Below are 57,671 nucleotides of genomic sequence, written 5' to 3'. Positions count from 1 at the left end.
ATGCGGGTCAACGATGCTCAATGTCGGCGGGGTATTCAGATAGATGCGGTCGGTCTCACCGGTAAAACGCAGATCACCGGTCTGAGTGACGGTTTTCCAGTCGTCCAGCGTCTCGATGTAACTCAAGCCATCCAACCCTTCAACGTGCACGTTGCGCACATCGCTGACCGCGAAATAGCTGTGCAGCGCCTGGCTGATCGTGATGGGTTCAGCGCCCTTGTTGTCGCTCGTCAGGCTGATATGCAACTGTTCATCCAGACGAATGCTCAGTTTCAAGTCCACCTGATGCGGCCAGCCTGGCAGTCCGCCTTCAGGGTAGGGCAGGACGAATTCCACCTTCAGGCTTTCGCCCTCGGTTTCGATGCTACCCAGTTCCCAGTCCATCGCTCGCACCAGCCCGTGAGCGGTCGGCGGCTCCTGGCTGATGCGCATGGCCTGGACACTCTGCGGGTTGCGCGACAGATTGCCGAACCACGGCCAGCACACCGGCACACCGGCACGAATAGCTTTGCCGGTCTTGAACACCGCCTCGTCGTTGAGCCAGATCAGCGGCGGTTGGCCGGCCAGTTGATAACTGAGGATGTGCGCGCCTTGCTGGGCCACCAGCAATTCGGCCTGACCGTGGCGGATGCGCCAGCAGTTCAGTTCATCCAGTTTCACGGCTTCGACGGTGGGCGTGCTCATGGGGCGACTCTCAATCAGGAACAATGACTGCTATGGACCGCAAAACGGTCACCGCGTTTAACGAGCGCCTTGTTTAACGAGCTCTGGGCGGAACCGAACGAGTGCGGCCGCTGCCGTCGATGGCGACGAACACAAACACGGCTTCGGTCACTTTACGCCACTCGCTGGACAGTGGATCGTCGCTCCAGACTTCAACCATCATCTGAATCGAGCTGCGACCGATTTCCAGGGCCTGGGTATAGAAGGAGAGCTGAGCGCCCACCGCCACCGGCACCAGAAACGCCATGCGATCGATCGCAACGGTGGCCACGCGACCACCGGCAACCTTGCTGGCCATTGCGGTGCCGGCCAAATCCATCTGCGCCACCAGCCAGCCGCCGAAAATATCGCCAAAGCCGTTGGTTTCACGCGGAAGCGCGGTAATTTGCAGGGCCAGGTCGCCTTGCGGGATTGGATCTTCTTGTTCGAGCTCTATCATGCCGGGGGTGCCTCTGACCCGTGACTCTCATTGGTACTTCAGGTGAATAGCCGTCTCAAGGAAAAACGATTCAGCCCCGAACATACTACGTTCGTCACGTTTTTCGTAAGGCGCCTAAAGGGAAACTCTGCGAAATCGGCTGACGGGTGCCAACGACGGTTTCGCACAGCAACCCCTTACAAACCGTTGCAATGGTGTGAGTATATCGGTCGATAGACTCCGAGACGACCGTCCGGTTCTCATTTCGACCGTCAAATACGCACTTCTATGTGCTTTTTCGAACAATTTGCTATCGTGCCGAACCTGCCCAAGCCTCCGCCAGCGTTGTTGAGGTTGCAGATCCGACTATAAGAGAAGCCCTTGCCATGACCACAGCGCCCTCGAGCATCGCGCAACCAGCCCAACCTGCACGTCCGCTGACCCGTAACGACTACAAGACCTTGTCGCTGTCTGCCCTGGGCGGTGCGCTGGAGTTTTACGACTTCATCATCTTTGTGTTCTTCGCCACAGTGGTCGGCAAACTGTTCTTCCCCGCAGACATGCCTGAGTGGCTGCGCCTGATGCAGACGTTCGGCATTTTCGCCGCCGGTTACCTGGCCCGGCCGCTGGGCGGCATCGTCATGGCGCACTTCGGTGATCTGCTGGGACGCAAGAAGATGTTCACCCTGAGCATTTTCATGATGGCGGTGCCCACCCTGATCATGGGCTTGCTGCCAACTTATGCGCAGATAGGCATGTGGGCGCCGATTCTGTTGCTGCTGATGCGAGTGATCCAGGGCGCGGCGATTGGCGGCGAAGTGCCGGGAGCCTGGGTATTCGTTTCCGAACACGTACCGCAACGGCATATCGGTTATGCCTGCGGCACGCTGACCAGCGGTCTGACTGCCGGCATTCTTTTGGGCTCGTTGGTCGCCACGGCAATCAACAGCCTCTATACGCCGGTGGAAGTGGCGGATTACGCCTGGCGGATCCCGTTCCTGCTGGGCGGCGTGTTTGGCCTGTTCTCGGTCTACCTGCGCCGCTGGCTGCACGAAACCCCGGTGTTTGCCGAACTGCAATTGCGTAAAGCCCTTGCCGAAGAAGTGCCGCTGCGCGCTGTGCTGCGTGACCATCGCGGTGCGATTCTGATTTCCATGCTGCTGACCTGGTTGCTGTCCGCCGGGATCATCGTGGTCATCCTCATGACGCCGACTGTATTGCAGACCGTTTACCACTTCCCGCCGACTACCGCGTTGCAGGCCAACAGCCTGGCCATCGTGTTCCTGAGCCTGGGCTGTGTGGCCTCCGGCGCACTGGCTGACCGTTTTGGCGCCGGGCGGGTGTTCGTGTTCGGTAGCGCGTTGCTGCTGCTGACCTCGTGGACCTTCTATCACAGCCTGTTCAATCATCCCGACTGGCTGTTCCCGATGTATGCCCTGACCGGTTTGCTGGTCGGCACTATCGGTGCAGTGCCGTATGTGATGGTCAAGGCCTTCCCGGCGGTGGTGCGCTTCAGCGGCCTGTCGTTCTCCTACAACCTGGCCTACGCCATCTTCGGCGGCCTGACCCCGATGGTCGTCACCCTGCTGCTCAAGGAAAGCCCGATGGGGCCGGCCTATTACGTGGCGATCATTTGCGGCGTTGGGATTCTGGTGGGGGCGTATCTCTGGAGGAAAGGGCGCTAACCTTGTAACCGATCGTTCCCACGCTCTGCATGGGAATGCCGCCATGGACGCTCTGCGTCCGCTTTTGAATGGGACGCAGAGCGTCCCGAGATGCATTCCCACGCAGAGCGTGGGAACGATCTAAACCAAATACTGGCCTTTCATCCAATTGTCATATTTCAGCCATAGAGTGTTCACACGGCCTGCTGATACTTGGCCCCGACTTAACACACCCTATCTGCTAGGAGTAAGGCATGAAACTGAAGCGTTTGATGGCGGCAATGACTTTTGTCGCTGCTGGCGTTGCGACTGCCAACGCGGTTGCCGCTGTTGACCCTGCTATCCCGAGCTACACCAAAACCACTGGTGTGTCGGGCAACCTGTCCAGCGTCGGCTCCGATACCCTGGCCAACCTCATGACCCTGTGGGCTGAGAACTACAAAAAAGAATACCCGAACGTAAACATCCAGATTCAGGCCGCTGGCTCCGCCACCGCACCACCTGCGCTGACTGAAGGCACCTCCAACCTGGGCCCGATGAGCCGCAAGATGAAGGACACCGAACTGGCGGCCTTCGAGCAGAAGTACGGCTACAAGCCAACCGCTATCCCGGTGGCCGTGGACGCCTTGGCCGTCTTCGTACACAAAGACAACCCGATCCAGCACCTGACCATGGAGCAAGTCGACGCGATCTTCTCCTCGACTCGTCTGTGCGGCGCCAAAGCTGATGTGAAAACCTGGGGTGACCTGGGTGTGACCGGCGACCTGGCCAACAAGCCAGTACAACTGTTCGGCCGTAACTCGGTATCCGGCACTTATGGCTACTTCAAAGAAGAAGCCCTGTGCAAAGGCGACTACAAGCCAAACGTCAACGAACAACCAGGCTCGGCTTCGGTCGTGCAGTCGATCAGCTCTTCGCTGAACGGCATCGGTTACTCGGGCATCGGCTACAAGACCGCCAGCGTGAAAACTGTGGCCCTGGCCAAGAAAGGCAGCACTGACTTCATCGAAGACAGCGAAGAAAACGCCCTGAACGGTAAATACCCGCTGTCGCGTTTCCTCTACGTCTACGTCAACAAGGCCCCGAACAAGCCTCTGGCCCCGCTGGAAGCCGAGTTCGTGAAACTGGTCCTGTCTAAACAAGGCCAGGAAGTTGTAGTGAAAGACGGCTACATCCCACTGCCAGCCAAGGTTGCTGCAAAAGCACTGGCTGACCTGGGTCTCGCGGAAGGCGGCGCTGAAGTCGCAAAAAAGTAAAACCCTAGGTCCGGGGTAAACCCGGACCTGCAGGAGCGAAGCTTGCCCGCGAAGGAATCGCCGCATCGCTCGCTCCTGCAAAGGCTCAGGGTTGCCACGCTGGCAACCCGGCCCCCCAAATTTCCGATCCACTGCCAGTTTCCACTGGCGGCGGATTTGTTGCGTCACTGCATTGTCATCTTTCTGTCATACAGGATCGCTAGGGTGTGCGCATGAATGATCTGGCCAATTCCACCATGACTACAAATCCCCCCAAGCGAATTGACTTCAATACGCCTGAGCTGCACCGCAAGCGCCGTATTCGTGCGCTGAAAGATCGCCTGACCCGTTGGTATGTGCTTGTCGGCGGCCTCGCCGTCCTGGGCGCGATCACTCTGATCTTCTTCTTCCTCGGTTATGTTGTCGCGCCGCTGTTCCAGGGGGCAGACCTGACCGCCAAAGACGCCATCACGCCCGCCTGGATGCAAGACGCCGGCAAGCCGCTGATGATCTCCCTTGAAGAACAGAACCAGGTGGCCATGCGGGTTTCCGACAAGGGCCAGGCGCTATTCTTTGATATCGATAGCGGCGCCGAACTGCGCCGCGTCGACCTGCCGATCCCGGCCGGTACCAGCGTGACCTCCATCGGTGAAGATCAACCTGGCCATCCATTGGTCGCAGTGGGGTTGTCCAACGGTCAGGTGCTAGTGTTCCGCCACACCTATAAAGTCAGCTACCCGGACGGCAAGAAAACCATCTCGCCGGCCATCGAATACCCGTACGGCGAAACGCCAATCGCGCTGAACGAGGCGGGCGGCGCTCTGGAGCACGTCAGCCTCAATGCCACCGATTCGACCCTGCTGCTGGCTGGCTCCACCGGTGCGCAACTGCATGTCATGTCGCTGACCAGCGAAGAAAACATGATGACCGGCGAAGTCACCAACGAGCAGAAACGTATCGACCTGCCGCAAATGACCGAGCCAGTGAAGAACATCTTCGTCGACCCGCGTCAGCAGTGGCTATACGTGGTCAACGGTCGTGCTCAAGCCGATGTGTTCAGCCTGCGTGACAAGAGTCTCAACGGTCGCTACAAATTGCTCGAAGACGGCGATGCCGAGATTACCGCCAGCACCCAGCTGGTGGGCGGTATCTCACTGATCCTCGGCGACTCCAAGGGCGGTCTCGCCCAGTGGTTCATGGCTCGCGATCACGATGGCGAACTGCGCCTGAAGCAAATCCGCACCTTTCAGATGGGCGCTGCGCCGATTGTTGAAATCACCGCCGAAGAACGTCGAAAAGGCTTCGTTGCCCTTGATGCGTCCGGCAAGCTCGGCGTGTTCCACAGCACCGCGCACCGCACTTTGCTGGTGGATCAGGTGGTCGACGGCCAAGGCCTGTTCGGCCTGTCGCCACGGGCCAACCGCGTGATCGTGGAGCAGGGCGGCAAGCTGCAACCGTTGCTGCTCGACAACCCGCACCCGGAAGTTTCCTGGAGCGCGTTGTGGAGCAAAGTCTGGTACGAGAACTACGATGAGCCTAAATACGTCTGGCAATCGACCGCCGCCAACACCGACTTCGAACCCAAACTGAGCCTCTCGCCGCTGACCTTCGGTACCCTGAAAGCCGCGTTCTACGCCATGCTGCTGGCCGCGCCCCTGGCCGTCGCCGCGGCGATCTACACCGCGTACTTCATGGCCCCGGGCATGCGTCGCAAGGTCAAGCCGGTGATCGAGCTGATGGAAGCGATGCCGACGGTGATCCTCGGTTTCTTCGCCGGCCTGTTCCTTGCGCCCTATGTGGAAGGGCACTTGCCGGGCATCTTCAGCCTGTTGATGCTCGTGCCGATCGGCATTCTGGTGGCGGGCTTCATCTTCAGTCGCCTGCCTGAGTCCATCCGCCTGAAAGTGCCGGACGGTTGGGAAAGCGCGATTCTGATCCCGGTAATTCTGTTCGTGGGCTGGCTGTCGCTGTACATGAGCCCGTACATGGAAGCCTGGTTCTTCGGCGGTGACATGCGTATGTGGATCTCCCACGACCTGGGCATCACCTACGACCAGCGCAACGCTCTGGTGGTCGGCCTGGCCATGGGCTTTGCAGTCATCCCGAACATCTACTCGATCGCCGAAGACGCCGTGTTCAGTGTGCCTCGCGGCCTGACCCTCGGCTCCCTGGCCCTCGGTGCCACGCCATGGCAGACCATGACCCGCGTGGTGATCCTCACCGCCAGCCCGGGCATCTTCTCGGCGCTGATGATCGGCATGGGCCGTGCGGTCGGTGAAACCATGATCGTGCTGATGGCCACCGGTAACACCCCGGTCATGGAAATGAACCTGTTCGAAGGCCTGCGCACACTGGCAGCCAACGTCGCGGTGGAAATGCCCGAATCGGAAGTCGGCGGCAGCCACTACCGCGTGCTGTTCCTCTCGGCGCTGGTGCTGCTGTTGTTCACCTTCATCATGAACACCCTCGCGGAACTGATTCGTCAGCGTCTGCGCAAGAAATACTCGTCGCTTTAACAAAGGTAGAAGTCTGTGAAACAGAACTCCCTGAATGGATGGTTCAAGAGCGGCGCCCCCGGCGTCTGGATCAGCGGCGGCGCGGTGTCCATTGCGGTCATCATGACCATTGGCCTGCTGGCGGTGATTGCCGTGCGCGGTCTGGGGCACTTCTGGCCGGCGGACCTGATCCACGCCAATTACGACGTGCCGGGCCAGGCCAACCACCTGGTCATCGGCGAAGTGGTGCAGAAGGAAGAAGTGCCGCGCGAGCGCCTGAAAACCGCTGGCCTGCCGGTGCCCGATCAGGGCCCGGAGTTCATGACCCGCGAGCTGATCAAGGTCGGCAACCGCGATCTGAACGGCACGGACTTCACCTGGATTGTCGGCGAGTGGCTGACCAACCAGAAAACCCCGCCAGAGCTGATGACCATCGAGCGTCGCGAGTGGGGCAACTTCTACGGCTATCTGGTCAACGTTAAAGAGGACGGCAAGGTCGTCGCTGAAGGCGAAGCCGCATGGCCTGAGTTGCAGGCCCGTGTCGATCGCGTCAACCAGTTGGCTGGGCAGCTCAAGAGCCTGGAAAAAACCGACATCGGCGCGATCAACGCCGGTCTCGAACGTGTTCGTCTGCACGGTCGCAAGCTGGAATTGGCCGGCCGTCTCGACGCTACCGCACAGGCGGACCTGGAGTCTGAGCGCGCCGAGCTGAATGCCCGTTATCAGGAAATCGAAGCGCGTCTGAACGACCTGCACAAGCAGTTCAACCGTGACAGCCTGACGGCTCGTGACGCGAACGGTAAAGAGGTCGAGATCGGCATCGGCAAAGTGGTTCACGCCTATCAGCCGAACGCCATGAGCACCTTCACTAAGGTGGGCTTCTACTTCAGCAAGGTCTGGGAATTCCTCAGTGATGACCCGCGCGAAGCCAACACCGAAGGCGGGATCTTCCCGGCGATTTTCGGCACCGTGATGATGACTCTGATCATGGCGATGATCGTCACTCCGTTCGGCGTGCTGGCGGCGGTCTACCTGCGTGAGTATGCCAAGCAGAACACCTTGACCCGGGTAATCCGTATTGCAGTGAACAACCTGGCGGGTGTTCCGGCGATCGTTTACGGCGTGTTCGGCCTGGGCTTCTTCGTTTATGTGCTGGGCGGCTCGATCGACCGGTTGTTCTTCCCCGAAGCCTTGCCGGCGCCGACCTTCGGTACGCCGGGTCTGCTGTGGGCTTCGTTGACCTTGGCCCTGCTGGCTGTGCCGGTGGTGATCGTGGCCACCGAAGAAGGCCTGGCGCGGATCCCTCGTACTGTGCGTGAAGGCTCGCTGGCCCTCGGCGCGACCAAGGCCGAGACCTTGTGGAAGATCGTGCTGCCGATGGCCAGCCCGGCAATGATGACCGGCATGATCCTCGCCGTGGCCCGCGCCGCCGGTGAAGTGGCGCCGCTGATGCTGGTGGGTGTAGTGAAACTGGCACCGTCGCTGCCGCTGGATGGCAACTACCCGTACCTGCACCTGGACCAGAAGATCATGCACCTGGGCTTCCACATTTATGACGTCGGCTTCCAGAGCCCGAACGTAGAGGCCGCGCGGCCGCTGGTGTATGCCACGGCGCTGCTGCTGGTGCTGGTGATCGCGACATTGAACCTGTCGGCCGTTTATATCCGTAACCACCTGCGCGAGAAGTACAAGGCGCTGGATAGCTGATCACCGTCGCTCTTGCAGAGCGGCGACACCGCTGGCCCATCTTGTGAGGCCAGCGGCTCACTGAACCGAATTTGTTAGCACAGGGAGCCTCCCATGCAGCACGAAGCACACACTCACGGCATCAACATGTCGGCCCTGGGCCGCGACAAACAGAGCCTGAGTCTTGAGCAGGAAACCGTGGCCATCGAAGTGCCGGGGTTGAGCCTGTTCTACGGCGACAAACAAGCGCTGTATGACGTCAGCATGAACATCCCGAAACAGCGCGTGACCGCCTTCATCGGCCCGTCCGGCTGTGGCAAGTCCACGCTGTTGCGCACTTTCAACCGCATGAACGACCTGGTGGATGGCTGCCGCGTCGAAGGCGCGATCAACCTCTACGGCAACAACATCTACCGCAAGGGCGAGGACGTGGCCGAGCTGCGTCGCCGGGTCGGCATGGTGTTCCAGAAGCCCAACCCGTTCCCGAAAACCATCTATGAAAACGTGGTTTACGGCTTGCGCATCCAGGGCATCAACAAAAAGCGCATCCTCGACGAAGCCGTCGAGTGGGCGTTGAAAGGCGCGGCGCTGTGGGATGAAGTCAAGGATCGTCTGCACGAGTCGGCACTCGGTCTGTCCGGTGGTCAGCAGCAACGTCTGGTGATTGCCCGCACCATCGCCGTGGAGCCGGAAGTGCTGCTGCTCGACGAACCGTGCTCGGCACTCGACCCGATCTCCACGCTGAAAGTCGAAGAGCTGATCTACGAACTGAAATCCAAGTTCACCATTGTTATCGTGACCCACAACATGCAACAGGCCGCGCGGGTTTCCGACTACACGGCGTTCATGTATATGGGCAAACTGGTGGAGTTCGGCGACACCGACACCCTGTTCACCAATCCGGCGAAGAAGCAGACCGAAGACTACATCACCGGTCGTTACGGCTAGGAAGCTGTTGTTGCTCACTGAACTGACGCTGCGGCCCACCGCACCTTACCGGACGCTCCAAGGACGCCAACATGATTAGTAAAGAAGGCCTTACCCATCACATCTCCCAGCAGTTCAACGCTGAGCTCGAGGAAGTGCGCAGCCACCTCCTGGCCATGGGCGGGCTGGTCGAGAAGCAGGTCAACGACGCGGTCACCGCGCTGATCGAGGCCGACTCCGGCCTGGCCCAGCAAGTGCGTGAGGTCGACGACCAGATCAACCAGATGGAACGCAACATCGACGAAGAATGCCTGCGCATTCTGGCCCGTCGTCAGCCGGCGGCGTCGGACTTGCGTCTGATCATCAGCATCTCCAAATCGGTGATCGACCTCGAGCGTATCGGCGACGAAGCCACCAAGATCGCCCGTCGCGCCATTCAGTTGTGCGAAGAAGGCGAAGCGCCGCGCGGTTATGTCGAGGTTCGCCACATCGGCGACCAGGTGCGCAACATGGTTCGCGATGCCCTGGACGCATTTGCCCGTTTCGACGCCGACCTGGCGCTGTCGGTGGCGCAGTACGACAAGATCATCGACCGCGAATACAAGACCGCGCTGCGCGAACTCGCCACCTACATGATGGAAGATCCGCGCTCTATCTCGCGTGTCTTGAGCATTATCTGGGTGCTGCGTTCCCTTGAACGAATCGGCGACCACGCGCGCAATATCTCGGAACTGGTGATTTACCTGGTGCGCGGCACCGACGTGCGTCACCTGGGCCTCAAGCGCATGAAGGAAGAAGTGGAAGGCACAAGTGCCGAAACCGCTAATGTTCCGGACAAAGCTGACGATAAGTAAGGTTGCCCAAGAAAAAGCGCCCGGCCCCTTGGCCGGGCGTTTTTGTTTGTGTGGCTTTTTGAAAAGCCGAATTGAAAAGCAGCACCCGCGAACGAAAAGTCCCGGCGTGACTGAAGAGTTTTGGCAAAGTGCCATCAGCCAGCGTTATGCTTGCCGGGATTTTTAAAGGGGTGTTGGATGAGCAAGATCAGTGTGTTGGTCGTGGACGATGCGTCGTTCATTCGTGACCTGGTAAAAAAGTGCCTGCGCAACTACTTCCCCGGGATCCGGACCGAAGATGCAGTCAACGGTAAAAAGGCCCAGGCCATGCTGGCCAAGGAAGCGTTCGACCTGGTCCTGTGTGACTGGGAAATGCCGGAAATGTCCGGTCTGGAGTTGCTGACCTGGTGCCGCGAGCAGGACAACCTCAAGACCATGCCGTTCGTGATGGTGACCAGCCGTGGCGATAAAGAGAACGTGGTCCAGGCGATCCAGGCCGGGGTTTCCGGCTACGTCAGCAAGCCATTCACCAACGAGCAGCTGTTGACCAAGGTCAAGCAGGCGCTGAACAAGGTCGGCAAGCTCGATACCTTGATGAACAGCGCGCCGACCAAAATGAACTCGGCGTTCGGCAACGATTCCCTGAGCGCATTGACCGGTGGCAAAGCGGCGGTAGTCGCACCCTCGGCTGCAGCGGTCAACCCGTTTGCCAAACCTGCCGCCGCGCCAGCCCCGGCTGCGGCGCCGTCTCGCGGCCTGCTCAACAATCCACCGGTCAAGGCGCCTGCCGCTGCCTCCGCTGGCGGTCGTGGCCAAGGCCAACTGCGCCTGTCGAGCGGCACACAGCAATGCGTGATCAAGGCCTTGAGCATCAAGGAAGCGCTGCTGGTGGTGAAACGCACCGACACCTTGCCGCAAGTCCTCGACAACGCCGTACTCGACCTGGAGCAGGGCGACAATGCCGAAACTGCCCGTCTTAACGGCTACCTGCACGCCATCGTCGCCCACGAGCCGAAGCCGGACAGTGAGTGGCTGCAACTGACGTTCCGCTTTGTCGACCAGGATGCACAGAAGCTCGATTACATCTCGCGCCTGATCGCCCGTGGCACCGCGCAGAAGCACTTCGTACCGGGTGCGTAACGTGTACCGCTGATCGTTCCCACGCTCTGCGTGGGAATGCCTCCGCGTCCGCTTCGGATGGGACGCAGAGCGTCCCGTGCTGCATTCCCAGGCAGAGCGTGGGAATGATCATTTGAAACATCTGTCGACTACGCAGGTCCATTTCTGCTGCTAGGCTCCTTCCCAGGCCTACTCAACAGAATTTTGCCCATGCTCGCGCGCCTGCTGTTTTTCTGTGGTCTTTTCATGGCCTCCACCTCGGCTGTGGCCATGACGATCTACAAGTCCACTGATGCCAGTGGCGTGGTCTCTTACAGCGACCGCCCCACCAAAGGCGCGAAGGTGTTCGTTTTTCGCGACCGAATGGTCGAACACCTTGAGCGGCAGGTGTACCTCGACATCAAGCGGCTGAATGGCATGGACAGCGTGTTCGTGCGCAACGACCTGTATGCGCCGGTCGAGATCGAGCTGAGTTTCGACAGACTGCAGAACGTCAGCGGAGCGCCGAGCCGACCGATCCGGCGGGTGATGCCGGCGCGCAGTAACCTTCGTCTGGCCCTGCTCACGCCGACGAAGGCCGGAAGGCCGATCGTGTATAACCCAAGGTTCGCATATTTCCTGGGCGACCCCTCAGGGGCTGCCATGGCCTATCGATATCCGTTGCCCTGGCGTGGCGGTCCGTTTCGGCTGACCCAGGGCGCCAATGGCCAATACAGCCACTACGGACCGAAGAACCGTTACGCGATGGATATCGCCATGCCCGAAGGCACGCCGATCATCGCGGCGCGCGGCGGGGTGGTGGTGAAAACCGAGAATGGCCAGACCGGGCGCGGCAACGATCCATCGGGCAATTTCGTGCGGGTGTTGCACGATGACGGGACCATGGGCGTGTACCTGCACCTCAAGAAAGGTTCAGTCTGCGTGCGGGAAGGTCAGCGGGTGGTGGTGGGCAGTGCGCTGGCGCTGTCGGGCAACACCGGCAACAGCAGCGGCCCGCACCTGCACTTCGTGGTGCAGCGCAATACCGGGTTGGGTCTGGTGTCCATTCCGTACCAGTTCAATCAACCGGTGGGGGCGTTGCCCAACTTTGCGTTGGGCAAGAAGTGAAGGCGATGGAGATCTACTGTGGCGAGGGAGCTTGCTCCCGCTCGGCTGCGCAGCAGTCGCCATGCAGCCAACGCGGTCTGCCTGAGTAAACGCGGCAGCCGGTTTTGGGGCCGCTCCGCAGCCCAACGGGGGCAAGCCCCCTCACCACAAAAGCCCGCTCACCACCGAAAGCACGCTTAATCGAGCATCAACACCTTGGCCAATATGATCTTCGGCCCTTTCATCTTTTTGATGATGATCCGCAAACCTTCGACTTCCAGCACTTCTTCCTCTTCCGGCACCCGTTTCAGGGTTTCGTAGACCAGCCCGGCGAGGGTTTCGGCTTCGATGTGGTCCAGGTCGATACCCAGCAGGCGTTCCACCTTGAACAGCGGCGTATCACCCCGCACCAGCAGCTTGCCCGGCTGATACGCGAGGATCCCGCGTTCAGCCTTGCGGTGTTCGTCCTGAATGTCGCCCACCAGCACTTCCAGCACGTCTTCCATGGTCAGGTAGCCGATGATGTTGCCGTCGGCTTCCTCGACCAAGGCGAAGTGCGAGCCGCCCTTGCGGAACTGCTCCAGCAGTTGCGACAGCGGCATGTGCCGCGATACGCGCTCCAGTGGCCGGGTCAGTTCGGCGAGGTTGAACGACTCGGGAATGTGATCAAGGGCGGCCAGTTCCAGCAGCAGATCCTTGATGTGCAGCAGGCCGACGAACTCCTTGCGCTCGCTGTCGTACACCGGGTAGCGGCTGAACTTGTGGCGACGGAACAACGCCAGGATTTCCTTGAGCGGAGCGTTGAACTCAAGTGTGACCAGGTCTTCCCGGGAGTTGGCCCAGTCGACCACTTCCAGCTCGCCCATTTCCACCGCCGAGGCCAGTACGCGCATGCCTTGGTCGCTTGGGTCCTGGCCACGGCTGGAGTGCAGGATCAGTTTCAGTTCTTCGCGGCTGTAATGGTGCTCGTGGTGCGGGCCGGGCTCACCTTGCCCGGCGATGCGCAGGATCTGGTTGGCGCTGGCGTTGAGCAGGTAGATGGCCGGGTACATGGCCCAGTAGAACAAGTACAGCGGCACCGCCGTCCACAGCGACAGCAACTCGGGTTTGCGGATGGCCCAGGATTTTGGTGCCAGCTCACCGACCACGATGTGCAGGTACGAAATGATGAAGAACGCCGTGAAGAACGAAACTGCCTTGACCACCTCAGCGGAATCTACACCCACGGCACTCAGCACAGGCTCCAGGAGGTGCGCGAACGCCGGTTCGCCGACCCAGCCCAGACCCAGAGAGGCGAGGGTGATACCCAATTGGCACGCTGACAGGTAAGCATCGAGCTGACTGTGTACGGTGCGCAGGATATGCCCGCGCCAGCCGTGCTGTTCAGCGATGGCTTCGACCCGGGTCGAGCGCAGTTTGACCATGGCAAACTCTGCCGCAACGAAAAAGCCGTTGAGCAAAACCAGGATCAGAGCAAAAAGAATCATGCCGAAGTCGGCGAATATTGTTGCGAGGGTCAAGCCAGGGGAAGGGTCCATGATGGAGTTTTGCGGGTTCCGTGTATTCAAAAGGAAAGAAAAAAGTGCGCCTGAAGGGCAGGCACAAGTCAGCCAATGTAGCGGCTGACTGATCGATTGCCTAGTGGCGAGTGCTAGTCGGTATCAGTCCGCGGCGCTGATCACGCGGGATTTGGTGACCTGGGCCGGCGCAAAATGGCAGGTAAACGTGCTGCCATGCCCCGGCACACTGCTGATTTCCATGCGGGCCCGGTGGCGCAGTAGCACGTGCTTGACGATGGCCAGCCCCAGCCCGGTGCCGCCGGTGTTGGAATTGCGGCTGGAATCGACGCGATAGAAGCGTTCGGTCAGGCGCGGCAGGTGTTTGCTGTCGATGCCGATTCCCGAATCCTGCACGCTCAGGTGTGCACCTTGCTCGTCACCCCACCAGCGAATGCGGATATTGCCTTCGGCCGGGGTGTATTTCACCGCGTTGAACACCAGATTGGAAAACGCACTGCGCAGTTCGGCTTCACTGCCCTTGAGCAGAATCGTCGGGTCAGCTTCCAGGGTGATGTGCTGATTTTTCTGACCCGACAGCTGCTGAGCGTCGCTCTTGATCGATTGCAGCAGACTGTCGATGGACACCGGTTGGTTGTCCGACGGGTAATCGGTGGCTTCCAGTTTGGCCAGCAGCAGCAAATCGTTAAGCAAGGTCTGCATGCGCCCGCCTTGCTGCTGCATTTGCTGCAGGGCACGGGTCCAGCGCGGATTCACGTCCTCGACGTTATCGAGCAGGGTTTCCAGGTAGCCGCAAATCACCGTCAGGGGTGTGCGCAGCTCGTGGGACACGTTGGCGATGAAGTCTTTGCGCATCTGCTCCAGCTGATGGATACGCGTCACGTCGCGCACCAGCATCAGGTGCTCGTTGTTGCCATAGCGGGTGATGTACAGCTGAATGCGCAGGCGATCGTTGATCGGCGACGGAATCTCCAATGGTTCGGCGTAGTTGTCCTGCTCGAAGTATTCCTTGAAGCGCGGATGGCGCACCAGGTTGGTCACCGGCTGGCCACTGTCCTGAGGAGTCTTGAGGCCGAGCAGGGTTTCGGCGGCGCGATTCCACCACTCAAGGTTGCCGTCGCTGTCGAGCATGATCACTGCGTCTTTCAGCGCGGCAGTGGATTCCTGGACCCGGTCAATCACCGCTTGCAGGCGCCCGCGCACCCGTTGGTCGCGGCGTTGCAGGTGATAGATGCTGTCGAACACTTCGCCCCACAGGCCATAGCCGTCGGGCGGTGCTTCATCGGGTTGGTGCAGGCGCAGCCATTCGTGCAGGCGCAGCAGCTGTTTGAGGGTCCAGGCCAGGTAAACACCCAGGCCCACGGCGAGGCTCCAGCCGTAGTAGCCGGAAATCAGGCCGATCACCAGGCAGGCGGTAACCAGCAACAGCATGTGGCGAATCAGGGTGCCATGCCAGTTTTGATTCACGGAAAATATGCGTCCTTGTCAGCGAGTCTGGCGGCCGGCTCAGGCCTTGGTAGAGAACCTGTAACCGGTGCCGCGCACGGTTTGTACCAGATTTTCGTAAGCATCGCCGAGGGCTTTGCGCAGGCGACGGATGTGCACGTCGACGGTGCGCTCTTCGACGTAGACATTGCCGCCCCAGACCTGATCCAGCAACTGGCCGCGAGTGTAGGCGCGTTCCTGGTGGGTCATGAAGAATTGCAGCAAACGGTATTCGGTCGGGCCCATCTCGGCAGGTTTGCCGTCGATGGTCACGCGATGGCTGATTGGGTCGAGCAACAGGCCACCGACTTCGATCGGCGCTTCGCCATCGGTCGGGCCGGCGCGGCGCAGTACGGCTTTGAGGCGTGCCACCAGTTCGCGGGGGGAAAACGGTTTGGTGATGTAGTCGTCGGCGCCTACTTCCAGGCCCTGGATCTTGTTGTCCTCTTCACCCTTGGCGGTAAGCATGATAATCGGGATGTCCCCGGTCAGCTCGTCGCGCTTGAGGCGGCGGGCCAACTCGATGCCGGAGGTGCCGGGCAGCATCCAGTCGAGCAGGATCAGGTCCGGTTTGCGGTCGACGATAATGGCATGGGCCTGCTGGGAGTTCTCCGCCTCCAGGCAGTCATAGCCGGCCATTTCCAACGCAACGGCGATCATTTCGCGAATGGGCGCTTCGTCGTCGACGATCAGAATGCTCCTGCCAACCATGCCTTAATCCTCTTGTCATTTAACTGTCTTGCGCCGCATTAGATAACGGAATTATTGCAGTCGTGTGACAGTATTTTAGCCGCCCTGCGATTGCCGCGATCCTGAACTAAGCTCTAATTCCGAATCCTGACAACCACAAAAGGAAGGTTTCCATGAATCACATTGCTAAATCCTGGAAGGTCCTGCTGGTCACGGCTGCGCTAACGTTGCCGTCCATGGCCTTTGCGGCAGAACCCGCCATGATGAAAGGCGGCATGATGGTCGATCAGAAGGGTATGACCTTGTATACCTTTGACAAGGACAAGGACGGCAAGTCGATGTGCATGGGTGAGTGTGCGAAGAACTGGCCGCCGATGATGGCTCCGATGGATGCCAAGCCCATGGGTGAATGGAAGCCGATCAAGCGTGACGACGGCACAATGCAATGGACTTACGACGGCAAGCCAATGTACACCTACAAAATGGACAGCAAGCCGGGAGACATGAAAGGCGACGGCATGATGAAAATGTGGCACGTGATTGGCGAACACAAATAAGCGATTTGCCTGCCTTGTAAACAGCCTGTAGCAGCTGGCGAAGCCTGCGTTCGGCAGCTGCTACAGATCAATCGCAGTCAACGCAACGCGTAATCCAGCACAATCCCCACGAAAATCGCCAACCCCGCCCAGTGGTTATGCAAAAACGCCTGGAAGCAACGCATCCGGTCTTTGCTGCGGGTGTACCAGAACTCCCACGCAAAGCAGCCTGCCGCCACCAGCAACCCAAGGTGGAACCAGCCACCGAGATGGAATTTCGAGCCAGCCAGCAACAGGCAGCCCAGCGCCAGGCCTTGCAAGGTCAGAATGATCACCCGGTCGGCATCGCCAAACAGGATCGCGGTGGATTTCACCCCGATCTTCAGGTCGTCATCGCGGTCGGTCATGGCGTAATAGGTGTCGTAGCCCACGGTCCACAGCAAGTTGGCGATCCACAGCAACCAGGCTGTCGCCGACAACTCACCGGTCTCGGCAGTGAACGCCATCGGCATGCCCCAGGAGAACGCCGCGCCCAGCACCACTTGCGGGTAATAGGTGTAACGCTTCATGAACGGATACGTGAAGGCCAGGGCCAAACCGCCCAGCGACAGCCAGACCGTCGCCGCGTTGGTGCACAGCACCAGCAGGAAGCTCACGCCCATCAGCACCGCGAAGAACACCAGGGCTTCTTTGGAGCTGATCTTGCCGCTCACCAGCGGCCGTTGCTCGGTGCGTTTCACATGGCCATCGACCTTGCGGTCCGCCCAATCGTTGATCACGCAACCGCCGGCACGGGTCAGTACCACGCCGAGCACGAAAATCACGATATTGGCCAGTGACGGCGAACCTTCACCGGCAATCCACAGAGCCCACAGCGTCGGCCACAGCAGCAGGTAAATGCCGATCGGCTTGTCCATGCGGGTCAGCTGAATGAAATCCCAGGCCCGAGGATTCACGCGGTTCAGAGACTTGAGCAGGTTCTGGTACATCAGCAGTTCTCCGGATGCGCGCGGGCGGCGCTCCACAGGGTCGGCAGGAAAACCTCGGCCACCAGCACGCTCCGGGCGCCACGGTCGAAACGCGAGCGCCGGGCCCACAGTTCAGGTGCTTGAGCCTCCATCGGCAACCACGCTTGAGGATAGTGACAAACCTCGATGGCCCGGCGCTGAAACGCCCGATCGCAAAACAGCAGTTCGCCCAGGGAGCGGCTGCCCAGCTCATCCATGTGCAATCCGTCGCCCTGCAGCGCGCTACGCGCCGCCACGCTGCGGGCAAACACCCAGGCTTCACCATGGCCGCGCAGATACACCTCGCGCACCCAGCCTTCGCTGCCTTCGGCCAGCTCCAGCGCGGCACATTCGTCGGCGCGCAGCGATTGCCAGCCTTCGAACAGCGGCGTGACGCTGAAACCGTCATTCGACAAACGGGTCAGGCGTCGGGTCAGTGACCCTTCATCGAACAACCAATCGAGCGTAGACGTGTCGGGGCGGGGCATCAGTTGGCTTTGAGAAAGCCAGAGCGGCGTCGGGGAAGGGGCTTTTGAGTGCGGCACAGTGAGTCATTATTGGCAGCAAATGAGGCGGCGAGCTTACCATGTCAGGCGGCGAGTTTGATTGATCCGGCCTGCCGTTGCGCCGAACAGGCTTGCATCTGTCGGGCCCGATCAGTACAAAACGCCCTGAGCCGGACGGCAACGCTTCATCTATCGACCGTTCGCGCCGGCAAAAGCCTGAATCCCGAGGAAATACCTGAATGAAAAAGTGGCAATGTGTGGTCTGCGGCCTGATCTATAACGAAGCCGAAGGCTGGCCGGACGACGGTATTGCGGCGGGCACACCGTGGCAGGACGTGCCGGAAGACTGGCTGTGCCCGGACTGCGGCGTGGGCAAAATGGATTTTGAAATGATTGAAATCAACTAAGCATCCAAGGAGCTAGGAATGAACGCACCTGTCGTGATCGTCGGCACTGGGCTGGCTGGCTACAACCTGGCCCGGGAGTTTCGCAAACTCGATGGCGAAACCCCGCTGCTGTTGATTACCGCAGATGACGGACGCTCCTACTCCAAGCCGATGCTTTCCACCGGCTTTGGCAAGAATAAGGACGCCGATGGCCTGAGCATGGCCGAGCCGGGCGCCATGGCCGAGCAATTGAAAGCCGAAGTGCGCACCCACACGCGCATCAGCGGCATCGATCCGGGCCACAAACGCCTGTGGATCGGCGAAGAATCGGTGATCTACCGTGACCTGATCCTGGCCTGGGGCGCGGAAACCGTGCGGGTGCCGATTGAAGGCGACGCGGCCGACGCGGTTTTCCCGATCAACGACCTTGAAGACTACGCACGTTTTCGCGCGGCGGCGGCCGGCAAGCGTCGGGTGCTGCTGCTGGGCGCCGGTTTGATCGGCTGCGAATTTGCCAACGACCTGATTCTCGGTGGCTACGAAGTGCAACTGGTTGCTCCCTGCGAACAAGTCATGCCGACCTTGCTCCACCCGGCGGCGGCCGCTGCGGTCCAGGCCGGCCTGGAAAGCCTGGGCGCGCGCTTCCACCTCGGGCCGGTGCTCAATCGCTTGCAGCGAGTGGCTGACGGCCTGGAAGCGCATCTGTCTGACGGCCAGGTCATCCCTTGCGACGTAGTGGTGTCAGCCATCGGCCTGCGTCCGCGCATCGACCTGACGGCCGCTGCCGGGGTGCAGGTCAATCGTGGTGTGGTGGTCGACCGCCACCTGAAAACCTCTCACGCCAACATCTACGCCCTGGGCGATTGCGCCGAGGTCGATGGGCTGAATCTGTTGTACGTCATGCCCCTCATGAGCTGTGCGAGAGCGCTGGCCCAGACCCTCGCCGGAAACCCTACGGCGGTGAGTTACGGCCCGATGCCGATCACCGTGAAAACCCCGGTCTGCCCATTGGTGGTTTCGCCGCCGCCACGGGGCGCGGAGGGCTTCTGGACGGTCGAAGGGCAGGGCGCGGACATCAAGGTGCTGTGCCGCGACAGCGCCGGCAAATTGCTGGGCTATGCCCTGACCGGCGCGGCGGTGATGGAAAAACTCGCCCTGAACAAAGAACTTCCGGCCCTGTTGGCGTAAATACCGGTCGTTCTGTCGGAATCACCCCGTTTTTGCTCCCACAAAGGTCGCGGGGAGACTGGCGCCACTCTTGCGCGCATGCCATCCTCATTCCCGTCTGCCGCAGAGTAGAGCACCTGCGGCGCCTTGGGCGCTGTTCCAACGAGAACAGCACGGACATAACAACAAAAAACCGTCAAAGGGGCTTCACTCATGCGTAAACCAGAACTCGCCGCTGCCATCGCGGAAAAAGCAGATCTCACCAAAGAACAGGCCAATCGCGTTCTCAACGCCGTTCTCGAAGAAATCACCGGCGCTCTGCATCGCAAGGATAGCGTCACGCTGGTGGGCTTCGGCACCTTCCTGCAACGCCATCGCGGTGCCCGCACCGGCAAAAACCCGCAAACCGGTGAGCCGGTGAAGATCAAGGCCAGCAACACTGTTGCGTTCAAGCCAGGAAAATCGTTGAAAGACAGCGTTAATCCGTAACACGCACCGACTTCCCGCACAGCGGGCGAGCGGGATAAAAAATGGGCACGCCAACGAGGTTGGGTGCCCATTTTTTCTGTCTGGCGGATCAGCCGACTCGGCTTTGTTTCCTGGCGAGAATCGCTGCTATTTCCGGCTCATTCAGGTGATCCAGCGCGCGCTCTACCAACAAATGCACCCCGTCGGCCAGGCTGCTGAGCGCCTCATTCCTCGTCCAAATCTTCCTCATCGATCAGGCCTTGAACAAACTGGAGGAAATTCGAGCAGACCAGCTTTTCGGATTCAGCCTGATTTTCTTCAGGGCTTAGGTCACTATCAAAGCTGTCAGTGGTGAAGTAACTAACGGCCTCCGTATCAAGATTCAGGCAAAAGAAGTTACCACCCCAGTCGTTCGCGAAAGGCAGGAGGTGTGCAGGAAGTACCTGTTTTTTTAGCATCAACTGGTAGGTGGACAGCAGCGTGGAGTCGCCACCGGTAATCGGCTTGAATGCAGCCATTTCCAGTGGCTCGTCAAAATCTTCGCTGACCCAATAGGTCCGCTCCGGTACGCCACCGTTGTACTTGAGGTAATGGTTTCTAAAGGGCGTCGGTAGCTTCTTGCCAATGGCGGATTCCAGGTGATCCAGATCCGTTGGCGTAATGGCCGCTTCGTCATTTGAGAATGTATTTTCAAGCATCGTTAATCTCCACCAGCAGCTTTTTCACCTTACTTAGGACCAACAGGTACTGTCGATCTTGGTGAATAGTTCCTTGGGGGCTACTTGTTATCTGTCCTCAGAATTTTATTTGCCAAAGCCAAATCAAATTGTTTGTTTCCGAATATTGATTTGGTTGCAAGGACTTTTTTAAAGACGTCTGAGTCCAGGCTCAGGTCATTTTTCTGCGCTGCAAATAATGCGGTTAGAAAGGGGTACGCATAGTTGTCAGGTTCTGCCAATACGTCGTCAATTAATGAGGGAGTGCCAAGGATGCAGTTCTCTGCCTTTGACAGGTAAAATTTTGTCAGTCGTTCGTTTATTTTTTGTACTGTTTCGTTTATTTCATCAGGCGCTGGAGTTCTAATGATGCCGCCCAGCTCGTCACCAAACTGTTTTGTTTCTTCCGATAATGAACTTTTCGACAAAAAAGATGAGTTCAATAGTCGGCTCTGATAGGGCGGTGATTGGTTTATGCAGAAACTAAATGCCTCGCATGTATAAACCTCCAGGCCCGCATAGTAGCCATCGGCCTTGGTCAAGTGTTGTATGTAAATTTCCCCAAGCTTTTCCTTGGAGATAAGTAGGCCAAGTTTGTTTTTGCTTGCTTTCAGGTCCAAGTGGGATGACGTTGTCTTCTTTAGCGCCGCCAGTAATTCCGCTTCCAAACTTTTACGAATTTCTATGCTCATTATGTTCACTTGTAGATTAAAAGATTGAAGGTTGCATTGTGCTGTGCGCCTTTCCCACCCAGCGGCACCCCCGGCTTCCCTTTGGTATCAACCTTGAATGTACCCTGCGTGCCGGCTGAAGGTTTTATCGTCCCCCCTCCCAGATGTTGTGTGGTGTTGGCCGGCTTAGTCATGTCGAAGACGTTGGAGTCGGTTTGGTTGGGGGTCAACTTCCCGGTGCCGTGCTTCACTTCAAATACATGCAGTTTTCCGTTTCGGTCTTTGGCTACGAAGTCAGCCCGGATACGTTTCCCATTGACCTTCATAGTGACTTCTTCTGCGACGACCTTAAACCCATTCCGCTTAAGGTCATGAATCGCCTTGGTTCGGCCTTTATTGCCACTGACTGCGCTTTTGCATGCCCATCCCCATGGGTCCATCCACGTCAGAGGGTTTGGCGCATATTGATAGAGGTTCAATCCCCCCATCAACCCAATCGGATCCGGCGTAGTAAACCGCCCCACATCCGGATCATAAAACCTGAACGTATTGAAATGCAGCCCCGTCTCCCGGTCCAGGTACTGCCCCTGAAACCGCAGATTCTGCTCTTCAATGTAATACGGCTCGCGCACCTCTTCTAACGTGTTGCCCCACACCCGATAACTCGCCTGCCAGACGTTGTGGCCGTCTGCTTCGGTGAGCTGTTCCGGCAGGCCGTTGAGGTCGTTGTGGTAGTAGCGGATTTTTTGCAGCGGGCCGGTGCCGTCGACGCGGGCCAGGGGCTCGTAACCTTCGTCTTCGTAGAGGTAGAGGCTGGTCTGTTGATGGCGATGTTCCTGCAACAGGCGCAGGCCGTCCCAGGTGAAGCGGGTTTCGCCGAGAGGGTAGCCGTTGGTGTCGTGTACGGTTTTTTCGATGCGCCGGCCCAGTGGGTCGTAGGTCATTCTGACCACGCTGCCGTTTTCATTGCGCACTTCAATCAACCGGCTTTCGGCGTCGTAACCGAAGCGCTGCAGGCCTCGTTTAGCGCTGCGTTTTTCGATCATCCGGCCAAACGCGTCATAGCGATAACGCTTGTCCTGATAGGTCAGCAGTTTGTTGTGCACCACCAGCCCGGCGCCGGGTTGTGGGTCGTCCAGCAGGTTGGCGGCGGCATCGTAGGCGAAGGTTTCGCGCTGGCCGTGCAGGCTGTCCTGGCTGGCGATGATGCGGCCAGTGGCGTCGTAGTGCAGCAGTTGGCGGTGTTGCGTGGCGGGTTGCTGGTCGAGTTTGCCGATCAGGTTGTCGGCGGGGTCGTACTCGAAATGTTTCTGCACCGCTGCCGGCATCAGCGATGGCTGGCTGGTGTGTCGGCGTTGGCGTGAGCGTAAACGTCCGCTGCGGTCGTATTCGCTTCGGGTGCTGATCTGGCCTTGGGTGCGCAGCACTTCGCGGTGCAGGCGGTCGCGTTCGAAGTCGCTGATGACCTGGCCGTCGAGGTTGATCTGGTGCAGGTGGCCGCTGCCGTAGTACAGGCGATTGAGCCAGCGGCCGTCGGGCAGTTGGGTCTGGATGAGATTGCCGAGTTCGTCGTAGTGGTAGTGCAGGTTGCCGGCCGCGCTTTGTTCTTCGAGCAATTGACCGAGGGCGTCATAGGCGAAGCTCAAGGTTTGTGCGTTGCCGTGGTGGTCGGTGAAGGTGACAGCGGTGAGCTGGTCCAGTGAGTCGTAGGAGTAGTCGGTGCGGCCATCGTCGGTGATTTTGGCGATCAGCCGGCCAACGGCATCCCGTTCCAGCCGATGAACGATGGGAGCGGGAGGCGACTCGGGGACGACGGCCAAGCCGTTGCCATAAGGCGCCGGAACAGCCGTGACCGCCGCGACGTTGTCCAGCAGGTCATAGGTGTAGCGCTTGGCGCTGCCATCCAGATCCTGTTGTTCAATCAGTCGATCCCCAGCATCCCAGGCAAACCGATAACTCTCGCCATTTTCGTTGGTCAGCGCCTGCAGCCGCCCATAGCGGTCGTACCCAAACTGCACCTGCCGGCCGTGGGCGTCGGTGCGTTGGCGGACCTGACCGCGACGGTTGTGTTGATAGAGCGTGGTGTGCCCGGCCGGGTCGGTGTAGCCGATCAACTGGCCGGCGACGTCGCGCTGATACTGTTCGGTGCGACCGTCCGGCAATTGGCTGCTGAGCAACCGCCCCTGGGCGTCGTAGCTGAATTGGGTGCGTTCGCCGAGGGCATCGGTGATCGTTTGCAGATAGCCCCGGTTGTCGTAGTTGAACCGCGTCGGATAACCCGAGCAATCGATGTGTTCCACCAGTTGGCCGAACGGGTTCCAGCGCAGCCTTTTGCTTTTGCCGGTGGCGTCGATGATCTCGACGACCTGGCCGTGGGTGTCGTAGCGGTATCGCGTGATGTGGCCCATCGGATCGGTCTCGGCGATGCAGTTGCCGCGCTGATCGTAGCGATACTGCCAACTGTTGCCCGCGGTATCGGTTTCCACCAGCGGCAAGGCCCAGTGCTCGAGCCATAAGGTCGAGTCACTGCGGCCCAGCGGGTCGGTTTCGCCGATCAGGTTGCCGGCGTCGTCGTAGCTGTATTCGTAGCGTCCGCCCAGCGGGTCGGTCGCGCTGAGCAATTGGCGTTCGTCGTTCCACTCGAACTGCCAGGTCTGGCCGAGGTTGTCGGTGTATTCGGTGATCTGGTGCTGGGTGTTCCAGCGTCGTGTGCTGATGCGCTGTGAGCCGTCGGTGATGCGTGTGACACCGGCCTTCAGGTCATAGTCGAACTGGTAAGTGTCGCCTTCGTCGGTCCAGTGCCGGACCACGCGCCATTCAAGGTCTTCGATCAAGGCCCATTCATAGAAACAACGCAGCCCCGTGGGCAACTGATGCTCGACCATCCGCCGCCCAGCGTCGTAGCTGAAGCGCCGTTGCACCTGGCCGGTGGCATCGCGCACTTCGGCCAGGTTGCCGGCTGCGTCATAGCCGTAACTGACGAGTACTTCGCGGTGTTGGTCGGGGTACAGGCGTTCCACCCGAGCCACGCGACGGTCTTCTTGAATCAGCTCGACCTGCACCAGATCGAAGGTGTCCCGCAGCCGAACAAGCTGCCCGCCGTCGTCATAGTCGAGGTGGATGCGGTTGTCATTGCGGTCGCCGAGCTGGTTCAGGCGCAACAACGACGGATTACCGGGTGTACCGTCGAACAGCCGATACAACCCGTCATCGCTTTCAATCAACAATTCCCCATTGCGATGCCGCCGAACACTCAGCCCTTCACCCGCACTGAACACCGCGCCGCCCAGAGGAATCGAGCCCATATCGATGCGCCGGCCCTGCTCATCGGTGTAGACCAGCGTTTCTCCACCCTCCGGGTGAGGCAGGATTTCAACACACACCTCGTAGGACACGCTCCAACCGGCGCCGAATAGCCCGTCGCGGCGTTCGTCACGGCTGTTGTAGAAGCGCTGCCAATCGATCGGCAAGATGCCCGGCAGCACGAAATCCAGCTCTTCGTCCCCACCCAGCACCTTGGCCCCGGTCGCAGCATGCACCGGGTTCGACGAACCCATGGCGGCGTTGGCCATGGCGCCCATGGCGCTGCTGACAGCCATCGACGTCGCGCCGCCGATCAGCATGCACGGCAGTTTGCTGAAGAACTTGCCTTTGCCGCCCTTGAGCATCAGCAACGCGGTGACCGCCAGCCCCACGCCCGGGGTCTTGCCGCTGCGGATCTCACGTACTACCACCGAACCGCCACCAATGGTCACGTTCGATGAGATCAGCCCGGACGATACGACCTTGGCGTCGCAGGTGGTGCGGTCGCCGCTGCGCACGGCGGGCTGGCCGTTGATGGTGACTTTGTCCGAGCCCTCGGCCAGAAACTGCGGCGGCATCGGCGGATGCTTCATGCAGGTGACCAGATCCAGCGGCTTGGGCACGGCGCCGGGCGCCGGGGTGGCGACGGTGGGGCGCCACATCTGCGAGAAGAAGCTCTCGGCCATGTCCAGATAGCTGGGCTCGGCTTCGGGCTCGGGTGCCTCCAGCTCGGTGCCGGCTGGCGCGACATGGGATGGAATCGCCCCGGCGGCCCGGGCGGCGGGCATGTTGTTGGTCAGGGTGTTGGTGGAGCCGGTGAGAATCGTTGCCTGCACCGTGGGCGGGAACAGCGCATTGCTGAAGCTCTCGCACAGGTTGCTCAAGCCTTTGTCGGCCCCGGTCTTGCTCATGGCGAGGCCGACGATGGTGCCCACCACCGCGCCGAGCAGAAAGCAGCCGAGGCCGCCGGTGACGACGGTGATGCCCGTGGCCGCTACCACGGCCGCCGTCGCCAGCGCGGTGATCGCGATATTGGCCGCCACCTCCAGCACACCGCCAAGAATGTCGGCCATCATCGAGGTGTGGTCGAGTGCATCGCCCAGGCGGGCGGCCCAGAGTGCGTCAGACATGCGGGATGTTAATCCGACGTAAGTGTCTGACGGCTGCGTAATCGTTGTGCGGGTTGCGCAATTCGATGCCTTCCATTGCACCTTTCTCCTTGTTGGTTACGGCATGCGCATTAGCGCAGTCCTCAGGCGTTTGATCAGCTTCGGATCCTTGAGGCAATCGGCCGGCCGCATGTTATCCAAGGCCGGCACCTGCTGTTCGACCCACCACAAACCTTCCTTGAGCCCTCTTTTACCGTAGAGAATGACCGCCATATCGAGGTTGCCATCCAGTTGTTTCGCCAGGGAGCGGGCGTCGTCGTCGAGATAGTCTTCTTCATATAACTGCACAAGCACTTGCCATTCGGCATCGCCAGGGTAATCGTCTTCCAGTTTTTCCATCTTCAAAAACCTGCAAAGGAAATTAAGTTGCTGCCGGTCGGGTTACGGGCTGACGGCGCCAGGATCCCATCATAGCCGTTGGCTTTCGCCCAGGCGCCAATCTGGTGAGTCTCGGTGTATTTCGAACCGGTAATGCTTTTGAGGCTGACCCCCATTTGTTTGCGCACATCGGCGCGGGTCAGGTCCAGAACGTTGTTGAGCTGCACTTTTTTGCTGACCAGCACTCGCGTGGACAAGTCGACTTTCCAGTGAGTGACTTCCCCTAATGCGGTTTTTCGCGAGTTCGCGCCATAGACTCCACCCAGTCCCGAGGCGGTGTAACGGTGAGTTGATGCAACGTTCCACTTGTGGGCGGTCCAGGTCGTGCTGATACGTCCAGGCTCTTCGAAACGGTAAACCGTTCGGCTGACTTTTCGGCCCTTTGGCGGGCTCGAGCATTTCATCAGCCCCAAGGGATCGATCCAGCTCACCGGATTTGGCGCGTATTGGTAGAGGTTCAGCCCACCAGCCAGCCCGATGGGGTCCGGTGTGGTAAAGCGCCCGATGTCCGGGTCGTAGAAACGCAGCGTGTTGTAGTGCAGCCCGGTTTCCCGATCCAGGTATTGGCCCTGGAATCGCAGGTTCTGTTCTTCGATGTAATACGGCTCGCGCAACTCTTCAGCCGTGGTGCCCCAGACCTGGTAACGAGCTTGCCAGAGCGTGTGGCCGTCACTTTCCGAGAGTTGCTCGGGCAGGCCGTTGAGGTCGTTGTGGTAGTAACGGACTTTCTGTTGCTCACCCAGCCCGTCGACCCGCGCCAGCGGTTCATGGCCCTCGTCGGCGTAAATGTAGAGGCTGGTCTGGTTATTTCGATGCTCCTGCAACAGTTGCAACGCATCCCAGGTAAAGCGGGTTCGGCTCAGCAGGGTCGAGTGGCGGTCATACTCGGCTTTTTCGATGCGCCGGCCCATAGGGTCGTAGGTCATCTTCACTACCGAACCGTCGTTGTTGCGAACTTCCACCAGACGCTGCTCGGCGTCATAACTGAAGCGCTGGACACCGCGTTGGGCACTGCGTTTTTCAACCATACGGCCGAAGCCGTCATAACGGTAACGTTTGTCCTGAAAGGTCAGCAGTCGGTTATGCAGCACCAGACCTGCGCCCGTCGATAAACCATCGAGCAGGTTGGCGGCGGGGTCATAGGCAAACGCTTCGCGCTGGCCCTGGACATTGTCTTGGCTGGCGAGGATGCGACCTGTGGCGTCGTAGTGCAGCAGTTGGCGGTGCTGGGCGTCGGGTTGGCTGTCGAAACGTTCGACCAGTTGATCGCTGGCGTCATAACCAAATTGGCTTTTCGTTGCCGGTGGCAGCAGCGCGGACTGGCTCTGGTGCCGACGTTGGCGGGTACGCAGGCGGCCGCTGCGGTCGTATTCGCTACGGGTATTGAGGCGCCCCTGGGTTCGCAGCACTTCGCGGTGCAGGCGATCGCGTTCGAAGTCACTGATGACCTGACCGTCGAGGTTGATCTGATGCAGATGACCACTGCCGTAATGCAGGCGGTTCAGCCATCGGCCATCAGGCAGCAGCGTCTGGGTCAGGTTGCCCAGTTCGTCATAGCGATGCTCCAGGCGTCCGGCCCAGCTCTGTTCGGCGATCAGTTGTCCAAGGGGGTCGTAACTGAAGCCCAGGTTCTGTTGCTCGCCCGTGTGGCTGGTGAAGGTGATGGCGGTGACTTGATCCAGCGCGTCATAGCAGTACTCGGTGCGACCATCCTCGGTGACCTTGGCCACCAATCGACCCACCGCATCGCGTCCCAAGTCATGGACGACAGGCGCTTGCGGCGAAAGGTCCAGGTCCGTGCTACCGGGAGCGGTGAGTGCCTCCACGCGAGTGACGTTGTCCAGCGGGTCGTAGGCATAGCGTTTGAGGCTGCCGTCCAGGCTATGTTGCGCAATCAGCCGGTCGCTGGAATCCCAGGCAAACTTATAGCGTTCGCCGTTCTCATTGGTCAGGGTTTGCAGGCGACCATAGACGTCGTAGTTCAACTCCACCCGGCGACCGTGGGCGTCGGTGCGCAGACGCAGGTGACCACCCAATGTGTGCTCGAAGTGAGTGGTGTGCCCGGCGGGGTCGCAGTAGCCGATCAGCTGGCCGCTCGCGTCACGCTGATAATGTTCAGTGCGCCCGTCTGGCAGCTGCTTGCTGAGCAACCGGCCTTGGTCGTCGTAGGTGAAACGCGTGCGTTCGCCCAGCGCATCGGTACTGGTGAGCAGCAACCCACGCTCGCAGTAACTCAACCGCGTGGTGAAACCGGAACAGTCGGTGTGTTCACTGAGTTGGCCGAGTGCCGTCCAGCGTAATGTTTTGCGCTTGCCGCTGGCGTCGATGATCTCCACGACCTGGCCGTGGGCATCATGGCGATAGCGGGTAACGTGGCCCAACGGGTCGGTTTCGCGGATGCAGTTGCCGTGTGAGTCATAGTGATACAGCCAGGTATTTCCAGCCGCATCGGTTTCTGCCAGCGGCAAGGCCCAGTGTTCCAGCCACAGGGTCGATTCGCTGCGCCCGAGCGGGTCGCGAGTCTCGCTGAGATTTCCCGCTTCGTCGTAGCTGAATTGATGCTGCCCGCCCGCAGGATCGGTCGCCCCAAGTAATTGGTTTTCGTCATTCCACCGGAATGTCCAGGTACGTCCCAGCGCGTCGGTAGTTTCGATGATCTGGTACTGAGCATCCCAGTGACGCGTGCTGACCCGATTCAGACCGTCGGTGATGCGTGTGGTCCCGGCTGCCAGGTCATAGTCGAAGGTGTATTGGTCGCCCGCGTCGGTCCAGTGGCGGACCACGCGCCATTCAAGGTCTTCAACCAACGCCCATTCGTAGAAGCAACGCAGCCCGGTCGGCAACTGATGCTCGACCATACGGCGTCCGGTGTCATAGGCAAACTGACGTTTCACCTGCCCGTTGGACTGGCGCACCTCGATTAGATCACCCTGGGTATCGTAGCCGTAGTGCATCAGCACTTCGCGGCGCTGGTCTGCATACAATCGCTCGATCCGGCTGACCCGTTGGCGCCAGCGCGCATCGTAGATCAGCTCAATGCTGACCAGATCGAAGGTGTCTCGGAGCTGCAGCAGGCGCCCGTCATCGCCATAGTCGAGGTGGATGCGATTGTCGTTGCGGTCTCCGAGCTGGCTCAGGCGCAGCAGCGATACATGTCCCGGCGTCGGGTCGAACAGCCGGTACAACCCGTCCGTACTTTCAATCAACAACTGCCCATTGACGTGGCGCCGAACACTCAGCCCTTCACCCGCACTGAACACCGCGCCGCCCAGAGGAATCGAGCCCATATCGATGCGCCGGCCCTGCTCATCGGTGTAGACCAGCGTTTCTCCACCCTCCGGGTGAGGCAGGATTTCAACACACACCTCGTAGGACACGCTCCAACCGGCGCCGAACAGCCCGTCGCGGCGTTCGTCACGGCTGTTGTAGAAGCGCTGCCAATCGATCGGCAAGATGCCCGGCAGCACGAAATCCAGCTCTTCGTCCCCACCCAGCACCTTGGCCCCGGTCGCAGCATGCACCGGGTTCGACGAACCCATGGCGGCGTTGGCCATGGCGCCCATGGCGCTGCTGACAGCCATCGACGTCGCGCCGCCGATCAGCATGCACGGCAATTTGCTGAAGAACTTGCCCTTGCCGCCCTTGAGCATCAGCAACGCGGTGACCGCCAGCCCCACGCCCGGGGTCTTGCCGCTGCGGATCTCACGTACTACCACCGAACCGCCACCAATGGTCACGTTCGATGAGATCAGCCCGGACGATACGACCTTGGCGTCGCAGGTGGTGCGGTCGCCGCTGCGCACGGCGGGCTGGCCGTTGATGGTGACTTTGTCCGAGCCCTCGGCCAGAAACTGCGGCGGCATCGGCGGATGCTTCATGCAGGTGACCAGATCCAGCGGCTTGGGCACGGCGCCGGGCGCCGGGGTGGCGACGGTGGGGCGCCACATCTGCGAGAAGAAGCTCTCGGCCATGTCCAGATAGCTGGGCTCGGCTTCGGGCTCGGGTGCCTCCAGCTCGGTGCCGGCTGGCGCGACATGGGATGGAATCGCCCCGGCGGCCCGGGCGGCGGGCATGTTGTTGGTCAGGGTGTTGGTGGAGCCGGTGAGAATCGTTGCCTGCACCGTGGGCGGGAACAGCGCATTGCTGAAGCTCTCGCACAGGTTGCTCAAGCCTTTGTCGGCCCCGGTCTTGCTCATGGCGAGGCCGACGATGGTGCCCACCACCGCGCCGAGCAGAAAGCAGCCGAGGCCGCCGGTGGCAACGGTGATGCCCGTGGCCGCCACCACGGCAGCCGTCGCCAGCGCGGTGATCGCGATGTTCGCTGCCACCTCCAGCACGCCGCCAAGAATGTCGGCCATCATCGAGGTGTGGTCGAGTGCATCGCCCAGGCGGGCGGCCCAGAGTGCGTCAGACATGCAGGGTGCTCATCAGGCCGGAACGTCGAACAACAGCGAACTCTTGATGGTTGCCCAATGCGCGGCTTCGGCATCGCCGAGTTTTTCCGCCTTCACGTAGCTCAGGGCGAGCATTTTGCGGGTGCCGGGCAATACCAGCGCCAACTGATACTGGAAGACTTTGTCGTTGCCCTTGTTGAACTGGCTGCGCAACTCGATGCCTTCGACCTCCTGGCTGGCGCCCAGGCGCACGGCGACGCCCGGCTGAAAACGCAAGTCCTGCACTTGTTTTTCCAGGCGCTTGAGCTGGTCGTCGAAGTTGCTTTGCAGTGTTTCGCCCTCGGCCAGCAAGCTGCGGCTGACTATCAGCGAGGTGCCCAGTTCGGGGAACTTGAGGATGTTGATCGTCGCGTCTTGCAGCTCGCTTGCCGGCAGCTGGAACTGGAATTCATTGATTCGGTAAGCCATGGAACACAGATCTCGTGATTAGCCCTTGGGCTTGGGAAACGCGGCATTGATATTGGCGTCGATGCTGGCCTTGACGCCCTGGCCGTCAGGCGTGGCGCCAGGGCCGCCGCCGTTGTTCAGGTGCAGCACGCCGCCGGTGTTGATCTCGGCGTCACCGCTGGCATAGAAGCTGATTTGCACGCCGGTCAGGTTGATCTGGCCGCTGGCATTGAGCTCCAGGATGCTTTCGCCGCACACCAGCCGCAGGTTTTCGCCCACTTCGATGACGTAGCTCTGGCTGATGCTGTCGGTCTTGCGCTGGCCCACCGACAGAATGTCTTCCTGCTTGACGATGCGCAGGCGGTTGTTGCCGATGGTCACCGTCTCGTTATGCCCGATGCTTTTGTTGCGGTCGTGGCCCACCGAGTGGCTTTCATCCACCTCGACCACGATGTCCTGATTGCGCTCGGCATGGATGTATAACTGCTCGGCGCCTTTTTTGTCTTCCATGCGGATTTCGTTGAAATTGGCCGGCGAGCCGCCCTTGCTCGAACGGCTTTTCATGCCGCTCTGGGTAGCGTTTTCCGGCAAGTCGTAGGGCACGGTCTGTTCGGCGTTGTAGACGCGGCCGGTGATGATCGGCCGATCCGGGTCGCCTTCGAGGAAGCTGACGATGACTTCCTGGCCGATTCGTGGGATCTGCATCGAGCCCCAGTTTTTTCCGGCCCAGGATTGCGACACGCGAATCCAGCATGAACTGTTTTCGTTGGATTGGTCGTGACGGTCCCAGTAGAAGTGCACCTTCACCCGGCCGAATTGGTCGGTCCAGATTTCCTCGCCCTTGGGGCCCACCACCAGTGCGGTCTGCGGGCCTTTGACGATGGGGCGGTGGGTGTTGGGCAGCGGGCGATAGCTTTGCTGGGCGTCGATGCAGGTCAGGCTGCTTTCGAACTGCGCCGAAGCCACGCCACCGCTGGTTTCCAGGCTTTCCTGGTCAATGTGGTAGCGGGCGCCGACGATCAGGTATTCGCGGTTCTGGTCCTGGCGGCTGAAGCCGGTGAGGCTGAACAAATGACCCGACCCCAGGCCTCGGGCGTTGCCGGCCAGCTCGACCTGTTCGTGCAGGGTCTGCAAGGCTTCGATGCGGGTGCGGGCGTAATGTTCGCCGTCTTCGCTTTGCACATAAGTGCCGGGGTAGTCGTACAGCGGATAATCGCCGGCGGTGTGCGGACGGGGCATGGCCGAGCGAACGTCAATCCGCGCGCCAGGGCGCTGGAAGTCATAGTCGTTGAGTTCCAGCGAGCCCGGCTGGACTTGCTGGGCCAGGTGCCAATCGTAGATGTGATCGCGTTCGCGCTGCTGTTCATTCTTGGGGTAGTAGGGCACCGAGGCGTAGCCGGGCACGTTGGCATGGGCGCCGTAGGCATCGGCCAGCACAAGCACATGACGACCCTGTTCATGGCGGAAGAAGTAGTAGATTCCTTCCTGTTCCATCAGGCGGCTGACGAAGTCGAAGCTGGTTTCGCGATACTGCACGCAGTATTCCCACTCGCGATAGGGCCGGCTCAGGGTATCTTCGAAATCCGAGAAACCCAGGTCACGAAACACCTGCTTGATGATCTGCGGGATGGTCAGGTTCTGGAAAATCCGGCAATCGGACGTGCGGGTCAACAGCCATAGCCAGGGCCGCAGCGTGACCTGGTAACTGGCGAACTGGCCCTGGTCGACGTTCTGGCTGCAACGGGCAACGATGCCATGGAAATGACGCTCGCCACCGCCGTCCAGTTGCAGGCTCAGGCACATGGGTTTGCCGAGCAACTGGTTGAGGTCGATGGCGTTGTCCAGCGAGTGCAACTGCAGCTCATAGCTGAACAGCCGCCCCAATTCTTCGTCTCCGCCCATGTCCTTGAGCAACAGCGCATCCGGCCCCAGGGGGCTGGTGATCTTTGCCAGGCGTGAGAGTTGCTTGAATAGCATCAGTTATCCCTTGTCACTGCTCGATTCCTTCCTACTGAGGAGGACCGCTTAGGCGGCGTCGCTGAAGTCGTAGTGCAATTCGTTATCCCGGGCGCTGATCCGCACGCCTGCCAGCGCTTTGCCTTCGAGCATGCGAGTGAGGAATTCGCGGCTCATGTCCGGTAGCAGGCTGTTGGTCAGAATGGTGTCGATCATCCGCCCGCCGCTTTCGGTTTCGGTGCAACGGGAGACGATCAGGTCGATCACCGCGTCGTCGTAATCGAAGGCCACCTTGTGGGTGTTCTCCACGCGCTTCTTGATGCGGTTGAGTTGCAGGCGGGTAATGGCCTTGAGCATCTCGTCGCTGAGCGGGTAATACGGAATGGTCACCAGGCGGCCCAGCAAGGCCGGCGGGAAAATCTCCAGCAGCGGTTGGCGCAGGGCCTTGGCGATTTCTTCGGGCTCCGGCACGTTTTGCGGGTCTTTGCAGACCTGGGCAATCAGTTCGGTGCCAGCGTTGGTGGTCAGCAGAATCAAGGTGTTCTTGAAGTCGATCACCCGGCCTTCGCCGTCCTCCATCACGCCTTTGTCGAAGACCTGGAAGAAGATCTCGTGCACGTCCGGGTGGGCCTTTTCCACCTCGTCCAGCAGCACCACGCTGTAGGGTTTGCGCCGCACGGCTTCGGTCAGCACGCCGCCTTCGCCATAGCCGATGTAGCCCGGTGGCGCACCCTTGAGAGTGGACACCGTGTGGGCTTCCTGGAATTCGCTCATGTTGATGGTGATGACGTTCTGCTCGCCGCCGTACATGGCTTCGGCCAGGGCCAGGGCGGTTTCGGTCTTGCCCACGCCGGAGGTGCCGGCGAGCATGAATACCCCGATCGGCTTGCTCGGGTTGTCGAGGCCGGCGCGGGAAGTCTGGATGCGTTTGGCGATCATCTGCAAGGCATGGTCCTGGCCGATGATGCGTTTCTTCAGGTGCTGGTCGAGGTTGAGCACGGTTTCCAGTTCATTACGGGCCATGCGGCCCACCGGAATCCCGGTCCAGTCGGCGACCACCGAGGCCACGGCCTGGTAATCGACCGTCGGCAGAATCAGCGGCGTTTCTCCTTGCAGGGCGCTGAGACGCTGTTGCAGGTCCACCAGTTTTTCGCGCAAGGCGTGGCTGGTCTCGCTGCCGTCCTCGCTGTCCACCACGCCGACGCGTTCACGCAGGGTGGCGCGGGTGGCGAGCAATTCGTCCACCAGGGTTTTCTCTTCGGCCCAGCGACTTTCCAGCTCGGCGAGGCGTTCGCGTTCGGCACTCAGCAGGTTTTCGCTTTGGGTTTGGCGGGCGCCGATGCCGATGCCGATGGCGTGCTCGCGGGCGATGATCTGCAGCTCGGTTTCCAACGCTTCGATGCGCCGACGGCTGTCGTCCACTTCGGCCGGCACGGCATGCAGGCTGATGGCAACGCGGGCACAGGCGGTGTCCAGCAGGCTCACGGATTTGTCCGGCAACTGGCGCGCCGGGATGTAGCGATGGGACAGTTTGACTGAGGCTTCCAGGGCTTCGTCGAGGATCTGCACCTGGTGATGTTTTTCCATAGTCGAGGCCACGCCGCGCATCATCAGCAGCGCCTTGTCTTCCGACGGCTCGGCCACTTGCACCACCTGGAAGCGACGGGTCAGGGCCGGGTCTTTTTCAATGTGCTTCTTGTACTCGGCCCACGTCGTGGCGGCCACGGTGCGCAACGTGCCCCGGGCCAGAGCCGGTTTGAGCAGGTTGGCCGCGTCCCCGGTGCCGGCAGCACCACCGGCACCTACCAGGGTGTGGGCTTCGTCGATAAACAGGATGATCGGCTTTGGCGAGGCCTGGACGTCTTCGATGACCTGGCGCAGGCGCTGTTCGAATTCACCTTTCATGCTCGCACCGGCCTGCAACAGGCCGACGTCGAGGCTACGCAGTTCCACGTCCTTGAGCGCCGGCGGCACGTCACCGGCGACGATGCGCAGGGCAAAGCCTTCGACCACCGCGGTTTTACCGACACCGGCTTCACCGGTCAGAATCGGGTTGTTCTGCCGACGACGCATGAGGATGTCCACCAGTTGGCGGATCTCTTCGTCACGGCCGACAATCGGGTCAAGCTTGCCGCTGCGGGCCTGCTCGGTGAGGTCGACGGTAAAACGCTTGAGCGCTTCCTGCTTGCCCATGGCGCTGGGGGCCAAGGCGCCACTGGCTTCACCGGGCACGCTGCCGGCGTTGAAACCATCGCTGGCGCTGAGTGCATTTTCCGGCGAGTCGCCGACGTACTCGTCAAAACGCTCGCTCAGGGCCTCGACCTTGATCTTGTCGAACTCTGCCGACAGTCCCAGTAATCCATGGCGCAAGCTCGGGGTCTTGAGGATGCCAAGCACCAGATAACCGGTACGCACCTGGCTTTCGCCGAACATCAGGCTGCCGTAGACCCAGCCACGCTCCACGGCTTCTTCCACATGGGAAGACAAGTCAGTGATTGACGTCGAGCCCCGTGGCAAACGGTCCAGGGCTTCGGTCAGGTCCCGGGCCAGGCGCGCCGGCTCGATATTGAACTGGCGGATGAGTCGGTGCAGGTCCGAATCCTGCAATTGCAGCAACTGATGAAACCAGTGGGCCAGTTCCACATAAGGGTTACCGCGCAACTTGCAGAACACGGTGGCGGCTTCGATGGCTTTGTAGGCCACGCTGTTGAGTTTGCCGAACAACGCGGCGCGACTGATTTCACCCATGCTCTTGGCTCCTTGAGATCTGTGAGGTGTTGGCTTGCTCGGCGTAATGCCGGGCCAGTATTAAGTCCTTGGCATCTTTTGCGGGCTTGCCCACCCAGGTATTGAACCCCAGGCGGAAGCGGCCATTGAGTTGCAGTGTCGGCACTTCGGGCTGTTTCAGAACCAGGTTCAGATCCCAGTCCAGTTCATGGCCCAGGTATTCGGCCACCCAGGCCACCAGCTCATTGAAGGATGGGCTGCCGGGCAACATGCTCATGTAGTCATCCAGCTTGAGCGGCCCCAGGCGAATGCGGAATTTGTGCTGGCGATCCCAGACGCAGCGGCCCAGGCAAAAATCCACGCCCAATTGGTGGGCGCTGACGCCCACGCGGCTGCGCTCCGGCAGCACCAGCCATTGACCGACGTATTCTTCGATCTCCACCGGCAGGCCGAAGTACTCGCCGATGATTGCCTTCAAACCGTCGGGATAGCGGGTTTGTGCCGACAGATGACCGCTGTAATGCAGCTTCGCCGTGTCGGGTATCAGGCCTTGTTTGAGCAGGCTCGGCATGCCTCGACCGCTCAGCGCTGCCAGACGTGCCGACCAGTAGTCATCGTCCGGGCGATCATGACTGACTGTCGGTCGCGCTTCGGCCCAGGCCCGGTAAAACAAGCTCAGCAGGCGATGATGGAACACATCCAGAAAGCGTTTGCTGGTGCTGTCGGCGTTGTTGCGCTGGCGTTCACGCACATATTCGGTGAGGTGCAGCGGCAACGGGCCGTTGGGGCCGCCGAGGCCGAAAAAGAACTGTTCCAGACGCGCCGGCGAACCGTCGATGCCCGGCTGTACCGAGGCCAGGGTCGCTGGGGCGAAGGTGCAATCGGCTTGTTGCCCAAGGCGCAAGGGGTCATCGGCCAGGCGCAACGAATGGCCCAGGCGCGGAAGTTCAGGCGATTCGCACTCGATGCGCCGTAATGCCTGGAAGAAGTCGTATTCCCAGGGCTGCTGGTGCATCGCGTCCAGGGTACTCACAGGGTCGGACGGCGTCCGGGTTTGGCTTTCCATCGCATGATCTCGCCGCGCTCGGTGGTACGGATCACCGTCTCGGTAAAACTGTTGATCGACACGTAACGTGCCAGGAAGCGCTCGAAGACTGCACCGAGCAAGAAGACCCCGGTGCCGCGAAACGCGTTTTCATCGAATTCCAGGGTGATCTCCAACCCACGGCCAAACACGATCGGGCCCGGCATTGGCAAGCGTCGGGTACAGGCCTTGCTGCTGACTTCGCGCAGGCCTTCGATCTGCAATTGCAGCGCTGCATCGTTGTCGTCGCCATACAGGCGCAGCAGCTCGCGCAGGGCGGCGGCGCCCTGGCCTTGCTCGCTGAGGGACAAGTAATTGAGCGAAAGCTGGCTGATCAACCGCCAGGCCTTGGCGTCGTGGGCATGGCTGGCGCGTGGGCGGCTCGGGCCTGCCACGCAGCGTACCGCCGCTACCGGCGCGCTGTCGGCCAGGGTGAAGTCGGTCTTGTTGTTGCCCACGCTCATGAACAGCGGCAGGTCGCGGTTGGTGCACAACGCCGTTACGCCCAATTGGCGCAGGTCGTGACGATAGGGCGCCTGCTGGCTGTCCACCAGACTGACGAAGGTTTCGCTGCCGATGTAAGTCGAACGTGGGCCGTTGCGCCGCTGACCGCTGGAGAGCATACGGGGTTCGCGCCGCACCGTGTAATACGCCTGATCGCGGCCGTAGCGGGACGGATCGCGGACGGCGTAGAACGGCAAAAAAGGCTGTTCCGAACCGGTGCCATGGCCGGTGAGGGCGGTCAGGGAATGAATCTCGAAATCCATCGGCCGGGTACGGTCGGCGATCACATGGTGTTCATTCACCCGTTCCGACAAGTGGATGCGATCCAGGCGCTTGGGAAACAAGTTGATTGCCGGGGTGCAGAACGGCAGGAACTGCGCGGCACCGACGCTGCCTTCCAGGCTCGGATCGTGACGGTTGAACAGCACAATCAATTCCAGCTCCTGGCCCTCGCAGCGTTTGACCGCCCGGCTCAACCCGGTGAAGTCGACAAACAGAAAGCGGCGGGGCAGGGCGAAGTATTCCTGCAACAGGCGATAGCCCTGGAAGGCTCGCGACACCACTGGCAACGCGGCGTCGGTATCGTCGAACCCCACGGAGCGCAGTGCATCCTGGGGCAGGCGTTCTACCCAATCGCCGCCGGGCTGACGGGCGAAGACGGCGCAGGCGTTACCCAGCAACTGTTCGTAGAGGCGAAAGGGTTGTTCGTCGGCGCCGTTGAGGTACAGCGGCAGGTTGTCCAGGGCCAGACTGTTGAACGGCAGTTCGGCACCGGTGCGCAGGGTCAGGCGCAGGCCGGCCTTGGCCTTGGGGGCGCTGGCGGCCAGGCGCCCGAGCACGGCGGACGGGTTGCCGAAGTACTCGGCCTGGCTGACCTGCAATGGCCACAACGTCACCGCATGGGCAGTGCGGTACTCACAGCAGGTTTGGCTTTCGCGACCCAGGGCTGCACGCAGAACCGTATCCCGGGGCAACGGGAAGCCGCTGCTCAGTGAGCCTTCATCGGGGTCTGCCTGCAATTGCACCACGGTCATCGACGGTGTCGGCGCCAGGTAATGGGGGTACGCGATTTCCAGCAGGTTGTGGGTGAAGGTCGGATATTCGGCATCGAGCTTGAGCTGTACCCGCGCCGTCAGGTAGGCGAACCCTTCCAGTAAGCGCTCGACGTACGGATCGGCGCAGTCCATGCCGGACAACGTCAGCCGACTGGCGATTTTCGGGTATTCCTGGGCGAACTCCGCCGCGCTTTCGCGTACGTGGTGCAACTCCTGGTTGTACAGTTCCAGCAGGCGCGGGTTCATGAGTGTCTCCGCTGGTCGGCGTTGACCACTCGCACATGGCCGGATTCCAGGTCCAGGTCGGTTTGCAGCATCAGGCGCAGCGGCACTGGCTGGGCCCAGAGGTCGCCTTCGATCTCGAAACTCAGGGCGTTGTGATTCATCTCGGCGGATGCCCGGGCCCGCACGCGCAGGGTATGGCGCAGAATCCGCGGCTCGAACGTGGCGATGGCCTGGTGGATCAGTGCTTCAAGCGCCGCGATATCGACGTTCGATGCACTGTTGCCGGCCAGGGCTGGCAGCCCGAAGTTGACCACCGAAGTGCCGGCCGGTGTGTGCAGGGTCGCATCGGCGCTGAGCAATGACGTGGTGTTGAGCAGCCACGCCAGGTCCCGCAGCACCGAGGCTTTGAGTTGGGTCAGGGACAGTACGCGCTTGTCGGCGCTTTCCTTGAGGTTGCTTGGGTCGTCGTCGGTCAACCGATCCAGCAGGGACGGTTGCAGGCGATCGCGGGTGGCGATGTCGGTTACCACGAAAACAGGGCCACAAAATTTTTCTGGTCAACAGCCCCGGCCAAGCAACGACCACCATCACCCACAATTGACGCCTCCAGACGGCCTTCGATTTGTCTAATGGCTTGGTATTGGGAGCGACACTCAGTGCTTGGCGCAGGTTCTGGTTCGAAGTGCTGCACGATAATGATCAATGCGTTGTTAAAGCTTTCAACGCGGGGTAAGCCTTTGCGGTCGACACTTAACTGACAGGGCCATGGCATGTTCAGCGTGAGTAAAGTCTGGTCCGGTTTGCGCAAGGCACAGCGTTGGTCGTGGTTTTCCAAGGTCAGGATTTGACCGGCAAGACTGACCTGATTGTTGTGCGTGGCGGGTGCGTCGGTTTGTTCGGCGCAGGCGTTCAGACTTAAGAAAAGACAGCCCGACAGCGCCGATAGCACAGTTCGTTTGATCATTTCAGTTCCCAGAACCAGACTTGCTTTGAGCGATGTGCCTGATCGGCGAAGTCGCCTGTGACCCTGCCACGATTCCATAAGTCGATATGGTCGCCGGTACGCGCTTCCTGAGATTGGCCCAGTCGTGAAAAGCAGTCTTTGAAAAAGATGATCCCAGTCTTTTGGTAAAGCGTGCGTCGGTCTTCGGCGCTTCCCGTGAGAATGGTCGGACGGCCTAGATGATGACGCCAAAGCCAGTTGGCCAGCGACTCAGCGCCCCGGGCATGTTCGTGCGCACACTTGGGTTCGCTGTAAGTGGACTTGTTGACCTTGATTGTCTGTTCCGCATTGAGCGTGACGCTCATGCGGATGGCGCACTGATTATCCCAAGGCCCATCACAGGGCGTTGACGTAGTGGGGTAGCTGTTCCACAAATTAATAAACGAAGGCTTGGCCATGACTCAGACACCGGATGGGAAAGGATTGGATTCGAGCAAGCACCAAAATGCCCCCGGCGCATAACGACGGGGGCACGTTCGATTACACCTTGACGTTCTGGCGGATGTTCCAGCCGAACTTGATCGGCCCGCCTTCCTTGGTGCCGTCGGCTTTTTGCGGCTGGTAGTCCACCAGCACCTTGGCGAAGTTCAGGGTGACGTTTTCAGTCAGACGATCATCGCTGCCCGAGCCGCCGGTGCTCAGGGAACTGATCAGCACTTCTTCCAGGTTGATGATCATGTACTCGACCTGGCTTTCGCCGCCGGCCTTGCGCACGGTCAGCTTGACCTTGTCGATGTGCTTGCCGCTGGCGCAGTGCATCATCAGGTTGGGTGTAGCCTTGTCGACGTACTTGGTCAGCGACAGGTCCTGGACGTTCACCTTGCCGGCTCCGCCGCCGCCGCCCACGTGCATATTGCCGGACTGAGACATGCCCCAGCTCCAGTTCAAGACGTCGATTTCGTCCTTGTGGGCCTTGTCCATGGACTCGCCCTTGATGTCGCCGATCTTGATGAAAATATCAACAGCCATGTTCTCTCCCTGTGTGGTGTCTACCACGTTGTGTTTTTCTGATCGTTCCCACGCTGAGCGTGGGAGCGATCACATCAAGGGCGGTGTTACGCGCCTTTAGCCGAAGGCAGCTTGGATACCAGGCGCAGCGACACCGTCAGACCTTCGAGCTGATAGTGCGGGCGCAGGTAGAACCGAGAGTTGTAATACCCCGGGTTGCCTTCCACCTCTTCGACAATCACTTCGGCCGCCGCCAATGGGTGCTGGGCCTTGGTGGTTTCGGTGGAGTGCGCTGGGTCACCGTCGACGTAGTTGAGGATCCAGTCCTGCAACCAGCGCTGCATTTCGTCCTTCTCTTTGAAGGAGCCGATCTTGTCGCGCACGATGCACTTCAAGTAATGGGCGAAACGGCAGGTGGCGAACAGGTAGGGCAGGCGCGCGGCCAGGTTGGCGTTGGCGGTAGCATCCGGGTCGTCGTACTCGGCCGGCTTTTGCAGCGACTGGGCGCCGATGAACGCGGCGAAGTCGGTGTTTTTCTTGTGCAGCAGCGGCATGAAACCGTTCTTCGCCAGTTCCGCTTCACGGCGGTCCGAAATGGCGATTTCGGTCGGGCACTTCATGTCCACGCCACCGTCGTCGGTCGGGAAGGTGTGCGCCGGCAGGTTCTCCACTTCACCACCAGACTCCACGCCACGAATGCGCGAGCACCAGCCAAAGTGTTTGAACGAGCGGTTGATGTTCACCGCCATCGCGTAAGCGGCGTTGGCCCAGGTGTACTTGGAGCTGTCGGCGCCGTCGGTGTTTTCTTCGAAGGCGAAGGCTTCCACCGGGTCGGTCTTGGCACCGTACGGCAGGCGTGCCAGGAAGCGCGGCATGGTCAGGCCGATGTAACGCGAGTCTTCCGATTCACGCAGCGAACGCCAGCCGGCATATTCCGGGGTGGTGAAGATTTTGGTCAGATCGCGCGGGTTCGACAGTTCCTGCCACGAGCCCATGCCCATCACGGTCGGCGATGCGGCGGCAATGAATGGCGCGTGCATGGCGGCGCAGACTTTCGACAGTTCGCCCAGCAATTCGACATCCGGCGGCGACTGGTCGAAGTAGTAATCGCCCACCAGGCAGCCGTAAGGTTCGCCGCCGAACTGGCCGTATTCTTCTTCGTACATCTTTTTGAAGATCGGGCTCTGGTCCCATGCGGTGCCCTTGAATTTCTTCAGGGTCTTGTGCAGGTCGGTCTTGGAGATGTTGAGCACGCGGATCTTGAGCTGCTCGTCGCTCTCGGTGTTGTTGACCAGGTAGTGCAAGCCACGCCAGGCGCTTTCCAGTTGTTGGAACTCCGGGTGATGGATGACCTGGTTGACCTGGGCGGTGAGCTTGGCGTCGATGGCGGCAATGATCGACTCGATCGACTTGATGGCATCGTTGGACACCAGGTCGGTCTGCGCCAGGGCCTGTTCGGCCAGGGTGCGCACGGCGGTCTCGACGGCTTCGCGGGCGCGTTCGGTCTTGGGTTTGAATTCTTGCAGCAGCAGGGAGGCGAACTCGCTGGCTTCTTCGGTGGTGCCCAGTGTCTGGGCGTTTGCGCGTACTGGATCGGTCATGATCATTCGTCCTGATTAAGCCTGAGGCTCGGCGGGCTTGGGCGCACTGGCAAGTGCCTGGAGCAGCGCCGGATCCTTGATGGCCTTCATGATGATTTCTTCGGCACCGGTCTTGCCGTCCATGTAGGTCAGCAGGTTGGCCAATTGAGTGCGCGCTTCGAGCAGCTTGTTCAGCGAGTCGACCTTGCGCGCCACGGCGGCCGGGCTGAAGTCGTCCATGCTTTCAAAGGTGATGTCCAGGCTCAGGTTGCCTTCGCCGGTCAGCTCGTTGGGCACGTGGAACGCAACGCGTGGCTGCATGGCCTTGAGGCGGGAGTCGAAGTTGTCCACATCCACTTCAAGGAACTTGCGATCGGCCACAGGTGCCAGAGGCTCGGCGGGCTTGCCGGCGAGGTCAGCCATAACCCCCATCACGAAGGGCAACTGAACCTTTTTCTCGGCGCCGTAAAGCTCGACGTCGTACTCGATCTGCACTCGAGGCGCACGGTTGCGCGCGATGAATTTCTGAGAACTTTGCTTCGCCACGTTGCTGCTCCTGGTCGCTTAAGCGACGGTGTTGGCGTCATCGGCGGTGCCGGTGACGTGACTGCGTGATCCGTACGCTTTTATTCGCTGTCTGGTCCGCGCAGGTTTTCAAATTGGCTGATGCCGTCGGGAATCAGGTTGCGCACGATCGCCGCGAAGTCGGCGTGCACCAGATTCTTTGCCCGATTCAACAGCACCGGCAGGGGGCTGGAGGGCTCGTGACGGGTGTAATACGCAAGAATCCGGTCCAGGCTGCGCAGCACGTCGTCACGGTTGTTGATTTCGCCGCTGCTGGCGTTGACGTTGGCGTTGCGCGGCGCGCTTGGCGCGGTGGGGTATTCAACCGGCGCGGCACTGTCGTCGCTGATGGCATCGGGCAGGGGGCTGTCGCCGCTCTGCGGGGCGAACTGGCCGAGAATCTGCAAGGCCATTTTGAGCGGTTGCTTCAACGGGCCAAGGTCAACGCCCTGGGCGGAGCCGACTTGTTCGCTGACGTGTTGCTCGATGGCCTCGGCGGCGCTACGGGCCTCGTGCAAGGCTTTGCGGATGATCTCCAACTGTTCGGGATCGCTGTCGAGGAACGCTCCGGCGAGTTGTTCGGCACCGAGGTTTTCGTCAGGGAAGCTTTGCAGGCCGCTGGCGTTGGCGGCGGCGCGCAGGCTGACAGCGCCAAAGGTTCGCGAACGGGCCAGGATACTTTCGCGCAGCAGGCGAATGGTGGCATCGGACGCCAGGCCGGCGAGGGCGTTGATGCGCACGGTGGGATCGTTGTCGTCTTCGGCATCCAGGCGTGGATGCAGGTCGGCCCAGTATTGCTTGAGCAATTCGCTGATCAGCGTCAGGACGCGGGCCAGGCCGGTGACACCTTCCAGGGCAAGGGAGCTTTGCAAAAGGAAATGGGTGATACGCAGGTCTTTGCTGCGTTGCAACAAATCCAGGCTTTGCTGCTGGATGCTGCGCCATTCAGGCGGTTCGGCAGGCAATATCGAATCGCCCATGCTGCGCTCGGGCTGGCCTTGGGAATCGCGTTCCAGGCGCAAAAAGTCCGCGTCGTATTCCAGATCTTCACCACAAGGCGAAGTCGCGGAAACGGCGGCGAGCAGCAAAGGCACTTCCACTGAAATTGATCTCCCTATCGCCCGCGACAGAATCGGGCACTTCACACGTTAGTTCCAAGTGGAACTTCGCATGTTTCCTTGTGTGTAATGGCCCTTTGGATCTTCTGTGATCTTAAAGTGCCATCATTGCCATTCAAGAAAGTTGTTCATTTTTGGTGTAGTACTTATGGCTTGTCAAGGTAAGCTATTTCTCCTGTGTGACAGATGTGAGGTGCTTAACAACCCTTGCGACCGGTAGGTCCAGGAAGGTACTGACGCAGGTTTTTTGTCACGTAAACCGGTTAAGATCAGCAAATATGCTGGTAAAAAGCTGTTTTTGAGGTTGTTTGCAAGGTTTGTCGGCGAGTTCCGCGGGGATTATCCCGTCATTCGCCGGCGCGCAAAGTGTGCAGCAAGGAGGCAAGATGCCGCTGTGTTTGACTATCACTAGTTATCACAAGATTACCCCTGGTCAATGCTCTGAAAAATCCATGGATCGGGGAGCGTTGGCAATTGGCCGTAATTCTGATAATGACTGGGTATTGCCCGATCCAGAGCGCTTGGTTTCCGGAAAGCATTGCGTTATTCAATATAAAGATGGCCGGTATTATTTAACCGATAACAGCACTAATGGTGTGGAATTGGTTAAGGCCGGCATTCGTCTGCGCAAAGGAAACAGCGAGCCATTGCAAGATGGGGAAGTTATCCGCATAGGTGATTATGAAATCCAGGCGCGCATCGATTTCAATCTGCCGGTGACTGACAGCAACCCTTTTGCCGATTCGTCCAACAGTTTCGAGGCTCTGATGGGGCGTCAGGGCGCCGTCGTGGCTACGCCGACATCGTCGCCCATGACACCACCTGCACATTTCCAGGGTGTGTCGGCCATGGACACGCTGCCGGACTTGTTCGACTTTCTGGCACCGAGCAGCATCCCGCCAGCCACTCAGTCCGACCATGTTCCGGCTGAGCAGCACGACTTCCGCCCACCGACCCCGATCCCCAACCCGACGCCCATGGCCGAGCCTGTGCCGCTGGCGTCGGCCCCAGCCCCAGCCCCAGCCCCGGTGATTCCGGAAGATTGGGACCTGTTCAGCGACAAGCCCGCGCCGGTGGCGGTTGCGCCCCTGCCTGTCGCTCCTTCGCCTGTTGCAGAGGTTGCGCCGCCAGCGCCTCAAGTCAGCGTACCGATCGAGGCACCGGTCGAGCCGCCACCACGGCACGAACCCCCCGTGGCTATCGTCGAACACCCGGTCAATCCGCCCGGCCCGGTCGACCATTCGCAACCCGACCTGTTACGAGCCTTTCTGCGCGGCGCGGGGCTGGATCAAGTGCGGCTGGAAAAGGCCCAGGCCGAAGCGCAGATGGAAAACATCGGCCGCAGTTATCGATTGATGGTCGAAGGCCTGATCGATGTCTTGCGCGCCCGCAGCAGCCTCAAGGGCGAGTTTCGCATTCAGCAGACGATGATTCAGCCGGTGGAAAACAACCCGCTGAAATTCGCTCCCAACGTCGATGAGGCCTTGCTGCTGCTGTTGCGCCACTCCAATCAAGCGTTCATGGCGCCGGACCTGGCGGTGCGCGACAGCTTCGATGACTTGCGTGCCCACCAGTTGGCGGTGATGGCCGGTGTGGAAGCTGCGATCAAGCACCTGTTGGCGCGTTTCGAGCCGGCACAACTGGAAGAGCGCATGGGCAAGCCCGGTGGCCTGTCGAGCATTTTCAATGGTTCACGACAGGCCCAGTACTGGCAGCAGTTCACCGAGCTCTACAGCAATATTTCCCGTGAGGCCCAGGAGGATTTCCAGGACCTGTTTGGTCGGGAATTCAGCCGTGCCTACGAAGAACACAGTACCAGGCAACGCCGCCGCTGAGCGTGGCCGTTGCATAACGGCATTCAGAGCAAAGAACGGAACAACGGATAGCTGAAACGTCATTGAGGACGCAGGATGATTCACAGGTTTTTACTCGCAGTCGCCACCGCGCTTCTGCTGACCGCGTGTGCCAAGGAGGCCACCAAACCCCAGCCCGAAGAGGCTGAGGCCGACACGGCCGCCGTCGAGTTGCACTTTCACGCCATCGCCGGGCTCAACCCCGGAGCCACTGGCCAGCCGGCCCCGGTCCGGGTGCGCATTTTCGAATTGAAGAATGCCGCCACCTTCGGTCGTTCCGATTATTTCGCATTGGCCGAACGAGCCCAGGCGACGCTCGGTGCGGATCTGATCGACCAGGACGAAGTGCTGATCCAGCCTGGCCAGCAGTTGAGTCTGCAGCGCGACCTCGATCCGGCCACCCGCCATATCGGCGTGCTGGTGGGGTATCGCGAGCTGGATCAGTCGCTGTGGCGCACGGTGATGAACGTCCCGCCGCGCCAATACACCGAATACCAGATCAGCCTCGACGTGCGAGCCGTGCGCAGCGCCGTCGCGGTTTCCCCATCCAGCCCTGCCCAATAAACAATCGGAGCCCCCATGTCCTGGAACAATCGCGTGGTCTGGTCGGAAGGCATGTTCATTGGAACGCAGCACTTCCAGCAGCATGACCGTTACCTGGAGAACCTCATCGACGCCCGGAGTCGCCCATTGTCGGCCGGTGCCTGGGGGTTTTCTGAGTTGCTGATCGACCAGGGCCTGCTGGCCCAGGGCAAACTGGCGATCATCTCGGCGCGGGGCCTGTTGCCAGACGGCACGCCATTCAACATTCCCCAGGATGACCTGGCGCCGAGCCCGCTGAATATCGATGACAACCTGCGCGATGGTTTGGTGTACCTGGCCTTGCCGCTCAAGCGCGCCGGTGCGCGTGACACCGTTGACGAAGGCGAGGCCCTGGGCGCTGCACGCTATGTGAGTCAGGTGCGCGAAGTGCGGGACGATAACGCGCCGTTCGAAAACCAGGCGCCGGTGGCCGTGGGTTCGAGGGCACTGCGATTATTGGTCGCCCAGGATGGCATCAGCGACTACGCCGCCATCGGCCTGGTGCGAATCAAGGAGAAACGCGCCGACCGCGCCTTGGTGCTCGATGACACTTACATCCCGCCGCTGCTGGATGTGGTCGCCTCCACGCCCTTGGCTGCGTTTCGCAACGAGCTATTGGGCCTGCTTCATCAGCGTGGCGAAGCGCTCGCCGGGCGGGTGGTGGCGTCCGGTGCCGGCGGTGCCTCGGAGATTGCCGACTTCATGCTGCTGCAACTGGTCAACCGTGCCCAGCCGTTGATCCAGCACTTGAGCCACTTGAGCCCGTTGCATCCCGAGCGGTTCTACAGCGAGTTGGTGAGCCTGGCCGGGGAATTCTCGACTTTTACCGCTTCCGGGCGGCGACCGCAGGAATTCCCGCAGTACCAGCATGATGACCTCGCGCTGAGTTTTGCCCCGGTGATGCAAGCCCTGCGTGAGGCACTGTCGATGCTGATCGACAGCAAGGCCACGCCGATTCCGATCGTCGAAAAAGCCTATGGCATTCATGTGGCCATGCTGGCTGACAAGACCCTGCTCGACAACGCCAGTTTTATCCTGGTGGTGCGCGCCGATGTACCTGCCGAGACCCTGCGCAGCCGCTTCGGCCTGCAGAGCAAAATCGGCTCGGTGGAACACATTCGCGACATGGTCAACCTGCAATTGCCGGGCATCGGCCTGCTGCCGCTGCCGGTGGCGCCACGGCAGATTCCCTATCACGCCGGCTCCACCTATTACGAACTCGACCGGGGCAGCGAGCATTGGCAACAACTGGCCAACTCCGGCGGTTTTGCGTTCCACATCGCGGGTCAGTTCCCGGGGTTGAACCTGGCTTTCTGGGCGATCCGAGGATAGACCGCGATGAATAATGACGATCGTACCCAGTTCATGCCGACACCCGGTGGCCGTGGCGCCGAGCCGGCCCGCCCGGACCCTGGCCGCGCCCAGCCCGCGCCACTGTCGATGCCGGCCGCGCCGCTGTTGACCGGTAAAGCCGAAGGTCTCAACCCCCTGGAGAGCGCCGCGGGCCCGCTGCTGGCTTTGCTGACCCGTTTGCGCAACACCATTGCCCACCCGGCACCAGCGAGTCTGCGGGCGCAACTACTGGCCTACCTGCGCCAGTTCGAGGAGCGCGCCGAGGCCGCCGGCGTGGTGCGCAACGATGTGTTGCTGGCCCGTTACGCCTTGTGCACCGCCCTGGATGAAGCGGTGTTGAGTACGCCGTGGGGTGGCACCGGCGACTGGGGCAAGCAGAGCCTGCTGATCACCGTGCATAACGAGGCCTGGGGCGGCGAGAAGGTGTTCCAGCTATTGGAACATTGCCTGCAAAGCCCCCGCGAACGTTTGTATCTGTTGGAGCTGTTGTACCTGTGCATGTGCCTGGGTTTCGAAGGGCGTTATCGGGTCATGAATGATGGTCGCAGCCAACTGGAGGCGTTGCGTGAGCGCACCAGTGCGGTTATCCGCAGCGCCCGTGGCGAATATGAGCGTGAACTGTCGCCCCATTGGCGCGGCGTGACCGTGGCGCGCGATCGACTGGCGCAATTCATGCCGCCATGGATCGCGGTAGCCATCGGCGTGGCGTTGCTGCTGGCCCTGGTGTTCGGCCTGCGCTTGAAACTGGCCGCCGATGCCGAGCCGGTGTTTAAAAACATTCATGCGCTGGGCGAGATCCCGGTGCAGGCCATCGACCGTCCGGTGGTGCAGCCGAAACTGGTCGAGCGGCCACGCTTGGCCGGTTTTCTCGCTGATGAAATCAAGGCCGGCCGGGTGGCCGTGGAAGATGCCGTTGACCGTTCAGTGGTGACCATCCGTGGCGATGAGCTGTTCGCCTCGGGCAGCGCCAGTATCGTCGACAATTTCCAGCCGCTGATGCTGCGCATCGCCGATGCCATTCGCAAGGTCAAGGGCCAGGTCCGGGTGACCGGCCACAGTGACAATCGCCCGATTGCCACCTTGAGGTTTCCATCGAACTGGGCGTTGTCCGAGGCGCGGGCCACTTCGGTGCTGCAAATCCTTTCGGCCAAGACCGGCCAGCCCGAGCGCTTCAGCGCCGAAGGCCGCAGCGACACCGAGCCGTTGGCCTCGAACGCTACGACCGAGGGCCGCGCACGCAATCGTCGGGTCGAAATCACAGTGTTGGCGGAGGGGGTCGAGTGAAGGCGTTTTTCAGTTTTATGACTCGCTGGGTCATTCCGTTGCTGGGGCTGATCGCCCTGAGCCTGATCATCTGGTTTGTCGGGCCGCTGCTTGAACTCCTGGTGCCCGAAGGCCGGCGCTGGACGCTGATCATTTTGGTATTCGCGGTGTGGATCGCCTATCGAGTGTTTCGCATCATCCAGGCCAGCCGTCAGGCCGCCGAAGTCATGCGCAGTCTGGCGGCGCAAACCCCGCCGGACCCGACCAGCATCGCTACGGCTGAAGAGCTCGAAACCCTCCGCCAGCGCATGGACGAAGCCCTGACGCTGTTGAAGAAAGCCAAGCTGGGCGGCGACGAACGACGCAATCTCTACGAATTGCCGTGGTACGTGATCATCGGCCCGCCGGGTTCGGGCAAGACCACGGCGCTGGTCAACTCCGGGCTGCATTTTCCGTTGGCCGCGCAGTTGGGCGCCGGTGCGGTGCGCGGCGTCGGCGGTACGCGTAATTGTGATTGGTGGTTTACCGACCAGGCTGTGCTGCTCGACACCGCAGGCCGCTACACCACTCAGGACAGCGACGCGACGGTCGACAAGGCAGCATGGCTGGGCTTTCTGGGGCTGTTGAAAAAACAGCGGGCCCGTCGCCCGATCGACGGTGCATTTATCGCCATCAGCCTCTCCGACCTGTTGCTGGGCAGCGACGCCGAACGCGCCGCCCATGCCGCTGCGATACGCCTGCGCATTCAGGAGCTGTACACCCAACTGGGCGTGCGCTTCCCGATCTACCTGATGCTGACCAAGCTCGATCTGGTGCCTGGGTTCATGGAGTATTTCGACACCCTGAGCAAGGAAGAGCGAGCCCAGGTCTGGGGCATGACCTTCGCTCTGGATGACGGCAAAAGCAATGACAGCCCGCTGGCCCATCTGCAAAGCGAATTCGCCGGTCTGGAGCAACGCCTGAATGATCGGCTGGTGGAGCGCTTGCAGCAGGAACGCGACCCGGCGCGGCGCGATCTGATCTACGGTTTTCCACAGCAGTTCGGCGCGTTGAAGGATTGCCTGCAAAGCTTCCTTGAGGGCGTGTTCAAACCCAACGCCTTTGAAGAGCGGGCGCTGTTGCGCGGGGTGTATTTCACCAGCGGCACCCAGGAAGGCAGCCCGATTGACCGGCTGATCGGCTCCATGGCCCAGAGCATGAACCTGGACCGCCAGCACCTGGTGCGCCAGAACGGCACCGGGCGCAGTTACTTCATCGAAAAGCTCTTCAGCGCCGTGGCCTTTGCCGAGCGTGGGCTGGTGGGTGTCAATCCGAAAGTCGAACGTCGACGCAAGTGGATCGCCCAGGGCGTGCTGGCCTCGACCGTAGCCTTGGTGCTGGTGGTCGGGACCTTGTGGTGGGTCAGCTACCGTGCCAATCAGGCGTATATCGCGCAAGTCGATCAGAAAGTCGTGCCCCTGGGCCAGGCCGTGCAGAACCTCAGCCCGGCGCAGCGGGACGTGCTCGCCGTGTTGCCCTTGCTCAACGCAGTGAAGCACTTGGCCGATGATGCGCCGAACTGGGCCGAAGGCCTGGGTCTGTATCAGGGCGACATGCTTGAAGCCGAGTCCGGCAGCGTCTATCGCAAGCTGTTGATCGCGGTCTTCGCGCCGCGCTTGCTCACGCGTATCGAGGAACAGCTGCACGGCGGCGGCAATTCGGACTTCCTTTACGAAGGCTTGAAGGCCTACCTGATGCTCGCCGACAGTGAGCATTACGATGCTGATTTCATCAAGGCGTGGATCGCCCTGGACTGGGACCGCAGCCTGCCGCGCGACTTGCCGGCCGAGCAGCGCGTAGCCCTCGGTGAGCACTTGCAGGCGCTGTTCGAACGCCATCCGCCCACCGCACGTCTCGACCCACGCCTGATCGACGATTTGCGCCGGCAGTTGCAACAACTGCCGGTGGCCCAGCGTGTCTACGACCGGATCAAACGGCAGCAACTGCCGGACGGCATTGCGGACTTTCGTCTTAACGAAGCGGCCGGGCGCGATGCTGCGCTGGTGTTCAGCCGCAAGAGCGGCAAGCCGCTAGGCGACCCCTTGAGTGGCTTCTTCACGGCCAAGGGTTACCGCCAAGGATTTTTGCTCACCAGCCTGAACCAGACCGGCACCTTGGCCGAGGAGCAGTGGGTGCTCGGTCGCGATCAGGCAGAACAACAGAACGTCGCCAGCCTGGCCGCCGATGTGCGTCGCCTGTATTTCCAGGATTACCAGCGCCAGTGGGACGCCTTGTTGGCTGATATCGACTTCGTGCCGATCACCAGCGTGGCCCAGGCCGCCGATGTACTGCGGGTGATTTCCGGGCCGACTTCGCCGTTGAAAAAACTGCTGGTGGCGGTGGCGAAGGAAACCGACCTGCAACAGGAAGAACGCCTGCTGGCGGCCAAGGGCGCGCCTGTGGAGGGTGGGGTCGACAAGCTCAAAGAGCGCCTGGTCACCTTGCTCGGCCAGGAGCAGGCGATGCAAAACACGCCTGAGGCCAGTGACGATCCAGTCACCGCGCATTTTGCCGAACTCAACCGCATCGTCAGCAAGAACGAAGGCGAGCCGGCAGCCATCGACGGCCTGCTGGCCGACATGAACGCCCTGTATGTGCAGGTCAGCGCCATGGTCGGTGCCAGCGGCGACGCCTTGCTTGGCGAAGCCAAGAACCAGGCCGCAGCGGCGGCGACGCGGGTCAGCCTCAACGCCGAGCGTCAACCGGCGTTGGTGCAGGGCCTGGTCAAGTCGGTGGTCAACGCCACCACCAACAGCATGATGGGTGGAGTACGCAATCAACTGAACGCTGCCTGGACCAGCGAAGTGGTGAACATCTATCGCCAGTCCCTGGCCGGGCGTTATCCGATGTCGCCAGGCAGTGCACGGGACGCGACCCTCGACGACTTCGGTCAGTTCTTCGGCGTGGGCGGGGTGATGGACAACTACTTCCGCAAATACCTGCAGCCCTACGTGGATACCTCGACCCAGGCCTGGCGCTGGCAACCGGGCGCCGCGCAGAAGCTCGGCATCGCCCCGGGCGTGCTGCAAACCTTCCAGCGGGCAGCGACCATCCGGGATGCGTTTTTCCGTTCCGGCGGTACCCAACCGATGGTGCGCTTCGAACTCAAGCCCGTGGCCATGGATTCCACCATCACCCAGTTTTTGCTCGACCTCGACGGCCAGCAATTGAGCTACGACCACGGCCCGAGCCGTCCGACCGCCATGCAATGGCCCAACCCCGGCAGCATCGGCGTGGTGCGGATCTCGATCATGCCGCCCACGGCCAGCGGTCGGTCCGGCATCACCCTGGACGGGCCCTGGGCCTGGTTCCGCCTGCTCGAGCAATCGGACCTGACCGCCGGCAACTCGCCGGACCGCTTCAACCTGCGGCTGCGGGTCGACGGCGCCAGCGCCTCTTATGAACTGCGGGCCAACAGCGCCTTCAACCCGTTCAAGAGCCGTGTGCTCAGCGGTTTCAGCCTGCCGGAGCGCTTATGAGCACGCCGGGCTTCTATGGAAAGTTGGCCAGTCGTGGGGACTTTGTCAGCCGTGGCTTGCCGCAGAGTTTTATCGGCCCCTGGGATTCGTGGCTGGCGGCGGGGCTGCTCGCCAGCCAGAGCCTTGGCGACCGTTGGCTGAATGCCTATCTGGTCAGTCCGCTGTGGCGCTTTATGGTCGCGCCCGGTGTGTGTGGGCCACAGGCCGCCGTGGGGGTGGTGATGCCGAGCATTGATCGAGTTGGCCGGTATTTTCCGCTGACCGTCGCGGTGCTGCTGGATCACGACGCTGATCCTGCGTCAGTGATAGGCGGTTCGGATAGCTGGTTTGAACAGGTCGAGCAATTGCTGTTGAGCACCTTGAACGTGGAGGCAAGCTTCGAGGCCTTCGGTGCAGGACTGGAGGCGCTGGGCAGCCCGGCTTATCTGCGACGCACCCCGAGCGGTCGTTTTGCCGGTCTGCACCGCTTTGATGTCACCGATCCGCAGGCGCGAATGATCGCCCTCGCCGAACAGGCCTGCGAAGGGGCCAGTGTGTGGTGGGGCCAGGGTTCGGAGCGCATCGCCCCCGGTTTATTGCGGTGCCAGGGCCTGCCGGCCGCCGCTGACTTTGCGCAATTTTTGCTCGGCCAAGAAGGTGTTGTGTAGATGTGTTCAAACGTGGGAAGGACCCTCAAGTCTGCAAGCAAAAGCCATGTCGGCATGGTCCGCCAGGTTAACGAAGACGCTTGCCTGGACCTGCCGCAAAAAGGCCTGTGGGTGGTCGCCGATGGCATGGGTGGGCACGCGGCGGGCGACTACGTCAGCAGTCTGATTGTCGACAGTCTGCGTAGCATTGCTGTGGGCCGTTCGCTGGATGAATACGTCGCGGCGTTGAAAACCGACCTGCTGCGGGTCAACGCCGCCGTGCGTGAAGAAACCGCCAACCGCGGTGTGACCATGATGGGCAGCACGGTGGTGGTGATGGCGGCGCGTGACTTGCGCGGGGTGTGCCTGTGGGCGGGTGACAGCCGCTTGTATCGCCTGCGTGACGGCCGACTCAAACGCATCTCGCGGGACCACAGCTACGTCCAGGATCTGCAGGACAGCGGCCTGCTCAGCGAAGCCGAAGCCCGGGTGCACCCACGGTCCAATATTGTCACCCGCGCTATCGGGGTCCAGGCACAGCTGGAGCTGGCGATGGTCGAGTTGCTGTTGAAGCCCGGCGACAGTTACCTGTTGTGCAGCGACGGGCTGAACAAGACCGTTGAAGATCATGAGATCCGCGAGGTGCTGGGCCACGACGAGCCAGGGGAAATCGCCAGCAGCCTGGTGTCCCTGGGCCTGATGCGCGGTGCTCCGGACAACATCACCGTCATCGTCGTGAAGGTGCCTTCATGAACCTCACCGCGAACATTCTGATCCCGGGCTACGACATCGACGGTGAGATCGGTGAGGGCGCCATGGCCAGCGTTTACCTGGCGACCCAACGCTCGCTGGAGCGCAAGGTGGCGTTGAAGGTCATGGCCGCCGCGCTGGCAGCCGATCCGAGTTTCTGCGAGCGCTTCCTGCGCGAAGGCAAAACCCTGGCGCGCCTGTCTCACCCGCATACGGTCACCATCCATGACATCGGCAATGTCGGTGAGCTGTATTACATGGCCATGGAATACCTGCCCAATGGCACGCTCAAGGAGCGCATTGCCGCCGGCCTGACGCCGGAGCAGGGCCTGATCTACATCCGCCAGATCGCCTCGGCGCTGGGCTATGCCCACGGGCTGGGGCTGGTTCATCGCGACGTCAAACCGGCGAACATTCTGTTCCGCGCCGATGGCACAGCGGTGCTCTCGGACTTCGGCATCGCCAAGTCGCTGGACGACCGCACCCAGTTCACCCAAGCGGGTTTCGCCGTCGGCACGCCCAGCTACATGAGCCCGGAACAGGCGCGCGGCCAGGACATTGACGGCCGGGCCGATCTTTATGCCCTGGGCGTGGTGCTCTACGAAATCCTCGTCGGCAAACTGCCGTACACCGGCAACGACGCGCTCTCTACGGCCCTGGCGCATTTGACCGAACCGCTGCCGGAGCTGCCGGTGCACCACGGCCGTTATCAAGAGGTGCTGCGCAAGCTGTTGGCCAAGGATCCGGCCGAGCGTTTCCCGGATGCAAAGGCGTTGTTGCAGGCGCTGGATAATCTGCCCGGGGAATCGGTTGAAGCGACCACGATCCGGCCGTTGCCCCTTCCAATGAACAATGACCTGGCGGGACTGACGCCGGTGTCCATCGACATTCCGACGAGCCCCGCACAGCCACAACCCCAAGCCAAGCCTGTTGCGCCGACGGCGAAGTCGACGCCGCAATCCCCGGCCTCGGAGCAGCGCAAGGGACCGGTGTTCGCGCTTGCCGCTGTTGCGGTAGCCGTGGTGCTGGCCTTGGGCGGCGCGGGTTATTGGTGGCTGTCCGGTGACGTCGAAGCGGACGCCAATGCGCCAGTGGCTTCAGCGCCTCCAGTCAAAACACCGCCGCCAGCCGTGGCGCCACCGGTGAACCCCCCTGTGGCGACAGAAGTCGATAATGGTCAGCGCCCGCTGCTGATGGCCGGCAAAAAAACCTTGTTCCAGCGGGTGCTCAGCAAGCCGGGAGCGAAACTCGCCAGTGAACCGGGGGCAGCACCTGACAAGGCCTTGCCGGCATTTTCCGTGCTGTACGTCTATCAGCGTCAAGAGGTGGCCGGCAGCCCGTGGCTACGCGTCGGCGTCGCCACCGACGGGCGCAGTGACGGCTGGTTGCCAGCCGAACAAGTCAGCGACTGGAAGCAAAGCCTGGTGCTCAAGTTCACCGAACGCTCCGGCCGTGCGCCGGTGATGTTCCTGCGTCAGCCCGGCGAAGTGGAGCGGCTGCTGGCCGATCCGTCGGCTGCAAAAAACCTGTTGCTCAAGGCCCAGCAGAACCGTGAAGACAATCAGCACGTACTGGCCCTGGAACCGACCGCCAGCGCCGTGCCGCAAAACCAGTTTTATCTGTTGCCAATCTTTGATTCGCGCGAGAGCTTCGATGAAAACGGCCAGCCGGTGCAGTTGCTGAACGTGGCGTCCATCGACCCCGGCAATGCACCGAAGGCCACTGTCGGCAACACTCCGATCAGCGCCGCCAATGCCGATGCATTTCGCACCGCTGTGGTGTTGGTCGTCGACACCACGGTGTCCATGCAGCCCTACATCGATCAGGTCCGTGACGTGGTGCACCAACTGCAAACCCGCATTGCCGAGCGGGGCGAGTTGGACAGTGTCAGCTTTGGCCTGGTGGGGTTTCGAAACAGCATCCAGAAAACCCCTGGCCTGGAATACGTCGCCAAAACCTTGATCACCCTGGACCAGGGCCGCGACCCACAGCGCTTCATGGACCTGGCGCGGCAGGTCAAGGCGTCCACGGTTTCGAGCCATTCGTTCAATGAAGATGCGTTTGCCGGCGTGATGGAAGCGGTCGAGGGCATGGACTGGTCCGGTTATGGCGGACGCTTGATTCTGTTGGTCACCGATGCCGGTGCGTTGCGCAAGAACGACCCGTATGCCGCCACGCAAATGAACGAGGCCGAAGTGCGTCAGGCCGCACTGGGCAAACAGATCAAAATCTACGCCTTGCACCTGCTCAGCGATGCCGGCAAGAAAACCCATGGCGGTGCGCAAAGTCAGTATCGCACCCTGACCGCCGACGCCAACCCGCAGATCGGCGATCTGTACATCCCGGTGCCGGGCGCCGATGTGCGCAAGTTCGGTGAGCGGGTGGACGAGATCGGTTCGGTGTTTGCCGACCTGGTGCATCAGGTGCGCAGCAACAAGTCACAAACCGTGCCGCTGCTGAGCGCTGCTCCGAGCCTGGCCGACAAATCGGCGGCCGTCGGCTACGCGATGCACATGGACTTCCTGGGGCGAAAAGCCGCCAGCCAGGCGCCGCAACTGGTCAGCGCCTGGACCGCCGACCGCGACCTGACCAACCCGGCCCTGCCGGCGTTCCAGGTGTGCGTGATGCTGACCAAACTGCAGCTCAACGACTTGCAGCAATCGCTGAAACTGATCGTCGACGCCGCCCGCAAGACCCAGACCTCACCGAAGAATTTCTTCCAGGAAATCGCCAGTGCCAGTGCCTACATGAGTCGCGATCCCTCGGCCTTGCGCAAGGGCGGCAATCTGGCCGATGGCGGGGTTCTGGGTGAGTACCTGGAAGGACTGCCTTATCGCAGCAAGTCGCTGAACATGACCCAGGATTTGTGGCTTTCCCTGAGCGTGGCCGAGCAGGAGGACTTTATCGACGAGCTGGACTCGAAAATCCGCCTCTACGAAACCTTCCACAACGACCTGGCCAACTGGGTGCGTTTCGGCGATGCCGAACCGGGTGATGCCTTGTACCGCGTTCCATTGTCGACGCTGCCGTGATGCTGAACATGAACGCAGTACACAAAAGCCGGGGCGCCGGCAGCCAGCGCTACAGCCTGGTGATTCCACGGCTGCAACTGCGTGCCGGTGAGCAACTGGCGGTGGTCGGTCCCAGTGGCTGCGGCAAAAGCACGTTGCTCGATTTGCTGGCGCTGGTGCTGGCGCCGGATCAGGCCGGGCAGTTTGATTTTGCGTCCGGCCAAACCACGACTGACATTGCCGGGCTGTGGCGCGCAGATGCGCAAAGTGCCCTGGCGAACCTGCGCAGCCGGCACTTGGGTTACGTGCTGCAAACCGGTGGCCTGCTGGATTTTCTGGACGTGCGCGGCAACATCGACCTGTCGCGCCAACTGCTCGGCTTGAAAGACGACGGCAGCGTGGATCGCCTGGCCGGGGCGTTGGATATCACCGATCAACTGGGCAAAAGACCGTGCGACTTGTCCGTCGGCCAACGGCAACGGGTGAGTTGTGCCCGCGCCCTGGCCCATGGGCCGCGCCTGCTGTTGGCCGACGAACCGACCGCTGCCCTCGATCCGCTGAACGCGGAACGCGTGATGCAATTACTGGTGACCCAGGCTCGTGAACACAGCGTGTGCTGCGTCGTTGCCACCCACGACGAGTCACTGGCCCGCGCCAGCGGTTTGCAGGTGCGACGCATCAGTTGTCATCGCGACGTCGATGGCGGTGTCACCGCCACCCTTGGGGAGGCCTGCTGATGCGCGGTGCGCTGGTGGCTTCCCTGGCCTGGCAGGATTACCGCAACGATGCCTGGCTGTCGGCCTGCTCGGTATTGGCGCTGGTGGCGGTGATCGCACCGCTGCTGGTGCTGTTCGGTTTGAAATTCGGCCTGGTCAGCAGTTTGACCGAGCGCCTGGAGAACGACCCGGCGACCCGGGAGATCATC

At 60.9% G+C, this 57,671-nt stretch carries 46 protein-coding genes (2 of these 46 only partly in view); 22 read left to right on the top strand and 24 right to left on the bottom strand.

Translation table 11 applies throughout. From position 1 onward, the window contains the following. A protein-coding gene (locus PSH69_RS29530; RefSeq protein WP_028940112.1) for a D-hexose-6-phosphate mutarotase crosses the window boundary here: on the bottom strand, window positions 1-684 show its 5' portion. 216 nt of this gene lie to the left of the window's left edge; 684 of the gene's 900 nt are visible here — the first part of the coding sequence; it begins with the start codon at window positions 682-684; the stop codon falls past the left edge of the window. Between the two features lie 73 nt (window positions 685-757). Beyond that, window positions 758-1,162, bottom strand: a complete 405-nt coding sequence (locus tag PSH69_RS29525; protein WP_007896491.1) for an acyl-CoA thioesterase — start codon at window positions 1,160-1,162, stop codon at window positions 758-760. Window positions 1,163-1,527: 365 nt separating this feature from the next. Here PSH69_RS29525 and PSH69_RS29520 point away from each other — a divergent pair, with 365 nt between their 5' ends. The 8 genes from PSH69_RS29520 to PSH69_RS29485 all read left to right on the top strand — a co-directional run bounded on the left by PSH69_RS29520 (window position 1,528) and on the right by PSH69_RS29485 (window position 12,207). Then, window positions 1,528-2,826 (top strand): MFS transporter, encoded by a 1,299-nt coding sequence (locus PSH69_RS29520; protein ID WP_305410568.1) that lies wholly within the window; start codon window positions 1,528-1,530, stop codon window positions 2,824-2,826. Window positions 2,827-3,059: 233 nt separating this feature from the next. Beyond that, window positions 3,060-4,061: a phosphate ABC transporter substrate-binding protein PstS gene (locus PSH69_RS29515; protein ID WP_018927390.1), complete on the top strand. Its 1,002-nt coding sequence runs from the start codon at window positions 3,060-3,062 to the stop codon at window positions 4,059-4,061. A gap of 461 nt (window positions 4,062-4,522) precedes the next feature. After that, window positions 4,523-6,556 carry an ABC transporter permease subunit gene (locus tag PSH69_RS29510; RefSeq protein ID WP_305412893.1) on the top strand — a complete coding sequence of 678 codons (2,034 nt, stop codon included), beginning with the start codon at window positions 4,523-4,525 and terminating at the stop codon, window positions 6,554-6,556. A 15-nt stretch (window positions 6,557-6,571) separates the two neighbouring features. After that, window positions 6,572-8,242 (top strand): phosphate ABC transporter permease PstA, encoded by a 1,671-nt coding sequence (gene pstA, locus PSH69_RS29505; protein WP_018927392.1) that lies wholly within the window; start codon window positions 6,572-6,574, stop codon window positions 8,240-8,242. Between the two features lie 93 nt (window positions 8,243-8,335). Beyond that, window positions 8,336-9,169, top strand: coding sequence for a phosphate ABC transporter ATP-binding protein PstB (pstB, locus tag PSH69_RS29500; protein WP_008150054.1), 834 nt, complete (start codon window positions 8,336-8,338; stop codon window positions 9,167-9,169). A gap of 71 nt (window positions 9,170-9,240) precedes the next feature. Beyond that, window positions 9,241-10,002: a phosphate signaling complex protein PhoU gene (gene phoU, locus PSH69_RS29495; RefSeq protein ID WP_007934507.1), complete on the top strand. Its 762-nt coding sequence runs from the start codon at window positions 9,241-9,243 to the stop codon at window positions 10,000-10,002. A 177-nt stretch (window positions 10,003-10,179) separates the two neighbouring features. Then, window positions 10,180-11,121, top strand: coding sequence for a response regulator (locus PSH69_RS29490; protein WP_305410567.1), 942 nt, complete (start codon window positions 10,180-10,182; stop codon window positions 11,119-11,121). Window positions 11,122-11,310: 189 nt separating this feature from the next. Further along, the gene (locus tag PSH69_RS29485) at window positions 11,311-12,207 is read left to right on the top strand and encodes a peptidoglycan DD-metalloendopeptidase family protein (RefSeq protein ID WP_305410566.1); all 897 of its coding nucleotides are present in this window, start codon (window positions 11,311-11,313) and stop codon (window positions 12,205-12,207) included. A gap of 176 nt (window positions 12,208-12,383) precedes the next feature. Here PSH69_RS29485 and PSH69_RS29480 read toward each other — a convergent pair whose 3' ends face one another. The 3 genes from PSH69_RS29480 to phoB form a co-directional block, all read right to left on the bottom strand. Further along, the gene (locus PSH69_RS29480) at window positions 12,384-13,724 is read right to left on the bottom strand and encodes a hemolysin family protein (protein ID WP_018927395.1); all 1,341 of its coding nucleotides are present in this window, start codon (window positions 13,722-13,724) and stop codon (window positions 12,384-12,386) included. 123 nt (window positions 13,725-13,847) lie between these two features. After that, window positions 13,848-15,134 carry a phosphate regulon sensor histidine kinase PhoR gene (gene phoR / locus PSH69_RS29475; RefSeq protein WP_305412891.1) on the bottom strand — a complete coding sequence of 429 codons (1,287 nt, stop codon included), beginning with the start codon at window positions 15,132-15,134 and terminating at the stop codon, window positions 13,848-13,850. 75 nt (window positions 15,135-15,209) lie between these two features. Further along, window positions 15,210-15,899 carry a phosphate regulon transcriptional regulator PhoB gene (gene phoB, locus PSH69_RS29470; RefSeq protein ID WP_007896474.1) on the bottom strand — a complete coding sequence of 230 codons (690 nt, stop codon included), beginning with the start codon at window positions 15,897-15,899 and terminating at the stop codon, window positions 15,210-15,212. A gap of 152 nt (window positions 15,900-16,051) precedes the next feature. Between phoB and PSH69_RS29465 the strand changes: the two genes are divergently transcribed. Further along, a complete protein-coding gene (locus PSH69_RS29465; protein WP_305410565.1) occupies window positions 16,052-16,435 on the top strand; it encodes a hypothetical protein in 384 nt (127 codons plus the stop codon). Window positions 16,436-16,512: 77 nt separating this feature from the next. On the opposite strand, the gene ubiA is transcribed toward PSH69_RS29465, so the two are convergent. Together ubiA and PSH69_RS29455 are read right to left on the bottom strand one after the other, a co-directional pair. Then, window positions 16,513-17,403 (bottom strand): 4-hydroxybenzoate octaprenyltransferase, encoded by an 891-nt coding sequence (gene ubiA / locus PSH69_RS29460; RefSeq protein WP_305410564.1) that lies wholly within the window; start codon window positions 17,401-17,403, stop codon window positions 16,513-16,515. Beyond that, complete coding sequence (locus PSH69_RS29455; protein WP_305410563.1) at window positions 17,403-17,966, bottom strand: chorismate lyase; 564 nt, start codon at window positions 17,964-17,966, stop codon at window positions 17,403-17,405. The genes ubiA and PSH69_RS29455 overlap by 1 nt, the downstream gene beginning before the upstream one ends. Window positions 17,967-18,166: 200 nt before the next feature. Between PSH69_RS29455 and PSH69_RS29450 the strand changes: the two genes are divergently transcribed. The 3 genes from PSH69_RS29450 (at window position 18,167) to PSH69_RS29440 (ending at window position 19,969) form a co-directional block, all read left to right on the top strand. Beyond that, complete coding sequence (locus tag PSH69_RS29450) at window positions 18,167-18,334, top strand: rubredoxin (protein ID WP_007896465.1); 168 nt, start codon at window positions 18,167-18,169, stop codon at window positions 18,332-18,334. Window positions 18,335-18,352: 18 nt separating this feature from the next. Next, complete coding sequence (locus PSH69_RS29445) at window positions 18,353-19,501, top strand: NAD(P)/FAD-dependent oxidoreductase (RefSeq protein ID WP_305410562.1); 1,149 nt, start codon at window positions 18,353-18,355, stop codon at window positions 19,499-19,501. Between the two features lie 192 nt (window positions 19,502-19,693). Then, window positions 19,694-19,969 (top strand): HU family DNA-binding protein, encoded by a 276-nt coding sequence (locus PSH69_RS29440; RefSeq protein WP_003213368.1) that lies wholly within the window; start codon window positions 19,694-19,696, stop codon window positions 19,967-19,969. 203 nt (window positions 19,970-20,172) lie between these two features. Here the strand turns inward: PSH69_RS29440 and PSH69_RS29435 are convergent, their stop codons facing one another. From PSH69_RS29435 to tssA, 17 genes are all read right to left on the bottom strand, one after another. Further along, complete coding sequence (locus tag PSH69_RS29435) at window positions 20,173-20,646, bottom strand: SMI1/KNR4 family protein (RefSeq protein WP_305410561.1); 474 nt, start codon at window positions 20,644-20,646, stop codon at window positions 20,173-20,175. Window positions 20,647-20,726: 80 nt separating this feature from the next. Further along, window positions 20,727-21,356, bottom strand: a complete 630-nt coding sequence (locus tag PSH69_RS29430; protein ID WP_305410560.1) for a hypothetical protein — start codon at window positions 21,354-21,356, stop codon at window positions 20,727-20,729. Between the two features lie 5 nt (window positions 21,357-21,361). After that, a complete protein-coding gene (locus PSH69_RS29425; protein ID WP_305410559.1) occupies window positions 21,362-25,768 on the bottom strand; it encodes an RHS repeat-associated core domain-containing protein in 4,407 nt (1,468 codons plus the stop codon). Window positions 25,769-25,864: 96 nt separating this feature from the next. Further along, window positions 25,865-26,146, bottom strand: a complete 282-nt coding sequence (locus PSH69_RS29420; protein WP_230175587.1) for a hypothetical protein — start codon at window positions 26,144-26,146, stop codon at window positions 25,865-25,867. A gap of 2 nt (window positions 26,147-26,148) precedes the next feature. Then, window positions 26,149-30,600 carry an RHS repeat-associated core domain-containing protein gene (locus PSH69_RS29415; RefSeq protein WP_305410558.1) on the bottom strand — a complete coding sequence of 1,484 codons (4,452 nt, stop codon included), beginning with the start codon at window positions 30,598-30,600 and terminating at the stop codon, window positions 26,149-26,151. Window positions 30,601-30,612: 12 nt separating this feature from the next. Then, window positions 30,613-31,047, bottom strand: a complete 435-nt coding sequence (locus PSH69_RS29410) for a DcrB-related protein (protein ID WP_019580407.1) — start codon at window positions 31,045-31,047, stop codon at window positions 30,613-30,615. 18 nt (window positions 31,048-31,065) lie between these two features. Next, entirely contained in the window at window positions 31,066-33,003 is a 1,938-nt protein-coding gene (tssI, locus tag PSH69_RS29405) for a type VI secretion system tip protein TssI/VgrG (protein ID WP_305410557.1), read from the bottom strand. A gap of 48 nt (window positions 33,004-33,051) precedes the next feature. Continuing rightward, on the bottom strand, window positions 33,052-35,730 hold the full coding sequence (gene tssH, locus PSH69_RS29400) for a type VI secretion system ATPase TssH (RefSeq protein ID WP_305410556.1): 2,679 nt from the start codon (window positions 35,728-35,730) through the stop codon (window positions 33,052-33,054). Continuing rightward, complete coding sequence (gene tssG, locus PSH69_RS29395) at window positions 35,723-36,775, bottom strand: type VI secretion system baseplate subunit TssG (RefSeq protein WP_305410555.1); 1,053 nt, start codon at window positions 36,773-36,775, stop codon at window positions 35,723-35,725. Before tssG ends, tssH begins: the two co-directional genes overlap by 8 nt. Next, complete coding sequence (tssF, locus tag PSH69_RS29390) at window positions 36,739-38,598, bottom strand: type VI secretion system baseplate subunit TssF (RefSeq protein WP_305410554.1); 1,860 nt, start codon at window positions 38,596-38,598, stop codon at window positions 36,739-36,741. Before tssF ends, tssG begins: the two co-directional genes overlap by 37 nt. After that, entirely contained in the window at window positions 38,595-39,107 is a 513-nt protein-coding gene (tssE, locus tag PSH69_RS29385; protein ID WP_028939183.1) for a type VI secretion system baseplate subunit TssE, read from the bottom strand. The genes tssF and tssE overlap by 4 nt, the downstream gene beginning before the upstream one ends. Next, the gene (locus tag PSH69_RS29380) at window positions 39,101-39,541 is read right to left on the bottom strand and encodes a hypothetical protein (RefSeq protein WP_305410553.1); all 441 of its coding nucleotides are present in this window, start codon (window positions 39,539-39,541) and stop codon (window positions 39,101-39,103) included. The genes tssE and PSH69_RS29380 overlap by 7 nt, the downstream gene beginning before the upstream one ends. Beyond that, entirely contained in the window at window positions 39,538-39,978 is a 441-nt protein-coding gene (locus PSH69_RS29375; protein WP_305410552.1) for a type VI secretion system amidase effector protein Tae4, read from the bottom strand. The genes PSH69_RS29380 and PSH69_RS29375 overlap by 4 nt, the downstream gene beginning before the upstream one ends. Before the next feature lie 82 nt (window positions 39,979-40,060). Beyond that, complete coding sequence (locus PSH69_RS29370) at window positions 40,061-40,549, bottom strand: type VI secretion system tube protein Hcp (RefSeq protein WP_018927416.1); 489 nt, start codon at window positions 40,547-40,549, stop codon at window positions 40,061-40,063. An 86-nt stretch (window positions 40,550-40,635) separates the two neighbouring features. After that, complete coding sequence (gene tssC, locus PSH69_RS29365) at window positions 40,636-42,129, bottom strand: type VI secretion system contractile sheath large subunit (RefSeq protein ID WP_305410551.1); 1,494 nt, start codon at window positions 42,127-42,129, stop codon at window positions 40,636-40,638. A gap of 15 nt (window positions 42,130-42,144) precedes the next feature. Next, on the bottom strand, window positions 42,145-42,654 hold the full coding sequence (tssB, locus tag PSH69_RS29360; RefSeq protein ID WP_007894500.1) for a type VI secretion system contractile sheath small subunit: 510 nt from the start codon (window positions 42,652-42,654) through the stop codon (window positions 42,145-42,147). Window positions 42,655-42,734: 80 nt separating this feature from the next. Continuing rightward, the gene (tssA, locus tag PSH69_RS29355; RefSeq protein ID WP_305410550.1) at window positions 42,735-43,772 is read right to left on the bottom strand and encodes a type VI secretion system protein TssA; all 1,038 of its coding nucleotides are present in this window, start codon (window positions 43,770-43,772) and stop codon (window positions 42,735-42,737) included. A gap of 404 nt (window positions 43,773-44,176) precedes the next feature. Here tssA and tagH point away from each other — a divergent pair, with 404 nt between their 5' ends. From tagH to PSH69_RS29305, 10 genes are all read left to right on the top strand, one after another. Further along, on the top strand, window positions 44,177-45,625 hold the full coding sequence (gene tagH, locus PSH69_RS29350) for a type VI secretion system-associated FHA domain protein TagH (protein WP_305410549.1): 1,449 nt from the start codon (window positions 44,177-44,179) through the stop codon (window positions 45,623-45,625). A gap of 75 nt (window positions 45,626-45,700) precedes the next feature. After that, entirely contained in the window at window positions 45,701-46,207 is a 507-nt protein-coding gene (gene tssJ / locus PSH69_RS29345; protein ID WP_305410548.1) for a type VI secretion system lipoprotein TssJ, read from the top strand. 15 nt (window positions 46,208-46,222) lie between these two features. Continuing rightward, window positions 46,223-47,557: a type VI secretion system baseplate subunit TssK gene (gene tssK, locus PSH69_RS29340; RefSeq protein ID WP_305410547.1), complete on the top strand. Its 1,335-nt coding sequence runs from the start codon at window positions 46,223-46,225 to the stop codon at window positions 47,555-47,557. 6 nt (window positions 47,558-47,563) lie between these two features. After that, window positions 47,564-48,862, top strand: a complete 1,299-nt coding sequence (locus PSH69_RS29335; protein WP_018927422.1) for a DotU family type VI secretion system protein — start codon at window positions 47,564-47,566, stop codon at window positions 48,860-48,862. Beyond that, on the top strand, window positions 48,859-52,359 hold the full coding sequence (gene tssM / locus PSH69_RS29330; protein ID WP_305410546.1) for a type VI secretion system membrane subunit TssM: 3,501 nt from the start codon (window positions 48,859-48,861) through the stop codon (window positions 52,357-52,359). Before PSH69_RS29335 ends, tssM begins: the two co-directional genes overlap by 4 nt. Beyond that, window positions 52,356-53,006 (top strand): type VI secretion system-associated protein TagF, encoded by a 651-nt coding sequence (gene tagF, locus PSH69_RS29325; RefSeq protein ID WP_305410545.1) that lies wholly within the window; start codon window positions 52,356-52,358, stop codon window positions 53,004-53,006. The genes tssM and tagF overlap by 4 nt, the downstream gene beginning before the upstream one ends. A 12-nt stretch (window positions 53,007-53,018) precedes the next feature. After that, window positions 53,019-53,738 carry a PP2C family serine/threonine-protein phosphatase gene (locus PSH69_RS29320; RefSeq protein WP_026345928.1) on the top strand — a complete coding sequence of 240 codons (720 nt, stop codon included), beginning with the start codon at window positions 53,019-53,021 and terminating at the stop codon, window positions 53,736-53,738. After that, complete coding sequence (locus PSH69_RS29315; RefSeq protein ID WP_305410544.1) at window positions 53,735-56,767, top strand: serine/threonine-protein kinase; 3,033 nt, start codon at window positions 53,735-53,737, stop codon at window positions 56,765-56,767. The genes PSH69_RS29320 and PSH69_RS29315 overlap by 4 nt, the downstream gene beginning before the upstream one ends. After that, on the top strand, window positions 56,767-57,483 hold the full coding sequence (locus PSH69_RS29310) for an ABC transporter ATP-binding protein (RefSeq protein WP_305410543.1): 717 nt from the start codon (window positions 56,767-56,769) through the stop codon (window positions 57,481-57,483). Before PSH69_RS29315 ends, PSH69_RS29310 begins: the two co-directional genes overlap by 1 nt. Continuing rightward, a protein-coding gene (locus PSH69_RS29305; RefSeq protein ID WP_305410542.1) for an ABC transporter permease crosses the window boundary here: on the top strand, window positions 57,483-57,671 show its 5' portion. It continues 1,008 nt past the right edge of the window; 189 of the gene's 1,197 nt are visible here — the first part of the coding sequence; the start codon lies at window positions 57,483-57,485; its stop codon lies off the right edge, out of view. The genes PSH69_RS29310 and PSH69_RS29305 overlap by 1 nt, the downstream gene beginning before the upstream one ends.

Source organism: Pseudomonas sp. FP1740, assembly GCF_030687165.1.
Taxonomy (GTDB): domain Bacteria; phylum Pseudomonadota; class Gammaproteobacteria; order Pseudomonadales; family Pseudomonadaceae; genus Aquipseudomonas.
The sequence above is the reverse complement of the archived record's forward strand: the minus strand, read 5'-3'. Positions and strand labels throughout refer to the sequence as shown.

Bases quoted from the DNA above. Each gene is read 5' to 3' on its own strand.
- PSH69_RS29375 (WP_305410552.1), bottom strand. From the start codon at position 39,978: ATGGCCAAGCCTTCGTTTATTAATTTGTGGAACAGCTACCCCACTACG.
- PSH69_RS29335 (WP_018927422.1), top strand. From the start codon at position 47,564: ATGAATAATGACGATCGTACCCAGTTCATGCCGACACCCGGTGGCCGT.
- tssK (WP_305410547.1), top strand. From the start codon at position 46,223: ATGTCCTGGAACAATCGCGTGGTCTGGTCGGAAGGCATGTTCATTGGA.
- phoB (WP_007896474.1), bottom strand. From the start codon at position 15,899: ATGGTTGGCAGGAGCATTCTGATCGTCGACGACGAAGCGCCCATTCGC.
- tssF (WP_305410554.1), bottom strand. From the start codon at position 38,598: ATGAACCCGCGCCTGCTGGAACTGTACAACCAGGAGTTGCACCACGTA.
- PSH69_RS29310 (WP_305410543.1), top strand. From the start codon at position 56,767: ATGCTGAACATGAACGCAGTACACAAAAGCCGGGGCGCCGGCAGCCAG.
- phoU (WP_007934507.1), top strand. From the start codon at position 9,241: ATGATTAGTAAAGAAGGCCTTACCCATCACATCTCCCAGCAGTTCAAC.
- phoR (WP_305412891.1), bottom strand. From the start codon at position 15,134: ATGCTGTTGCTGGTTACCGCCTGCCTGGTGATCGGCCTGATTTCCGGC.
- PSH69_RS29445 (WP_305410562.1), top strand. From the start codon at position 18,353: ATGAACGCACCTGTCGTGATCGTCGGCACTGGGCTGGCTGGCTACAAC.
- ubiA (WP_305410564.1), bottom strand. From the start codon at position 17,403: ATGTACCAGAACCTGCTCAAGTCTCTGAACCGCGTGAATCCTCGGGCC.
- tagF (WP_305410545.1), top strand. From the start codon at position 52,356: ATGAGCACGCCGGGCTTCTATGGAAAGTTGGCCAGTCGTGGGGACTTT.
- tssC (WP_305410551.1), bottom strand. From the start codon at position 42,129: ATGACCGATCCAGTACGCGCAAACGCCCAGACACTGGGCACCACCGAA.
- PSH69_RS29485 (WP_305410566.1), top strand. From the start codon at position 11,311: ATGCTCGCGCGCCTGCTGTTTTTCTGTGGTCTTTTCATGGCCTCCACC.
- PSH69_RS29430 (WP_305410560.1), bottom strand. From the start codon at position 21,356: ATGAGCATAGAAATTCGTAAAAGTTTGGAAGCGGAATTACTGGCGGCG.
- pstB (WP_008150054.1), top strand. From the start codon at position 8,336: ATGCAGCACGAAGCACACACTCACGGCATCAACATGTCGGCCCTGGGC.
- PSH69_RS29450 (WP_007896465.1), top strand. From the start codon at position 18,167: ATGAAAAAGTGGCAATGTGTGGTCTGCGGCCTGATCTATAACGAAGCC.
- PSH69_RS29510 (WP_305412893.1), top strand. From the start codon at position 4,523: ATGCAAGACGCCGGCAAGCCGCTGATGATCTCCCTTGAAGAACAGAAC.
- PSH69_RS29380 (WP_305410553.1), bottom strand. From the start codon at position 39,541: ATGATCAAACGAACTGTGCTATCGGCGCTGTCGGGCTGTCTTTTCTTA.
- PSH69_RS29490 (WP_305410567.1), top strand. From the start codon at position 10,180: ATGAGCAAGATCAGTGTGTTGGTCGTGGACGATGCGTCGTTCATTCGT.
- PSH69_RS29525 (WP_007896491.1), bottom strand. From the start codon at position 1,162: ATGATAGAGCTCGAACAAGAAGATCCAATCCCGCAAGGCGACCTGGCC.
- tssJ (WP_305410548.1), top strand. From the start codon at position 45,701: ATGATTCACAGGTTTTTACTCGCAGTCGCCACCGCGCTTCTGCTGACC.
- PSH69_RS29370 (WP_018927416.1), bottom strand. From the start codon at position 40,549: ATGGCTGTTGATATTTTCATCAAGATCGGCGACATCAAGGGCGAGTCC.
- PSH69_RS29520 (WP_305410568.1), top strand. From the start codon at position 1,528: ATGACCACAGCGCCCTCGAGCATCGCGCAACCAGCCCAACCTGCACGT.
- PSH69_RS29480 (WP_018927395.1), bottom strand. From the start codon at position 13,724: ATGGACCCTTCCCCTGGCTTGACCCTCGCAACAATATTCGCCGACTTC.
- tagH (WP_305410549.1), top strand. From the start codon at position 44,177: ATGCCGCTGTGTTTGACTATCACTAGTTATCACAAGATTACCCCTGGT.
- PSH69_RS29420 (WP_230175587.1), bottom strand. From the start codon at position 26,146: ATGGAAAAACTGGAAGACGATTACCCTGGCGATGCCGAATGGCAAGTG.
- PSH69_RS29415 (WP_305410558.1), bottom strand. From the start codon at position 30,600: ATGTCTGACGCACTCTGGGCCGCCCGCCTGGGCGATGCACTCGACCAC.
- tssH (WP_305410556.1), bottom strand. From the start codon at position 35,730: ATGGGTGAAATCAGTCGCGCCGCGTTGTTCGGCAAACTCAACAGCGTG.
- PSH69_RS29425 (WP_305410559.1), bottom strand. From the start codon at position 25,768: ATGTCTGACGCACTCTGGGCCGCCCGCCTGGGCGATGCACTCGACCAC.
- PSH69_RS29465 (WP_305410565.1), top strand. From the start codon at position 16,052: ATGAATCACATTGCTAAATCCTGGAAGGTCCTGCTGGTCACGGCTGCG.
- PSH69_RS29440 (WP_003213368.1), top strand. From the start codon at position 19,694: ATGCGTAAACCAGAACTCGCCGCTGCCATCGCGGAAAAAGCAGATCTC.
- PSH69_RS29410 (WP_019580407.1), bottom strand. From the start codon at position 31,047: ATGGCTTACCGAATCAATGAATTCCAGTTCCAGCTGCCGGCAAGCGAG.
- PSH69_RS29515 (WP_018927390.1), top strand. From the start codon at position 3,060: ATGAAACTGAAGCGTTTGATGGCGGCAATGACTTTTGTCGCTGCTGGC.
- PSH69_RS29435 (WP_305410561.1), bottom strand. From the start codon at position 20,646: ATGCTTGAAAATACATTCTCAAATGACGAAGCGGCCATTACGCCAACG.
- PSH69_RS29315 (WP_305410544.1), top strand. From the start codon at position 53,735: ATGAACCTCACCGCGAACATTCTGATCCCGGGCTACGACATCGACGGT.
- tssG (WP_305410555.1), bottom strand. From the start codon at position 36,775: ATGGAAAGCCAAACCCGGACGCCGTCCGACCCTGTGAGTACCCTGGAC.
- tssI (WP_305410557.1), bottom strand. From the start codon at position 33,003: ATGCTATTCAAGCAACTCTCACGCCTGGCAAAGATCACCAGCCCCCTG.